Origin of the sequence: Rhodococcus sp. (in: high G+C Gram-positive bacteria) (assembly GCF_049299235.1) — a bacterium.
Lineage (GTDB): Bacteria > Actinomycetota > Actinomycetes > Mycobacteriales > Mycobacteriaceae > Rhodococcus.
On record NZ_JBAQXC010000347.1, the window covers coordinates 1 to 41387 of the forward strand.

37 protein-coding genes and 4 pseudogenes are annotated in these 41387 nt (G+C 66.5%); 19 read left to right on the forward strand and 22 right to left on the reverse strand.

Features of this window, described 5'->3' with window-relative positions:
* A partial coding sequence (locus WAX14_RS21600) for an aminoglycoside phosphotransferase family protein (protein WP_422630094.1) occupies positions 1 to 334 on the reverse strand: 334 nt, incomplete at its 3' end.
* 27 nt (positions 335 to 361) lie between these two features.
* On the reverse strand, positions 362 to 1378 hold the full coding sequence (locus WAX14_RS21605; RefSeq protein WP_422630095.1) for a LacI family DNA-binding transcriptional regulator: 1017 nt from the start codon (positions 1376 to 1378) through the stop codon (positions 362 to 364).
* A 145-nt stretch (positions 1379 to 1523) separates the two neighbouring features.
* Here WAX14_RS21605 and WAX14_RS21610 point away from each other — a divergent pair, with 145 nt between their 5' ends.
* From WAX14_RS21610 to WAX14_RS21635, 6 genes are all read left to right on the forward strand, one after another.
* Positions 1524 to 2837 carry an MFS transporter gene (locus WAX14_RS21610; protein WP_422630126.1) on the forward strand — a complete coding sequence of 438 codons (1314 nt, stop codon included), beginning with the start codon at positions 1524 to 1526 and terminating at the stop codon, positions 2835 to 2837.
* Entirely contained in the window at positions 2834 to 3304 is a 471-nt protein-coding gene (gene aroQ, locus WAX14_RS21615; RefSeq protein WP_422630096.1) for a type II 3-dehydroquinate dehydratase, read from the forward strand. Before WAX14_RS21610 ends, aroQ begins: the two co-directional genes overlap by 4 nt.
* Entirely contained in the window at positions 3294 to 4172 is an 879-nt protein-coding gene (locus WAX14_RS21620) for a shikimate dehydrogenase (RefSeq protein WP_422630097.1), read from the forward strand. Before aroQ ends, WAX14_RS21620 begins: the two co-directional genes overlap by 11 nt.
* Positions 4172 to 5977, forward strand: coding sequence for a TIM barrel protein (locus tag WAX14_RS21625; protein ID WP_422630098.1), 1806 nt, complete (start codon positions 4172 to 4174; stop codon positions 5975 to 5977). Before WAX14_RS21620 ends, WAX14_RS21625 begins: the two co-directional genes overlap by 1 nt.
* Positions 5978 to 6064: 87 nt before the next feature.
* Positions 6065 to 7378, forward strand: a complete 1314-nt coding sequence (locus WAX14_RS21630) for a PucR family transcriptional regulator (protein ID WP_422630099.1) — start codon at positions 6065 to 6067, stop codon at positions 7376 to 7378.
* A 262-nt stretch (positions 7379 to 7640) separates the two neighbouring features.
* Entirely contained in the window at positions 7641 to 7985 is a 345-nt protein-coding gene (locus WAX14_RS21635; RefSeq protein ID WP_422630127.1) for a Zn-ribbon domain-containing OB-fold protein, read from the forward strand.
* Positions 7986 to 8026: 41 nt separating this feature from the next.
* Here WAX14_RS21635 and WAX14_RS21640 read toward each other — a convergent pair whose 3' ends face one another.
* Together WAX14_RS21640 and WAX14_RS21645 are read right to left on the reverse strand one after the other, a co-directional pair.
* Positions 8027 to 9082 (reverse strand): hypothetical protein, encoded by a 1056-nt coding sequence (locus WAX14_RS21640; RefSeq protein WP_422630100.1) that lies wholly within the window; start codon positions 9080 to 9082, stop codon positions 8027 to 8029.
* A gap of 295 nt (positions 9083 to 9377) precedes the next feature.
* Positions 9378 to 9698 carry a hypothetical protein gene (locus WAX14_RS21645; protein ID WP_422630101.1) on the reverse strand — a complete coding sequence of 107 codons (321 nt, stop codon included), beginning with the start codon at positions 9696 to 9698 and terminating at the stop codon, positions 9378 to 9380.
* A gap of 218 nt (positions 9699 to 9916) precedes the next feature.
* Here WAX14_RS21645 and WAX14_RS21650 point away from each other — a divergent pair, with 218 nt between their 5' ends.
* A complete protein-coding gene (locus tag WAX14_RS21650; RefSeq protein ID WP_422630128.1) occupies positions 9917 to 10975 on the forward strand; it encodes a tyrosine-type recombinase/integrase in 1059 nt (352 codons plus the stop codon).
* Positions 10976 to 10985: 10 nt separating this feature from the next.
* Here the strand turns inward: WAX14_RS21650 and WAX14_RS21655 are convergent, their stop codons facing one another.
* Complete coding sequence (locus WAX14_RS21655) at positions 10986 to 12098, reverse strand: hypothetical protein (protein ID WP_422630102.1); 1113 nt, start codon at positions 12096 to 12098, stop codon at positions 10986 to 10988.
* 116 nt (positions 12099 to 12214) lie between these two features.
* Here WAX14_RS21655 and WAX14_RS21660 point away from each other — a divergent pair, with 116 nt between their 5' ends.
* Both WAX14_RS21660 and WAX14_RS21665 read left to right on the forward strand, forming a co-directional pair.
* Complete coding sequence (locus WAX14_RS21660; RefSeq protein ID WP_422630103.1) at positions 12215 to 12673, forward strand: 6,7-dimethyl-8-ribityllumazine synthase; 459 nt, start codon at positions 12215 to 12217, stop codon at positions 12671 to 12673.
* Between the two features lie 117 nt (positions 12674 to 12790).
* A complete protein-coding gene (locus tag WAX14_RS21665) occupies positions 12791 to 14239 on the forward strand; it encodes a hypothetical protein (RefSeq protein WP_422630104.1) in 1449 nt (482 codons plus the stop codon).
* A 90-nt stretch (positions 14240 to 14329) separates the two neighbouring features.
* Here the strand turns inward: WAX14_RS21665 and WAX14_RS21670 are convergent, their stop codons facing one another.
* The 4 genes from WAX14_RS21670 to WAX14_RS21685 all read right to left on the reverse strand — a co-directional run bounded on the left by WAX14_RS21670 (position 14330) and on the right by WAX14_RS21685 (position 17566).
* The gene (locus tag WAX14_RS21670; RefSeq protein ID WP_422630105.1) at positions 14330 to 15109 is read right to left on the reverse strand and encodes an acetoin reductase; all 780 of its coding nucleotides are present in this window, start codon (positions 15107 to 15109) and stop codon (positions 14330 to 14332) included.
* 533 nt (positions 15110 to 15642) lie between these two features.
* Complete coding sequence (locus WAX14_RS21675; protein WP_422630106.1) at positions 15643 to 16101, reverse strand: hypothetical protein; 459 nt, start codon at positions 16099 to 16101, stop codon at positions 15643 to 15645.
* 87 nt (positions 16102 to 16188) lie between these two features.
* Positions 16189 to 17346 (reverse strand): zinc-dependent alcohol dehydrogenase, encoded by a 1158-nt coding sequence (locus WAX14_RS21680; protein WP_422630107.1) that lies wholly within the window; start codon positions 17344 to 17346, stop codon positions 16189 to 16191.
* Positions 17339 to 17566, reverse strand: coding sequence for a tautomerase family protein (locus tag WAX14_RS21685; RefSeq protein ID WP_422630108.1), 228 nt, complete (start codon positions 17564 to 17566; stop codon positions 17339 to 17341). Before WAX14_RS21685 ends, WAX14_RS21680 begins: the two co-directional genes overlap by 8 nt.
* 298 nt (positions 17567 to 17864) lie before the next feature.
* On the opposite strand from WAX14_RS21685, the gene WAX14_RS21690 reads away from it, so the two are divergent.
* Positions 17865 to 18449 (forward strand): TetR/AcrR family transcriptional regulator, encoded by a 585-nt coding sequence (locus WAX14_RS21690; protein WP_422630109.1) that lies wholly within the window; start codon positions 17865 to 17867, stop codon positions 18447 to 18449.
* A 217-nt stretch (positions 18450 to 18666) separates the two neighbouring features.
* Here the strand turns inward: WAX14_RS21690 and WAX14_RS21695 are convergent, their stop codons facing one another.
* From WAX14_RS21695 to WAX14_RS21740, 10 genes and pseudogenes are all read right to left on the reverse strand, one after another.
* The gene (locus WAX14_RS21695) at positions 18667 to 19413 is read right to left on the reverse strand and encodes a recombinase family protein (protein WP_422630110.1); all 747 of its coding nucleotides are present in this window, start codon (positions 19411 to 19413) and stop codon (positions 18667 to 18669) included.
* Positions 19414 to 19457: 44 nt separating this feature from the next.
* A pseudogene (locus tag WAX14_RS21700) lies at positions 19458 to 19946 on the reverse strand (DUF4158 domain-containing protein); the annotation flags it as partial.
* A gap of 305 nt (positions 19947 to 20251) precedes the next feature.
* Positions 20252 to 20422 (reverse strand): annotated as a pseudogene (locus tag WAX14_RS21705) (RES domain-containing protein); the annotation flags it as partial.
* Positions 20410 to 20808, reverse strand: coding sequence for a hypothetical protein (locus tag WAX14_RS21710; RefSeq protein WP_422630111.1), 399 nt, complete (start codon positions 20806 to 20808; stop codon positions 20410 to 20412). The pseudogene WAX14_RS21705 and the gene WAX14_RS21710, both read right to left, overlap by 13 nt.
* An 81-nt stretch (positions 20809 to 20889) precedes the next feature.
* Complete coding sequence (locus tag WAX14_RS21715) at positions 20890 to 21996, reverse strand: serine hydrolase domain-containing protein (RefSeq protein WP_422630112.1); 1107 nt, start codon at positions 21994 to 21996, stop codon at positions 20890 to 20892.
* Between the two features lie 420 nt (positions 21997 to 22416).
* Positions 22417 to 22914 (reverse strand): hypothetical protein, encoded by a 498-nt coding sequence (locus WAX14_RS21720; RefSeq protein ID WP_422630113.1) that lies wholly within the window; start codon positions 22912 to 22914, stop codon positions 22417 to 22419.
* A 59-nt stretch (positions 22915 to 22973) separates the two neighbouring features.
* Positions 22974 to 23306, reverse strand: a complete 333-nt coding sequence (locus tag WAX14_RS21725; RefSeq protein WP_422630114.1) for a Rieske (2Fe-2S) protein — start codon at positions 23304 to 23306, stop codon at positions 22974 to 22976.
* Entirely contained in the window at positions 23303 to 25810 is a 2508-nt protein-coding gene (gene nirB / locus WAX14_RS21730; protein ID WP_422630115.1) for a nitrite reductase large subunit NirB, read from the reverse strand. Before nirB ends, WAX14_RS21725 begins: the two co-directional genes overlap by 4 nt.
* A gap of 103 nt (positions 25811 to 25913) precedes the next feature.
* A pseudogene (locus tag WAX14_RS21735) lies at positions 25914 to 27067 on the reverse strand (MFS transporter).
* Complete coding sequence (locus WAX14_RS21740) at positions 27064 to 27957, reverse strand: PAC2 family protein (protein WP_422630116.1); 894 nt, start codon at positions 27955 to 27957, stop codon at positions 27064 to 27066. The pseudogene WAX14_RS21735 and the gene WAX14_RS21740 overlap by 4 nt, the downstream one beginning before the upstream one ends.
* 51 nt (positions 27958 to 28008) lie before the next feature.
* Between WAX14_RS21740 and metH the strand changes: the two genes are divergently transcribed.
* From metH to hisG, 6 genes are all read left to right on the forward strand, one after another.
* Positions 28009 to 31578 (forward strand): methionine synthase, encoded by a 3570-nt coding sequence (metH, locus tag WAX14_RS21745; RefSeq protein ID WP_422630117.1) that lies wholly within the window; start codon positions 28009 to 28011, stop codon positions 31576 to 31578.
* A complete protein-coding gene (locus WAX14_RS21750) occupies positions 31571 to 32287 on the forward strand; it encodes an HAD family hydrolase (RefSeq protein WP_422630118.1) in 717 nt (238 codons plus the stop codon). Before metH ends, WAX14_RS21750 begins: the two co-directional genes overlap by 8 nt.
* Entirely contained in the window at positions 32284 to 33144 is an 861-nt protein-coding gene (locus tag WAX14_RS21755) for a rhodanese-related sulfurtransferase (protein ID WP_422630119.1), read from the forward strand. Before WAX14_RS21750 ends, WAX14_RS21755 begins: the two co-directional genes overlap by 4 nt.
* A 2-nt stretch (positions 33145 to 33146) precedes the next feature.
* Positions 33147 to 34037, forward strand: a complete 891-nt coding sequence (locus WAX14_RS21760) for a pseudouridine synthase (RefSeq protein WP_422630129.1) — start codon at positions 33147 to 33149, stop codon at positions 34035 to 34037.
* Positions 34038 to 34089: 52 nt separating this feature from the next.
* Positions 34090 to 34353, forward strand: coding sequence for a phosphoribosyl-ATP diphosphatase (locus tag WAX14_RS21765; protein WP_422630120.1), 264 nt, complete (start codon positions 34090 to 34092; stop codon positions 34351 to 34353).
* 77 nt (positions 34354 to 34430) lie between these two features.
* Positions 34431 to 35294 (forward strand): ATP phosphoribosyltransferase, encoded by an 864-nt coding sequence (hisG, locus tag WAX14_RS21770; RefSeq protein WP_422630121.1) that lies wholly within the window; start codon positions 34431 to 34433, stop codon positions 35292 to 35294.
* A 183-nt stretch (positions 35295 to 35477) separates the two neighbouring features.
* Here hisG and WAX14_RS21775 read toward each other — a convergent pair whose 3' ends face one another.
* Positions 35478 to 36419 (reverse strand): TY-Chap domain-containing protein, encoded by a 942-nt coding sequence (locus tag WAX14_RS21775; protein ID WP_422630122.1) that lies wholly within the window; start codon positions 36417 to 36419, stop codon positions 35478 to 35480.
* Positions 36420 to 36736: 317 nt separating this feature from the next.
* Here WAX14_RS21775 and WAX14_RS21780 point away from each other — a divergent pair.
* Both WAX14_RS21780 and WAX14_RS21785 read left to right on the forward strand, forming a co-directional pair.
* Positions 36737 to 36967: pseudogene (locus WAX14_RS21780) on the forward strand (class I SAM-dependent methyltransferase); the annotation flags it as partial.
* A complete protein-coding gene (locus WAX14_RS21785) occupies positions 36964 to 37182 on the forward strand; it encodes a thioesterase family protein (RefSeq protein ID WP_422630123.1) in 219 nt (72 codons plus the stop codon). The pseudogene WAX14_RS21780 and the gene WAX14_RS21785, both read left to right, overlap by 4 nt.
* A 128-nt stretch (positions 37183 to 37310) precedes the next feature.
* Here the strand turns inward: WAX14_RS21785 and WAX14_RS21790 are convergent, their stop codons facing one another.
* Positions 37311 to 37877 (reverse strand): recombinase family protein, encoded by a 567-nt coding sequence (locus WAX14_RS21790; protein ID WP_422630124.1) that lies wholly within the window; start codon positions 37875 to 37877, stop codon positions 37311 to 37313.
* A 148-nt stretch (positions 37878 to 38025) separates the two neighbouring features.
* Here WAX14_RS21790 and WAX14_RS21795 point away from each other — a divergent pair, with 148 nt between their 5' ends.
* Positions 38026 to 38190 carry a helix-turn-helix domain-containing protein gene (locus WAX14_RS21795; protein ID WP_422630130.1) on the forward strand — a complete coding sequence of 55 codons (165 nt, stop codon included), beginning with the start codon at positions 38026 to 38028 and terminating at the stop codon, positions 38188 to 38190.
* Positions 38191 to 39766: 1576 nt separating this feature from the next.
* On the opposite strand, the gene WAX14_RS21800 is transcribed toward WAX14_RS21795, so the two are convergent.
* Entirely contained in the window at positions 39767 to 40822 is a 1056-nt protein-coding gene (locus tag WAX14_RS21800; RefSeq protein ID WP_422630125.1) for an LGFP repeat-containing protein, read from the reverse strand.
* Positions 40823 to 41387: the final 565 nt, after the last annotated feature.

The following is a 41387-nucleotide window of genomic DNA, read 5'->3' on the forward strand; positions in this document are numbered from 1 at the left end:
CCTCGGGTCCGAGCCGCTCGAGCAGCAGCGCGCGGCGCGCGGGGTCGGCCCGGACGAGGCGCGCGGCTCCGTCACCGTGCCAGTGCTGCAGGGCCAGATGCTCGTGTGCGGATTCGTCGTCGGGGAATCCGAGTTTGAGGACGACCGGCCGGCCGGAGGTGTCCCGAACCGGTAGGACCAGCGAACAGGTGCCGTGGGTCGGCTCACCGTCCGCGGTGAGCCGCCATTCGCCGACGATCTGCGATGCCAGGCGGGGCAGATCGTCGACCCACGCGGCCCACCGCGCGCCGCGCTCGGCCATCGCCTGCACCCCGGGCGGCAGTGGTGCGTTCAACAGCAGTCTCCGTTCGATGGGACGTGGTCAGGTCGACGGTGCGCCGGTCGATCCGCGCACCACCAGGTGGGTCGGCAGCACACTCGCGGACGCCTCGGCGACCCCTTCGTAGACCTGCCGCCCGAGCATCTCGATGGCCCGGGCGCCCGCATCCTCGGTGCGTTCGGCGAGGGTGGTCAGGGTTGGTGTGCACAGGTCGGAGCCGAAGATGTTGTCGAAACCGACCACACTCACGCGGTCGGGGACGGCGATGTTCCGTTCCCGGAGTCGCTGCAGTACCCCGATCGCGAGCATGTCGTTGTGGCACACGACTGCGCTCGCTCCGGCGGCGACCGCCGCGTCGGCCGCGGCGCCGCCACCGCTCATGGTCGGGGAGTACGGACCGAAGCGGCGCACGTCCATGTCGCGCGTCTGCGCCGCGGCGTGCAGGCCCAGCCAGCGGCGGGCACCGGACCACGATTCGGGAGGGCCACCGAGAAAGATCACGGACCGGTGGCCGAAGGACGCGAGGTGGTCGATGATCTGGCGGGTGCCGGAGTCGTAATCGGCTACCGCACAAGAGAACCCGCGTACCGCTCGATTCACCAGGGTGATCGCGTTCAGTTCGGCGGCGCGCCGCAGGTCGTCGTCGGGCATGCGGGAGGCGCTGAGCACGAACCCGTCGACCGCCGGTCCGAGTCGCTGCACCAGCTGCTGTTCGGTGGCCGCGCTCTCCTGGGTGTCACCGAGGACCAGGGTGCGTCCGGCCGTCGCGGCCGCGCGTTCGGCGCCTTTGATCACGCCGGCGAAATAGGGGTTGGTGATGTCCGGCACGAGCAGCGCGAGGGTGTTGGTGCGCCCCGACTCGAGCGCGCGTGCCATCGGATTCGGCGAGTAGCCGAGTTCCGCGGCGACCGCGAGCACGTGCTCGCGGGTCCGGGAATTGACGCGGTTCGGGTTCGTGAACGACCGGGAGACGGTCGACGCCGCGACGCCGGACGCCCGCGCCACGTCGGTGATGGTGGCGCGTTTGCGGAGGTGCGGACGCGGCGGATCGGAAGCCATGCGTCGAGTATGGCAAAGAATGGCAAACGATTGCCGTGTGACTGCGGACACCTTTACCGTCGAATGCGACCCCACCGACGTGACCGACGGAAGCAGTGCCATGACAGAAACGACAACCGGGCAGCGGACGCCCCGCTAAGCGGCGATCGCCGCCTGGAGCGGCAGCGCACTCGAGTACTACGACCTCGCGATCTACGGCACGGCCGCCGCGCTCGTCTTCCCCACCATCTTCTTCCCCGAAGGCAACCAGGCCGTCGCCACCGTCGCCTCCCTCGCGACGTTCGGTGTCGCCTACGTCGCCCGGCCGTTCGGGTCGTTCCTCATGGGACACATCGGCGACCGCTTCGGACGCAAACAGATCCTGATCGGCACCCTCCTGCTGATGGGCGTCGCGACCTTCCTCATCGGCTGCCTGCCCACCTACGACCAGGTCGGGATGCTCGCGCCCGCGCTCCTCGTCACCCTCCGCCTCCTGCAGGGCCTGTCGGCCGCAGGCGAACAGGCCGGCGCCAACTCGATGTCCTTCGAGCACGCCCCGGACAACCGGCGCGGCTTCTTCACCAGCTGGACCCTCAGCGGCACCCAAGGCGGTCAAGTGCTCGCGCCGCTGGTGTTCCTGCCGATCATCGCCGTGCTGTCCGACGAACAACTCCACGCGTGGGGCTGGCGCATCCCGTTCTGGATCAGCGCGGTGCTGCTGGTCGTCGGATTCATCATCCGCCGCAGCCTCGAGGAAACCCCGGAGTTCCGCAGCGAGAAGAATCAGGACGAGGTTCCGCCCGCACCGCTGACCCTGCTGTTCCGCCACCACTGGCGCGGCGTCCTGCGCGTGTTCTTCGCATCGTTCATCGCCATGGTCAACACCGTCTTCCAGGTGTTCGCGCTGAACTTCGCGACCGCCGACGAATACGGCATCGGCATCAGCTCCACCACCATGCTGTGGCTCGCGATCATCGCAAACGTCATCGCGGTCGGCACCATCCCGCTGTGGGCGCGGCTCTCCGACCGGATCGGCCGCAAACCCGTCTTCCTGACCGGACTGGCCGGGACCGCCGTGATGGTGACCGTATTCCTGTGGTCGATCTCCATCGGCAACGTCGCGCTCGTCCTCGTCACCGGAATCCTGCTCGCCGGCGTCGTCTACTCCATGCCCAACGCGGTCTGGCCCGCCACCTACGCCGAGTACTTCCCGACCAGCGTCCGCCTGTCCGGCATGGCCGTCGGCACCCAGTTCGGGTTCGCGCTCGCCGGATTCACCCCCGCCATCGCCGGGGCACTGATGGGCGGCAACGCCGACAACTGGTACCGCGTGGCGCTGTTCGCGCTCGGCGCCGTCGTGATCTGCGCCATCGCCGTGCTCACCGGACCGAACGCCACCCACAAGGTGCCCACCCACGAGGTCGGCCTGGCCCACCGCGCCACGAGCACCACCCGCACACCGGCCGGGGTCGCACGATGACCGGCCGACCCACCATCGCCGTCGTCAACGGACCCAACCTCAACCTGCTCGGCAGCCGCGAACCCGCCCTCTACGGCACCGACACCCTCGCCGACGTCGACACCCTGTGCACCCGCACCGCCGACGACCACGGCTTCGACATCGACTTCCGCCAGTCCAACCACGAAGGCGAGCTCATCGACTTCATCCACGAAGTGCGGGAGACCGCCGCCGGATTCGTGGTCAACGCCGGCGCCTACACCCACACCTCGATCGCCCTGCACGACGCGCTCGTCACCACGACCGCACCCATCGTCGAAGTGCACCTCACCAACGTCCACGCCCGCGAACCCTTCCGGCACACCTCGTACATCACCCCCGTCGCGACCGCCGTCATCGCCGGATGTGGACCCGCCGGATACGCCTTCGCCGTCATCCACCTGGCCCGCCTCGCCGCCCGAACCGAGGAACTCCACCATGCCCACTGATCCCGCATCCACCGGCCTCGACCGCACCTCCGTCACCCTCGGCCTCATCGGAGCCGGCATCGGCGGATCCCTCACCCCCGCCATGCAGGAACACGAAGGCCTCGCCTCCGGCCTGAACCTCACCTACCGCCTCATCGACGCCGACCAGATCGGATTCGACGCCGACGACCTCCCCGAGGTGCTCCACTGGGCACAGACCCTCGGCTTCGGCGGACTCAACATCACCCACCCGTTCAAACAACGCGTGATACCGCTGCTCGACGAACTCTCCGACGACGCCCACGACCTCGGTGCCGTCAACACCGTCGTCCTGCGCGACGGGAAGGTGCTCGGACGCAACACCGACTGGTCCGGATGGGGACGCGCCTTCCGCCGCGCCCTGCCCGACGCCGTCACCGACCGTGCCGTCCTCGTCGGGGCGGGCGGCGCCGGCTCCGCCGTCGCCTACGCACTGCTCGACCAGGGCGCGGCACACGTGTCGATCGTCGACGTCGACACCGACAAGGCGCAGCACTGCGCGACCCGACTCGCCAAACGCTTCGGCGACGACCGCATCACCGCGACCGCCGACCTCGCCGGTGCACTCGCCGACGCACGAGGCCTGGTCAACGCGACCCCCACCGGCATGACCGGCCACCCCGGACTGCCCGTCCCCGCCGACCTCGTCCGCGACGACCTGTGGGTCTCCGACGTCGTGTACTTCCCGCTCGAGACCGAACTGATCGCTCTGGCCCGCTCCCGCGGATGCCGCGTCGTCCCCGGCGGCGGCATGGCCGTATTCCAGGCGGTCGGGGCATTCGAATACTTCACCGGACACACCCCCGACGCCGACCGGATGCTCCGCCACTTCGAGGAGTTGACCCGCTGATGCACCGTGGAATCGCGACCGTGTCCCTGTCCGGGATTCTCGAGGAGAAACTCACCGCGATCGCCGCGGCCGGGTTCGACGGCGTCGAAATCTTCGACAACGATCTCGTGGCGTCGCCGATTCCGCCGCGGGAGATCGCCCGACGCTGCGCGGACCTGGGCCTGACGATCGACCTGTTCCAACCAGTGCGGGACGTCGAAGGTGTCGACCCCGCACGCTTCGCCGCCGTCCTGCACCGGGTGAACCGCAAACTCGAGGTCGCGGCGGAACTCGGCGCCGGCACGATCCTCGCCTGTTCCAACACGCTCCCCGACGCCATCGACGATCCCGACCTGTCGGCCGAGCAACTGCACGCGGTCGGCGAACTCGCCGCATCCCACGGGATCACGGTGGCCTACGAAGCGTTGGCCTGGGGCAGACACGTCGACCGGGTCGGTCAGGCCTGGGCAGCGGTGGTCCGAACCGGCCACCCGGCGATCACACTCGCCGTGGACACCTTCCACATGCTCGCGCGCGGCGACGACGGTTCGGCCCTCGCCGGCATCCCCGGTGATCGGATCGGCTTCCTACAGGTAGCCGACGCACCCCTGCTCGACATGGGTGTCCTCGAATGGAGCAGACACTTCCGGTGTTTCCCCGGCCAGGGAACACTCGACGTCGCCGGGGTCGTGGCGGCCGCACTCGAGGCAGGCTATCGAGGACCGTTGTCCCTCGAGATCTTCAGCGACGTCGTGCGCGAAGCAGATCCGTTCGTCACCGCCCGTGACGGGTTCCGGTCGTTGGTGTTCCTCGAAGACCAACTCGGTGCCCGCCTGTCCGGACCCGCCCGGCAGCAGGTCACCGTCGCACCGCCGGCGCCGCAACGCACCGACGTCGCCTTCGTCGAACTCACCGACCCCACCGGATCAACCTATCGGCCACTGCTGACCGGGCTGGGTTTTCACATCGTGGGCAGGCACCGCACCAAACCCGTCGTGTGGTGGCGCAACGGCGCCGCCGATGTGGTGCTCAACCAAGCACCGGCCACCGGACCCGCCGCGACCGCGTTCGGGTTGGTCGCGCCACCGGTCGCCGACGTCGCCGAGCGTGCCGCGGCACTACTGTGGCCCGCCGTCGACAAGACCCGCGGTGCGGGGGAGGCCGATCTGCCGGGGATCACCTCGCCGTCCGGCCTGCACGTGTTCGTCAGCGCCGAACCCGGGGACACCGACGACTGGCGCCCCGACTTCCTTCCGGTGGACAGCGCAGCGGTGGAGAGCGGGCAGGATGGCGGGTGGCTCGGCCTCGACCACATCGACGTCGCGGTCTCCGCCGACCAGTTCAACGAAGAACTCTCGTTCTTCCGCACCCTTTTCGGTCTGCACCCGGTGAGCACCGAGGAGTACATCCAACCCGAGGGTCGGTTGCGCATCCGCGCACTCCGCGCGGACCGAGGCGACGTGCGGATCGCCCTGACAGTGTCCGACGGCACACACCAGCACGGCATCACGCAGTTGGCGTTCGCGACATGCGATGTCGTCGACGCGGTGCGGCGTATCCGCGCGAACGGCCTCGAACTGCTCTCACCACCGGACAACTACTACGCGGATCTCGATGCGCGTTTCGCCCTCGACCCCGACCTGCTCGCGCTCCTGCGCACACACGACCTGCTCTACGACCGCAACGACACCGGAGAGTTGCTGCACGCCTACACCCTTCCGGTGGCAGGCGGCTTCCAGGTGGAAATTCTGGAACGTCGCGGCGGGTACGACGGATACGGATCGGCGAACACCCACGTGCGGCTCGCCGCGGCTCGCGGTCGTTGACGTGCCCGGCGCTGGTTGCCGTCCGATCATCGGGTGCCCCGCCGCGGTAGGCTCGATGATCCGACGTTCTCCTCCGAAACGACGCTGATGACCGGACGCGAGGCTCACACAGGTGTCGGCGGTGGTATCGAACCCGGTGCTGCCGCTCGCACATTGGTGGCCGCAGTCGCCGACCGCTCGGTCACCCATCATGCCGAGATCACACAATCCATGATCGCCCGGCTCAGCTCCGAGATCCCCACGATGGCCGCCGACGGTTCGGCCCGGAACATGCTCGAGGAGGCCGCCGCGACCGGCGTCGCCATGATCACCCGGTTCCTGCGCGACGACCTCGACGAAGTCGAGATCCCCGCAGCGTCGCTCGGTATCGTCCGAATGCTCGCCCGGCAAGGGCTCCCGGTCTCGGCGGTGGATCGGAGCAATCGCCTCGCACAGGACACCGTCCTCCGGTGGTGCCTCGAGGCACTCGCGACGCTCAGCGACGACGCACCAGCGGTCATGGAGGCGGGCGTCATGATTCTGACGAAGCTGTCCACCGGGATCGACGGGGCATCCCAGCGACTGCTCGCGGTATACGAGTCCGAACGCGACACGTGGCTCTACCACCGCACCGCGTCACGGTCGGCGCGGATCCAAGACATCCTCGCGGGCCGCCCGATCGGGGTTGCGGATGTCGAAACCACACTCGGCTACCGGCTCGGTCAGTATCACCTCGGTGTGATCATCTGGACCGAGGACACGACGTCGGGCAACAACGCACTGACCGAACTCGAACACGCGGTGACCACCCTGGCGGAGTACTTCGGGGCGGGCAGTCGCGTGTTGTTCGAACCGCCCGACGAGCACACGAGCTGGGCATGGATTCCACTCGGAGCGGTCCATGAGGTCGATCTCGCGGGGCTGCCATCGATCGTCGCGGGCTGGGAGCGCCCGTTCATCGTTGCGCTCGGCGCCCCGCAGGACGGGGTCGGCGGGTTCGTCCGCACCCACCGGCAGGCCGCTCAGGCTAAATCGGTAGCGCAGGCCTCACAGATGCCGGGACCGCGGTGCGTTCCGATCACCTCGGTCGGTGCCGTGGCGTTGATGTGCGACGACCTCGGCTCGGCCAAATCGTGGGTCGAAGACATCCTGGGACCGCTTGCGGCAGACGAGCCGACGGCCGCGCAGCTCCGCCACACCCTGTACGAGTTCCTTTCGAGCGGGGGCAGTTTCACCGCCACCGCAACCCAACTGCACATGCACCGAAACTCCGTCGGCTACCGGATCCACAAGGCCGAGGAGCTACTCGGCCGCAGCGTGCGCGAACGACGGCTCGACCTCGAGAATGCCCTGGCACTGTGCCACTGGCTCGGTTCCGCCGTGCTGGCCTCGCCGGCCGAGAATCCCGCACCGCCCCGGTGATCGGCAGGCCGCGGCGTGCACGCCGAGGCGTGCACTGTGCGGACGGCCCAGAGATCCACCGGATTCTGTGTGCTGAGCGCCCGATGGTTTCGGGCAGGCGGACACCTACCGTCGAAACAGGTGAAGGACCGGACAATGCCGCCATCACCCGATGACGAAGACGCAGTCGACGCCGTGCCGATCCGGCTGCGACTCGCACACTCTCCGTATCGCGGAAAGGATCTCGATGGCCGCCTACCTCGACACCGGTGGACCAGGTTCCATGACTCGCACCGCCCTGACAATCCTGCGTTGCGTGGACTGTGACACTCTTCTCGGACCCCAGACGTCGACATGCTCGTCGTGCGGAAGCACGGAACTCGAGTCGGTGTGTTGTTCGGGTGCGGGCTCCATCGTGGCCTGGAAAGTGCTGTACCACGACGTGCACGGGCGACGCTGCGAGCAGGAGCCGTTCACGATCGCGATCGTCGAACTCGACGACGGGCCGTGGGTCTATTCGAAGATCGAGGGTGTGTTTCCCGACCGTGCCGACGCGCCGGTTCGTGTCGAGTTCCGGTCTGCGCTCTCCACCGACCGGTTCCCCGTTTTCGGAGTCTGCGCCGCCTGACGTGGAGCCGGGCCCGGGTGCCGCTCGGCCGGTCGCGCCGACTATTGCGCCGGAGGTTGCTTCTCCGGATCGGTGCGCTGAGTGCTTTCGGCGATGTCCTGGGCCCGGGCTGCCCGGACGCCCGCGAGCTCGGAACGTAGCCCGGTGACTTCGGAACGCAGTTCGGTGACTTCGGCACGTAGTTCGGCGGATTCGGCACGCAGCTCGTCTCCGCGGTTGCGGGCGGCGGATTCGGCGGCCTGCGCGGCAGCAGCGGTGATGCGAGCATGTTCGAGGGCGTCTCGCAGCTCGGCGATCCGGGTGCGTTCGGTGTCGAGGTCCGTGCGAATCCGGGTCGCGGTGGCGGTGCGCTGGTCGACGTCGGCCTGCGTTCGCGCCAGATCGGCCTGTGTTCGCGCCAGATCGGTGTGGGCGCGTGTGAGTTCGGCGCGCAGTGCGTCTCGATCCGCGGTGACGTCGGTGACGTGCTGCTTCTGCGCGGCGATCGTCTCCTGCAGGTCGGTGGTCACGCGGGTGTGCTCGGCCGCTGCGTCGTCGAGTTGTGTGCGCCACCGATCCAGGGTTGCGACGTGGCGGTCCTTCAGCCCGGCCAGTTCGTTCTCGTGCGCGACCTGCAGTTGGTGCATTCGTTCGCTGTGCGCTGCACGGGCCTCGGCGAGTTCCGCATCGACCGCGTCGACCGCGGCGTCGGCGTTCTCTCGGTCCTCGGTGGCCTGAGCCAGTTGTTCGCGCAGACGCATGATCTTCGCGTCCGCGTCGGCCTTGACTTTCGCGAGTTCGGTCGACGCCTTGGTCAGCTGCGCCTCGAGTGCCGCGGGGTCGGTGAGTTTGTCGATGGCGGCGGTGATCTGCGCCGCAACCGCCGTGTACTGCTCGAGGCTCGCCGCGGTCAGTGTGCGTAGCGACGACACCGCCGCGCTGAGGTTGGCGGCGCCTTCGCTCGGGTCTGCTGGGTGAGTCAGCTCGGCGAGCTGCGCCGATTCTTTGCGCTGCCGTTCGCGTTCGCGGTGAGCACGCACCCGATCGGCGGGGGAGGCGTATTTACGCGGCCTGCCGACGCGCGGCGTGGACGCGTCGGCGCTGTCGTTCTCGTTCATTTTCGGCCTCTCGGACTCGATCGCGGTATCAATAAGATTACATGAATAGAAACGTAACACGTAATGAAACGAAACAAAATAATAGTGAGTCATAAAACCGCAGGTAGAAGCAGTGTCGAGATCGCCTTCTCGGGATCGCAGACGGATCGACTCGAGAACGTCCATCAAAGCATCATGACATGCGCATAGCACCATGAAATGGTGCTGATCGTCATAATTTCCTCTTATGACGATCAGACGCGGAGGTGACCCCGAAAACTGGGTAGGGGACCGTCGCGCAGTGCGCGACCGGGTGTCAACGGAACAGGTGCAGGTCGGGCCACGGTGGCCGCCGCAGAATCGCGAGAGTTCCGATCGTGGCGGCCACCAGCCCGATCAGCTCACCCAGCAACGCGATGCGCGTCGCGTCGACCGCCGCCTCCCAGCGGACCTCGCCGTCACGGACGACGAACACCCCGAGCGGTTTCGGAACCGGTGTCGCATCGGCTCGGGGGAACCATCCACGCCGGAAGGTGGTCACCGTGATGATCGTGGTGCCGTCCGGTGTTTCGTACGGCTCGCTGTAGACCCGGGCGGCGCCGGTCGGTGCCGAATCGGTGATCGCGCGGATGGTCATGAGCCGTCTCCTGGACGATGGGATCGATCCTCGTTGACACGCCGGTTCATCCTCGCATGTCAGAGTGCCGTGCGGTTGCCGATACGGTGCGAGGAACCGGCCGCGCCGGCCGCCGTCCACACCGACCAAGGAGCGTCACAGTGACGAAAGAAATCGACATTGTGGCCGGTGGCCTGGAGCCTTCCGCTCCGACACTTCCGGACGGTGCAGCCGATGCGATGCGCAGACTGCGGGACAAGGCATCCTCCGACAACACCCGCGCGGCGCACACCGCGGACTGGGGCAAGTTCGTCCGCTGGTGCGACGCGTCCGGGAACACTCCGCTGCCGTCCTCACCGGAACTGCTCGGCTGGTACCTCACCGAGAAGTCGGAGGAGCTTCGACCCGACGGACGCTGGGCGTACGCGCCGGCGACCCTGGCGCGGTGGGTCGCGACGATCAACAAGGTCCACGCGCTCGCCGGCTTGCCCGCCCCGGGCCGGAACGACACCGTTCGCGACATTCTGCGAGGAATCCGGCGGACCCGCTCGACCCGCACCGCCCGGCGCACCCCGCTGTTGACCGACGACGTCCGGGCGGTCGTGGGAACCATGCGCGGTGCGGCAGCGGGGTTCGCCGACCGTGCCGCCGAACGCCGGGATTCGGCGCTGCTGCTCATGGGACTGGCCGGTGCGCTACGGCGGTCCGAACTGTGCGGACTCGTGGTATCCGACGTGGTCGCGCATCGCGCGGACGGCCTGTACGTGACGATCCGGCAGTCCAAGACGGACCGCGATGCCCACGGCCGTGTCGTGACGCTGCCGTACGGGCGTGACCCGCAGACCTGCCCGGTGTGCGCCTACCGTCGTTGGCGCGAGGTCCTCGACGCGTGGGACGACGGCGGCCGGGTGGCCGCCGTGTCGTTCCTCGCCGACACGGCCGATGACCTCGGGGATCATCACTGCCGGGGACTGTCGCTGAACGCACACGACCCGGCGCGGGTTCTGTTCCGGCCGGTGCACCGCAGCGGCTCGATCGGCTCCGGTGCGCTGACGGGGCAGTCGGTGCATTCGATGATCCAGCGCCGGGCCCGGCAGGCCGGGTTCAGCCCGGAACTCGTCGCGACCCTCGGCGGACACAGCCTGCGCGCCGGGTTCGTCACCCAGGCGGTCCGCAACGGAGCCACCACCCAGACGATCATGACGCAGACCGGGCACGCCGACGAGCGGATGGTCGCCGTCTACAGCCGCAATCACGCCGGCCTGGTCGGCAACGCCGTCACCGAACTCGGGCTCTGACCGGGAACCGTCACACAGTGCGTCCCAGCGGTCGCCGCCACCAGGACTCGTCCGCCTCCATCCGGGACCGCAGATGGTCGGCAGCGTCCGCGTTGCGGAACGGCCCGGCGAGCAGATCCGCATACACGTGCGTGGGTGCGACGAAGCGCAGTCCGCCGCGCCGGTCCATGCGGTCGAACACCACCGGTGTCCACGGAATGGCGACGACGACATCCGCGGCGCGGTCGACCGGGCGCAATCCCAGTTCGGCGGCGAACTCGTCGGGATCGTCCGCGTACAGTTCGAGGACATCGGTCGCGGCGTAGTCGGTGGCGCCGAGTCCGGTCAGCGCGTACCCGAGGTCGACGCGCTCGGCGAGGCGGGCCCGCACCGCGTCGAGTCCGTCGGGGGCAGCGAAACTACGTGTGGCACAGGGTTTCCGGTCGATAGCCCAGCCGCGGAGCATCGGTTCCCATTGCACGGAGGTGATGGGGCCGCGGGGGATCCTGCGGATCAGTTCTCGTTCGGTGAGGACTTCGACGACCCGGTAGGTGGCGCCGGTGGATGCGCCGGACAGCGTGATGAGTTCGGGGACGGACACGTCGCCCACGTGGTCGGCGAGCGCCCGCACCACCCGTTCGGACGGCTCACCGGTCAGCACTCCGGACGGTCTGCCCGGCCCGCGCCACGGGTCCGCGTCGGCCCCGCGATTGCGTACCCAGATCGCCGGCCGGGCCGCGACGAGCGTGAGGTTGCCGGTGGCGTCGGCGTAGGAGATGCCGTGCTGGTCGAGTTGGCGGCGCACCGGATCCGACAGGTAGTGCGCGCACACGAAACCGCGGTCGGATTCGGTGAGTTCGGTCGAGATCCGTGCGATGTCGCCGCTGAGTACACCGCGGGAGGTGATGACCGCGTAGGAGACCGAGTCGCCGTCGGGCGCGGTGACGAGGATGCGTTTGGGTGCTTCGGGGGAGCGCGCGCGGTCGGCGGTCACGGACCAGCCGAGGGGCAGGCACGCTTCGAGGCTCGCCACGGCGCGTCGATAGATGTCGATGTGGCGTTCGGGTCGAGGTCCCGCGGTCTCGACAGGCGCACCGGAATCATCCGCAGCAGTCACAACCACCACAGTACTATCTCTGTCCATAACGGAACACCTTGAATTGCAGAATCGAGGGGCGACGTCCGTGTGCCGCAGGCGACACCGACAGGGGAGCGCAGTGGGCGGCGCGAAGCGAATACCCGATGCGATAGCGTCATGACATGAGTGACAGTCTCGGTCGATACGCGTTCATCCAGGCCACGTGGCATCGCACCATCGTCGATCAGGCCAGGGAGGGCTTCGCCGACGAAATGGTCGTGCTGGGCCATTCCCGGGAATCCCTGGAATTCTTCGAGGTTCCCGTTGCTTTCGAGATCCCGCTGCACGCCCGCCGGCTCGCGCAGACCGGTCGGTACGACGGAATCGTGGCGGCCGGCCTGGTGGTGGACGGCGGCATCTACCGTCACGATTTCGTGGCGACCGCCGTCATCGACGGCCTGATGCGGGTTCAGCTCGACACGGGCGTCCCGGTCTTCTCCGTCGTGCTCACCCCGCACCACTTCCACGAGCACGACGAGCACATCGAATACTTCACACGGCATTTCGTCAAGAAGGGCGCGGAGGCAGCGCGTGCGGTCGATGCGACCGTGACGTCGTTGCGTTCGCTGCCGACGGAATAGGCCCGGAACTCGCCCGTTTCCGTGCCGTCCGAGGCCATACTCCGGACGGTACGGAAACTATATATTGTCAGAAGTTTCCACCACGGACCCGGCCCCTTTCATCCTGGAGACCATTCCATGACCCTGCTGTCGACCCGATCCGTTCCGCTGGTGCTCGCGGCGGCAGTCGTCCTGGTGATCGGTGCGGGACCGGTGACCGCCGAGCCCTTCGGCCCCGTGCCTCCGGAAAACCGATTCCTCGGCCCGACGGGCACCGCGACGATGCACGGTGACGCCGAATCCACGGACACCACACCACTATCCGGTCCAGGAACCGGCGCGGTCGACATTCGGCACACCGTCCTGGCCGCGGCATGCCCGACGATCCTGCAGGGTTCCGACGGCATCCCCCAGGCGCTGTGCACGACGATCGCCGGTCGCGTCCCCACCGTGCATCTGCTCGACCCCGCGACCGGAAGCTCGATCGCATCGCTGCCCTTGGCCACCGGAAGCCTCCTCGGCGGTGTGTACGCCTATCTCGACGGCAATGACCGGATAGTCACCGTGGACGGAAGCGGCGAGCTTCTCCGTATCGGCCACGACCGTGGCGGCCCGAACGGTGCATGGCAGTTGTTCGTCGACTCCCGCACGGACATCGCCGGCGCGGTGTCGGGGCACTGTGGGGGAGGGGGCTGCGATCATGTCGCGGCGCTGATGCCGGACCGGCAGGGCCGCGTCTGGTTCGCCACGGACCGCGCTGCCGTCGGCTACGTCGATCCCGGCACCGGCGAGGCCCGATCGATGGTTCCGGCCCCCGGCGAAGCCGTCACCAACAGCATCTCGACGTCCCCGATGGGCGTGGCGGTCACGACCGATCACGCACAGTATCTGTTCGACGTCGACGAAACCGGCGCGCCACAGGTCGTGTGGCGCCGGCCTTACGATCGTGGCCCCGCCCGCAAACCCGGTCAGCTCAGTTGGGGAAGCGGAGCCAGCCCGACGTTCTTCGGTCCGCGGTCGGGCTCCGAGTACCTGGCGATCACCGACAACGCGGTCCCGATCGAGAACGTGATCGTCTATGACACCGCCACCGGCGACGACGTGTGCACGATTCCCGCGATCGACGGAACCGAAAATTCTCCGATCGCATCCGGGAACAGCATCTTCGTCGCCGGCACCTACGGCTACCCGTATCCGGCACTGCCGGCGCATGCCGGGCCGAGCGAACCGCCGACCGCGCCGATGACCGGCGGGATGACCCGCATCGACGTCGATCCCGGTGGCGCCGGCTGCACAAGAACGTGGACCAGTTCGGTCCGCTCGGCGGCGGTGCCGCGGCTGTCGGTTGCCGACGACCGGATCTATACGATCACCCGCGAACCGGCCGTCGCAGGCGGCCCCTCCGGAATCGCCGACAGCTTTCGGTACACGGTCGTCGACGCAACCACGGGCGAGGTCGAGGCGCAGCACGACATCGGTTCGGGCCCGCTCTGGGACACCCTGCAGATGGTCGGCACCATCGCGCCGGGGCAGGTGCACTATCAAGGCACGATGACGGGAATCCTGCGTGTCGAGCCCCGGCGTTGACCGACAGCGCCCGCCAACCGGTTCTGGCGAACAGCTGGCGGAGCCCAACCGGACATGCCCACCATTGATCGGGCATGTCCGGTCACGAACTCAGCGGTAGACGAGCCCGCCGTCGATCAACCCGGCCTGCCCGGTCATGTAGTCGGAGTCGGGGCCCGCGAGATACGACACGAACGCCGCCACATCGGTGGGGGTCTGCGCGCGACCCAATGCGATACCGTCGACGAACTTTTCGTACGTCGCGCCCTTCGGTGCACCTGTGAGTTCGGCGAACCGCTCGTCGATCGTGACCCACATGTCGGTGCCGACCACCCCGGGGCAGTAGGCGTTGACGGTGATCCCCGAACTCGCGTACTCCTTCGCTGCCGCCTGTGTCAGTGCCCGGACGGCAAATTTCGTTGCTGAATACACCCCGAGCATCGCGAATCCCTCGTGACCGGCGATGGACGAGGCGTTGATGATCTTCCCGCCGTGGCCGAGTTCCTGGAACTTCGCGGCAGCGGCTTGAATTCCCCACAGAACGCCGTTGACGTTGATCGAGAAAATTCGGTTCACGTCCTCGGGAGTCGCTGCCGCGATCGGATCGACCTGCGCGATCCCGGCGTTGTTGACGATGACGTCGAATCCGCCGAGCGAGGTGGCCGCGCTGTCCACCATCGCGAACACCTGATCCCGATCGGAGACGTCCGCCACGATCGTTGTTGCCTTCCGACCCAACGCCTCGATCTCCGCGACGACCGCATCAGCCTTGTCTGTGTTGATGTCCACGACCGCGACGTCTGCGCCGTCCGCGGCGAGACGCAACGCGATACCGCGCCCGATGCCTTGGCCGCCGCCGGTGACGAGGACGACCTTGCCTTCGATGCTCATCCGATCCTCCGCTTCTTCGACATCTTGTGTCGGCAACCGGCGGATACCGGGTACCGACACCAGCGTGCCGCATCGGTGGCTCGCCGCGGAAGCGCTGCATCGCGTTGCATGCGATTTCGGCCGAAAGTCGTGCCGTGCCCGGTTCCGACAGCGTGGCGCAGTTCGTGCAAGTCCCAGCCGGTTCCGGACCCATCGACGGCGGTGGCGGCGTCGATGGGTCGCGGGCCTGGTCGTAGGACAGCCGGGCCAAGCCGGTGTCGGGGCAGACGTCGCGGTCGGCGAGGTACTTGCCGGGGCCCGGGCGGCGGTGGGTCACGAACACGGGGCCGCGGGTGCGGTGGCGGATCAGTCGCGGTAGCAGGCGGGCGGTGCCGGCGTCCCAGTACACGTTTTCGAGGACGTGTTCGTGGTGGGTGGCGCCGCGGCGGCGGGTGCGGGGTTTGGCGCCTTTGGACTTCACCGCCGCGGTGCGGCCCGCGAGGTCGAGGTCTTCGATGTTGAGCCCGAGCAGTTCTTCGGTGCGGGCACAGGTTTCATACAGCATCCGCCACAGCGTCTTCTCCCGCACGTGAACATCGCGGCGGGCGATGAGACGGTCGATCGCGGTGCGCGACCGGACTGGGGTGTCGGAGTCCGGCGGTCGAGCGCGCGGCCGAGACTGGGAGCGTCGGTGCGGTCCAGCCCTGCTCGGCGCACCAGCTCAGCCATTCGCCGACTGTGGCGCGGCGCGCGTTCCAGGTGTTCACCGCCGCCTCGCCCCACAGGGTCTCCAGCGCGGCGCCGACTTCGGCGTCGGTGACCGAGTCCAGGGCGCGGCTGTGCCCGATGAGCCCATCGGGGCCGCGGCCGTCGAGTTGGTCGACGGTCTTGACGATCGCGATGCCGTAGGAGCGGCGGGTGTTCGCCGAGGCGATGGTGTCGAGGAATGCTTCGGCGGCGGTGCGCAGGGTGCGTGTCGGGGCGGTGCGTGGCCGGGTCACTTTCGCGGCCATTGTTCCCCCGTTTCCGGCTTACCCCGGATAACAGCCCGTTATCCGGGGCAACAGGAGCCGGTGGCGGCCTCGGTGGCGGGAAAGGGGTCATCGGGTGGCCGGCGTGTTGTCGGCGGCGGTGTGCAGTGGCGCGCGGTGCAGGACCAGTTTGGTGGTGTGGGTCGCGTATGCCTCGGGTGCGTTGTCCCAGTCGGCGGTGACGGTCGTGACGTGTTCGGCGGGGAAGTCGTGTCGGACGACGAAGTCGAGAACCTCGGGCAGGATCGGGCGGACGTGGGAGACGCCGATCTCGAGGGTGGCGTCGTTGGCGTACATATGCATGAGCGGGACCTTGGTGCCGGTCGGGAGGTAGTAGCCGACGGGCCGACACATGCCGCCCGGCGCCAGGGAACGCAGCGCGGCGTCGACGCCGGCGGATGTGGAGGTGGCTTCCACCGCGAGGTCGTAGTCGCGGCGCGGAAGGTCGCCGGGCCGCAACTTTCGTTTCGATGGTGTGGGATGCGCTCGGGCGCCGAGTTTCTCGGCGATGTCGAGGCGTTCGCGCCGGTGGTCGATGTAGTCGACGACCTCGGCGCCGTGCGCAACCGCCAAGCCGGCCGCGTAGAGGCCGATGCTCTGCGCCGCGCCACCGAGGATGAGGACTTTGCCGCCGGGTCGGGCTTGCAGGCCGGGAACCACGCATCGCCAGGCGTCGCTGAGGTTGTCGCTGGCGGCGGCGACTCGGAGTGGATCCAGGCCGGTGGGGACCGGGACGAGCATGTGGTCGGCGAAGGGGATCCGCAGCAGATCCGCGACCATCCCGCCCCAGGGGCCGCTGGCAGTGCCGAATCCGAAGGCTGCCAGGGTGGATGTGCGGGTGGTGGAGCATTTCGCCGTGAGGCCCAGGCGGCATTGGTGACAATCGCCGCATGACACTGCCCAGGGGATCACGACAACGTCGCCGCGGCGCAGGTTGGTGACGTCTTCGCCGACTTCGATCACCTCGGCGACACATTCGTGTCCGATGCCGAAGGGGCCCTGGAACGGGACCGGACCGCAGATGCTGGCCACGACCGGATCGATCAATCCGGTTCGGAGACCGACCTGCATAGCACGGGACACGTGCCGGTGGATCGGCATGGTGTCGCCGTCGCAGCGTCCCGCGACGAAGGGCCGCACGATCGCGTCACGGCTCTCGCGTAGAACCGGTGCGGGCCGCTCGCGCCACTGCAGGTGGCCGGTGCGGACGAACTGCAGTTCACGCATCGCCGCGTTGTCCTTGTGCGAGCGCGGCCAGTTCCTGGAACTTCACGATGTTGCCGGCCGCGCCCCAGGTGCCTTCGGGCTGCTCGTGCACCAGCACCCATACCCGCAGGCCCTCGGCCTCGGTGAGCCCGGCAGCGGTGAGTACCAGCTCGGTGACGTCGGCGACCAGCCCGGCCTTGCGCCGTGGCGAGAGCCCGCCCTCGGGGACGGTGACGTCCACGCGGAACCGCGGCAGATCGTCTTCCAATGCCGCGAAGCCGCCGTCGGTGACCTCCTCGACACGACACCACGCCTGCGCCCGGAAGAACGCGGTATCAGGTGCCCCTTCCCACTTCAGCAGAGCTTTCGGCAGGGATTTCGCCAGGTCGCCTCGGGCCTGGACACTCAGAACCCGGCGGGCAGGGTCAGCTGGATCATCGGCATGGCCGTCCTCCTCGATCGCAATAGACTGTCTATAGCAGTCGTTATAATCGCTGCATGCTACTATATGACGACTGTTATAGACAAGGAGGTGCGTGGTGGCCGAACCCCGGGACTCTCGCCAGAAGCTCGTGGCGGGGGCGGCCGATATGATTCGGCGCCGCGGTCTCAACGCCACGAGCGTGCGCGAACTGGCCAAACACGCTCACACCCCGCTGGGCTCGACCTACCACTACTTCCCGGGCGGCAAGACCCAGCTCGCCACCGAGGCTGTCACCTTCGCCGGTGATCTGACCGCGGCATTGCTGGCCCGTGAACTCGACAGCGGGCCGGTCCCAGCACTTCGGGCCTTCCTGGCGATGTGGCGGAAAATCGTGGTGGACACCGATTTCCGAGCGGGTTGCCCTGTGCTGGCGGTGTCGGTGGAGGACGTTCCCGACACCGAAGAAACCCTGCTCGAAGCGGCTGCCGGCGCGTTCGCTCGATGGACCGAACTGCTGGCAGCGTCACTGCGTGACCACGGCGCCGATCATGGCGAGGCCGACCGCATCGCGACCCTGATCGTCGCTGCGGTTGAGGGCAGCGTGGCCATGTGCCGTGCCGAGCGCGGCACCCGCGCGCTCGACCGCATCGGCCAACAACTCGAACAGGTCATCGACGCCGCGATCGAACATCGCGTATGACAACGGAAGGCAACTGAAGTGTCCCGGGTTTGATAGAGGGTGAGCCAAGCATTCCCGGAAGGATTCCCTGGCTGATCATGGCTACCTCGAAATACCCCCCCGGAACTTCGTGACCGCGCGACACGGCTGGCCGTCGATGCCCGCCGTGATCCGGGGTCCCGGTAGTAATGGCGCACAAAACAACGAAGTTCGCGTAGCGACCGGTCAGCGGGTCAGGTCAAGCATGGTCCGGACAGAGAAGCCCCGGCTGGGTACGCCATCCGGCGTCGGTGAGCCACTGCAGTACCGATGCGGGCAGGTGGCCGGTGTTGGCTTCGTCGGCGAGGACGTCGGCGAGGATGGACCCCTCCCGGCACACTGTGCAGGCGACGTCGAACGCCGGTGTGGGTTGGCAACTGCAGCAGTGGTTTCGGCTGACGATCTTCCGAGGATCGTCTGGATCTCGATGAAGCCAGGGGACCTCGAGGTCGGCGCGTTGGTGAGCGGCCTCGGATCGGGTGGTCGGCTCGTGTCCGCAGTTCGGGAAGGCGCGCGACGTCTTCCGCGCTGGGGTTGGGTGTTCCATCCCGGCCGTGCCGGGATCGGTGGCGACTGTGGTCTCGGGCCCGGCGGATACGGTGTCGGTCTTCTTCAGGTGCCCGTAGAGGGGGGTCCGGTTCACCCCGAGCAGCCCGGCGATCTGGGCGACGGTGTGCGCGCCGGCATCGTAGAGGCGTTGGGCGTGCTCGGCCTGCTCTGCGGTGAGCTTCGCTGGCCGACCACCCTTCCGTCCGCGGGCGCGGGCGGCTGCGAGTCCATCGCGGGTGTTGGCCACGATCAATTCGCGTTGCAGTTCGGCGAGCACCGAGAGCATCCCGAACATTGCCCTGCCCTCGGCGGTGGCGGTGTCGATGCCCTGTTCGAGCACCCTCAATCCCACACCCTTCTCGCGGAGTTCGGCGCCGAGGCCGATCAGGTGCAGCACTGAGCGGCCCAGCCGGTCGAGGCGGGTGACCGCGAGTTGGTCGCCGTCGCGCAGCCCGGGCGGATCACCCGCGCCGAGATCAGATACTCACACCCCAACCGGAACAACAGGGTCGGCGAATCGTGCTCCATCGCCCGTGCGAGCAGGAACTCGTCGAGTTCCTTGAGTTCGAGCGCCCCGGCCGCCCGCCACCCCAGGTACTGCGCGACCAGGCGCAGATGGCCGGTGCGGGTTTGGGCACGGCGGCCGTAGGAACGGATCTCGGTACCATCGACACGCAGCTGCTCGGCCAACCTGGCCACCGCCACCGGCGGGGCGGTCACCACCCGATCAGGCACGAACCCCAGCCACGGCAACGTGCACAACGCGATCGCGATACCGAGCCGATCAGCCGGACCACGACCGCGACCGGGATCGACGAACGCCAGATCCGCCGGTGAGAGCGTGAAGAACCGGAACAGCTCCTCGCGGCCGATCTCCGGGAATTCCCGCAGCCGCGCCAACTCCTCATCTGCGAACACCCGAGTCGCCACGAAACCGACCTCCCACACCAACCGACAGCGTTGAGAGACAAGCCAACCAGCAACCGGCCACCACCGCAGACCGGCCAGGGCCTCACCGGCGATCGACTTCGACTACGCCATATCCGTTGATTTTTTCGGCGGTTACTACCGGAACCCCGGGACCTCTGTGGAGAGTCCTCTGATCGTCGAGGCGATCGGATCGAGGCGTCGATCGACGACGGGGTACCGCATTGCCCGGCCGCGGCCAGTGCCTCGCCGACGGTCTCCCGGATCGCGGTGCGCTCGTCGAACGCGAGGTAGCAGGTGCCCCGCGGCGGAGTCAGATCGAACCGGCCGCCGCCGCCGGAGGAGAACCACCAGGGACCGTTCGCGGTGCGGTGCCCGCGCAGCAGCGGCTGCGCCGCGGTGAGCTCACAGCCGGGAAAGCCCGCCAGCGGCCGGGCTGGTGGACCAAGAGCGACGGAGTCTCTGCTCACGCGGCCCACCGCTGCGCGTCGGCGCGGGCCAGCGCCAGGGCCGGGTCGAGGGGATGACCGTCGGCGATCCAATCGGATGCGCTGCGATCACCGAGTTCGGGCTGCGGGCTGCGCAGCCACACCGCGCAGGTCCACGGGTCGGCGGCACCGCGCAGGGTCCTCCACAGGGTGATCAGGTGCGGATGCACGGTCCTCGCGTCCGTGAACTGCCAGGTGGGGTAGACCCACTGGCCGTCGTCGGTGAGACGGCAGGCGATCACGGAGTCGGCGGCCACAGCCTTGTTCACCGCTTGGCGGCTGATGCCCCACCACCGGGTCAGGCCGCCGGTGTCGTAGAAGGGACCGACCAACAGGTCGTAGACATTGGTGGTGGTGGTGGGCAGGGCCGCGGCCATCGAGGCGGCGATGGCCTCGATGTCGTCGAACGTGCTTCGTGTCCGCCGGGGTGAAGCACAGTGACGTCTCGATGTCGAGACTCAGGAACGCCGGGCAATAGCGGCTGCGGTCACGTCGGCGAGTCGTTGGGCCGTGCCGAAATGTGGGGTGATGAGGGTCTTGGTCATGGCGAAGGCCGTGCCGTTGGAGGTGTCGGCATAGACGTAGCTGCCGCCGCCACCGACCCAGCCGAAGGTGCCGAGTGTCTCGTCCGGTCGCGCACCGAGGCGTCCGAGCACACAGCCCAGGGCCAGTCGCGCATGGTTGCCGAAGACCTGGTCGGTGCCTTCGAAAGCCGGCGCCGTCATCGCGTCGAGTTGGCGTGAACCGACAAGCCGGCCGTCGAGAACCGCGGCGTACACTGCGGCGATTCCGCGTGCGGTGAAGGTCCCCACCGACGGGATGTCCGCTTCCAGGATCTCGGGGCCGTTGCCCATGGCCGCGGTCGGTTGCATTTCCCAGGGTGCGAGAACTGCGTCGTCGAGTTGGGGGAGTGGACGCGGTGTGGAATCCTCCAGCCGTGCCAGCCGGTCCAGGTCGGTCCGGGGCACACCGAAGTACAACTCGCGTTCGAGACTCAGCGGTGCGGCGATCCACTCGTGGAGGAGTTGCCGCATCGTGTGGCCCGTGGCGCGGCGCGCGATCTCGCCGACAAGGAAGCCGAAGGTGTACGAGTGATATCCCGTCGCGGTCCCTGGGCGCCATCGTGGTTCGGCAGCGGCGACGGCGGCGCAGACCCGCGACCAATCGGGTAAGTCGGTGGGGCCGATGTCGCGAGGCATCGCCGGCACCCCGGCGGAATGGGTGAGCACATGGCGAAGGGTTGTGGCCTCCTTGCCGCGGGCACCGAACTCCGGCCAGAGGTCGACGATCGGTGTGTCGTAGTCGACGGCGCCGGTCCGCACGAGCAGATGAGCGATAAGTGCCGTCATGGATTTGCCGGCGGAGAAGCTGAAGAACGGCGTCTCGGAGGTCACCGCGCGTCCGGTCTTGCTGTCGGCGACACCTGCGACGGCGTCGACGACGAGAGCACCGCGGTGGTAGACGGCGACCTGCACGCCGGTTTCGGCGCCGGTCTCGACGAACTTGTAGAGCAGACTGCGAATCCGATGCTGCAACCCGGGCATTGCGCTCACCGGCTCGGCCACGTGTAGTGAGTCCGGCCCAGCGCAACCTCCGGTTCACAGTCCGACATGCGACGTCCCTGAGCTCGGAGGGGAGTGACTGTCGAGCGCTCGACACAGCGGCAGCAACGGTACTCCTCGTGTGCTCGGGGAGTGTCTGTTCGCGAACCCATCGCAGCTCCGCACCGAGGGAGCGATCGTCGCGGACGGGGGTGTTTACCCGGGCGCGGGGGAGGAGAGCGAAAGCCCGAGGTTCGCTGCGCAGGGGAAGTCTGGGAGTTGGCGAGGGAAACACATGGCGGTGCCCCGGATCGGCGGCACGACGCACCACACACCCCTAGTGATATTCCGGACGTGACGGAATGCCTAGAAAAACAGAACAATGACCACTCAGGCACCCATCACCAAACAGCAAAACCTAGTCCCACAACCCCTCACCAGCACTTAGGGCGAAAGTTTGCCGCTCGAGAAGTGCAGTGCGAGGCGTCGGTGACGATGGTCGAAGAGTCTGGTGACGATCTGCCGCGCCAACCCGTCGCTGTGGGGGAGCCGGGCGAGCGGAGCGCGGAGTTCCATCGTCAACCGATCGTGCACACGGGTGCGCGCCGTACCTTCGGGTGTGAGTGTGCGTTCGTGTTCCCACCGACGCATCGTCGCCATGGTGGATTTCTCATGGAAGCGTCGGCCCGGTTCGACCTCGGCGATGGTGAGCGCGTCGTACTCGACGGGCAGGACGCCGAACAACAACAGGGCGGCACGGCCGAGCGGTTCGCCGATCGGAACCCGATCGATCGTCAGGCCGCGGGCCTTCCGCGGGGTACACATCGTGAGGATCGGGTTCAACTCGTGGTTGATTCCGGCCGGGTCCGTCACCCGCGCCCACACCTCGGCGACCGCAGCAGGAATGATCGATTCCCGTTCGACAATGACGGGGTGGCTCATGGGCATTCCCTTCGTCCGATGTGTGGGCTCACCCTAGCCACCGCGTCCGCCGTACGGCATTACCCGAGAGTCAGGTGAATCCGGCCGTCGCACACCTGCGCCGGATAGGTTCGGACGGAAGCGATCCCGGCCGTCGTGCACGTGCCGGTCTCGAACGAGAACGCGTACTGGTGCAGCGGGCACACCACGACTCCGTTGTCGATCTGGCCGTCCGCGAGCGGACCTGCCTTGTGCGGACATTGGGCGTCGGTGGCGCGGATGGTGCCGTCGGACAGCAGGTACACGGCGATCTGCCGGCCGTCGATCACGTATGTGCGACCTTCACCGACAGTGAGATCGGTGATCGGGCCGACATTCAGGGTCACGGTCTGCGGTTCGTGCACGGCGGTCATCGGACCGGGACCTGCGGCAGCGGCAGCAACGGCAGTGCCGGAACGAACTGCGCCGGTGATTTCGGTGCGGTCCGTTCGAGCCAGGGGTCGCGGTAGCCCGCGACCGCGCCGGCCATTCGTTCGTCCAGTCCGGTCACGATGTCCTCCTCGTCGTGAAGCAGCAGCGCCCGCAGGCGATCGATACCGAGGCGCGGTACGAAGTCGTAGGTACGTTCGAGCCATTTGGCGTTCTCGCGGTAGTACTGGATGAACCGTCCGGCGACGGCGAGAACATCCTCGCCGGTGTCCACAGTGGCCAGCAGATCGCCCTTGCGGATGTGCGCGCCGGCGGCACCACCGACGTAGATTTCCCAGCGGCCGTCCCCGACGGCGACGACCCCAAAGTCCTTGCACAGTGCTTCGGAACAGTTGCGCGGGCATCCGGCGACCGCGAACTTCAGCTTCGCCGGGGTCTCGAGACCCTGGAAGCGTTCCTCGATCGCGATCCCGAGCGACGTGGAGTCGCCGAGCCCGAAGCGGCAGTAGTCGCTACCGACGCAGGTCTTCACAGTACGCACGGATTTGCCGTAGGCGTAGCCGGACGGCATGCCGAGGTCCGCCCACACGTTCGGGAGGTCTTCCTTGCGGATACCGAGCAGGTCGATGCGTTGGCCGCCGGTGACCTTGACCAGCGGCACCGAGTAGCGGTCGGCGACGTCGGCGATGCGGCGCAGCTGATCGGGGGTGGTCACACCACCCTTCATCTGCGGGACCACCGAGAAGGTGCCGTCACGCTGAATGTTCGCGTGGACACGGTCGTTGATGAACAGTGCGCCGCGTTCGTCGATCCAGTCGGGCCCCCACACCACCCGCAGCAGCGACGCGAGTGCCATCTTCGCGGTCGCGTCGTCCCCGGCGGGGGCGAGCGCCGCGAACACCTGCGACACCGAACGCAGGTCCCGCGCGCGGATCGCGGTGATCAGGTCGGGTTTGCTCAGCGGAATGCACGACACGTACCAGTTCGCGGCGGGGTCGTCGGCGAGGTCGCCGCCGGCGGCGCAGGCGACGATGTCGGCGACCAGGCCTTTGCAGGATCCGCAGCCTTTGCCGGCGCGGGTCTTCGCGCACACTTCGCTGAGGGTCGCCGCGCCGCTGTGGACGCAGGCGACGAGGTCTCCCTTGGTGACGCCGTTGCAGTTGCACACCTGGGTGTCGTCGGGGAGGTCCGCGGCGACGTCCGGCCCTTGGGGTTCTCCGATGTCGAACAGCAGGGCCGCGCGATCGTCGGGGAGGTCGATCGTGCCGTCGAAGGCTTGCGCGAGCATGGATGCCTTGCCGATGTCGCCGAGCAGCATCGCGCCGATCAGGATGCCGTCGCGCACGACGACGGCCTTGTACACGCCGCTGCGTGGATCGTAGAACTGAACGAACTCGTCGTCTTCGAGTTCGGGGCCTTTGACGCCCATGGCGGCGACGTCGATCCCGGCGACCTTCAATTTGGTGGTGGTGCGGGAACCGCGGTAGGCGGCATCGGGGTTCGTGCCGGTGAGATGGTCGGCGAGGACGACGGCCTGTTCCCATACCGGTGCGACCAGGCCGTACACCTCACCGCGGTGTTGCGCGCATTCGCCGACGGCGTAGATGCTGGATTCGCCTTCGCAGCGCATCTGGTCGTCGACGACGATGCCTCGTTCGGCGATGAGGCCGCCGCTGCGGGCGAATTCGGTGTTGGGTCGGATGCCGGCGGCAACGACGACCATGTCGGTGTCGCTGGTCGTCCCGTCGGCGAAGCGCACGCCGGTCACGCTGCCGTGGTCGTCGCGCAGGACCGCGGTGGTGCGGGTGCCGGTGCGGACCGTGATGCCGCGCTTCTCGATTTCGGTGCGCAATACGCGGCCGCCGCGTTCGTCGAGTTGCTGGTTCATCAGGTGTTCGGGGGAGTGCACGACGGTGACGTCGAGTCCTTGGGTGCGCAGACCGTAGGCGGCTTCGAGGCCGAGGAGGCCACCGCCGATGACGATGGCGGACACGTCGTCGTGGGCGTCGGCCATCTGCAGCATGCCGTTGGTGTCGGCGATGGTGCGGAATCCGAAGATGCCGCGGCCGAGGCGGCCGTCGGTTTCGCGCAGGCCGTCCATGTTCGGGAAGAAGGTGTTGGATCCGGTCGCGACGATCAGCAGGTCGTAGGCGACGTCGCGGCCGGACTCGCAGGTGACGGTCTTGGCGAAGCGGTCCAGGTGCACCGCGCGGTCGCCGGCGTAGAGGGTGACGCCGTTCTCGCGGTACCAGCTCATCGGGTTGAGAACGAGTTCGTCGTCGTCGACGCCTGTTTCGCCGGCGAGGACATGCGAGAGCATGATGCGGTTGTAGTTGCCGTACGGTTCGTCGCCGATCATGGTGATGTCGAACTGCTCGCGACCGCCGCGCGTGAGGATCTCCTCGACGGTGCGTGCGCCGGCCATGCCGTTTCCGACGACGAGCAGCCGCCTGCGCGGGGTGTCCGGGGTGGGCGGTGTCGGTGTCATGTGTCGAGAGTCGGGCGCACCGGTGACGGATCGGCGGCACCGGAGTTACGCGGGGATCAGGAATACCTCACATCGGCCAGGTCGGTGCTGTCAGGGCACGCGGTCAGGGCGTCGCCTGATCTTTCGGCGGCGCGGTGTCCTTGGGCATTGCGATAGGCGCGACGACTGCCAGTAGCAGCGCGGGCAGCACGAAACTCGCGGCCGGTGCGACCGCGTACAACGGAGTCAGCGTCATCGGGGCGGCTGCACCACCGCCGAACCGGAATGCCTGCACCACCGACACCGCGCCACCACGGTTTCTGCCGTCGCCACCGAGCGCCGCCGCGTTGACACCGACAAGTACACATTGCGCGCGACACCCGCGAAGAACCAGGCGATGGCGACGATCCACAGCAGCGGCGCGACACCGGCGGCGATCACGAGCGCTGCGCCGGTGAGTGCTCCGGTCAGGACCGTCGCGGTCGCGCCGATCCGGTCCACGAGCCGTCCGACGCGCCGCGCGCTGAGGATCCCGGCGATGCCGAATCCGGTGAGCAGGGCGCCGCGTTGGGCGGGGGACAGCCCGAAGAAGTCTTCGGCGCGGAACGCGAGCAGGAAGCTCAGTCCGCCGAGGGCACCCCACCCGAGCAGTGCGACGAGGCCGATGCGCAGGATGCGGGGGCGGAGGGCGTCGCGCAGTCGGGCCGGAGTGGTGTCGGGTGGTCCGCCGATGCCGGAGGGGAGGCCGATGACGGCGAGGACGGTGGCGGCCGCGGCGAGGACCACGAACGCCCAGCGCCAGCCGACTTCGGCGGCGAGACCACCGACGAGCGGGGCGATGGTCTGGCCGGCGGCCTGCATCGCCCCGAACAGGCCGAGTGCGCGACCGAGGTGGTCTTTCGGGGTGATCACGGCGAGCGCCGCGAGCAGCAGTGGGGTGGTGAAGGCATTGGCGACGCCTTGCAGGACTCGGGTGCCGAGCAGCAGTGTCATGGTGGGGGCGAGCGCGGCGGCCAGTGCCGCGAGTGCGTATACGGCGTAGGCGGTGCGGACGGTGCGCATGCGTCCCCAGCGGGCGCCGAGGGTGCCGGAGACGAGCATGGCCAGGGCGAAGGGGCCGAGGTACGCGGTGATGGTGAGCGCGGCATCGCCGGTGTCGGCGCCGGTGTCGGCGCCGATCTCGGGGAGCATCGCGGTGACGACGCCGCCGCCGAAGGGGCCGAGGAATCCGCCGATGTACAGTGCCGCGCGCTGCAGTGCCGGGCGGGTGTCGCTCACTGGGACAGGCCGCCGGGGCCTCTCCGCCGCAGGTATTTCTCGAATTCGGCGGCGATGGCGTCGCCGTCGATGGTGGAGATGGTGTCGTCGAGGTCGGATTCGGCGTTGTCGCGTTCTTCGAGGGTGCGCACGTATTCGGTGATGTCGTCGTCGTCTTCGGTCATTTCGGTGACGGTCCGTTCCCATTCCTCGGCGAGGGTGGGGAGTTCACCGAGGGGAACTTCGATGTCGAGGACGTCTTCGACGCGGCGCAGCAGTGCGACGGTTGCTTTGGGGTTCGGTGGTTGGGACACGTAGTGGGGGACGGCGGCCCAGAACGACACGGCGGGGATGCCTGCCCGCACGCAGGCGTCTTGGAGGACTCCGGTGATGCCGGTGGGGCCTTCGTAGCGGGAGTTTTCGAGATTGAATTTTTTGGCGGCGTCGGTGCTGTAGGCGGTGCCGGTGACGGGGACGGGGCGGGTGTGGGGGGTGTCGGCGAGGAGGGCGCCGAGGATGACGACGGTGTGGGCGCCGATTTCGTCGATGAGTTCGAGGATGGCGTCGCAGAAGCTGCGCCAGCGCATGTTCGGTTCGATGCCGCGGAGGAGTACGACGTCGCGGTCGCTGCCGGGCGGTGAGCACACGGACAGGCGGGTGGCCGGCCAGTCGATTTCGCGGGTGACTCCGTCGACGAGGCGCACCTGGGGCCGGTTGACCTGGTAGTCGTAGAACTCTTCGGAGTCGAGTTCGGCGAACGGTTCGGCATCCCAGATCAGTTCGAGGTGTTCGACGGCGCCGCTGGCTGCGTCGGCGGCGTCGTTCCAGCCTTCGAACGCGGCGACGAGCACGGGGTCGCGCAGGACGGGGACGTCCGGTCCGGTGTCGTCGGTGGGTTGGCTTTCGTTCACCTGTCCAGCCTACGGCCAGGACGTGATCGGGCGCCCATTAGGCTGGTGCCCATGTCCACCCCATTTCACTCTGCCTTGCTCGATGCGCTGTCGCGGCGCGTTGTCGTCGGAGACGGGGCGATGGGCACCATGTTGCAGGCTGCGGATCTGTCGCTCGACGACTTCCGTGGCCTGGAGGGGTGCAATGAGATTCTCAACGATTCTCGGCCCGATGTGATTCGTGCCATCCATCGCGCGTACTTCGAGGCCGGTGCGGATGCCGTCTCGACGAATACCTTCGGCTGCAATCTGCCCAATCTCGCCGACTACGACATCGCCGACCGGATCCGGGACCTGTCCGAGCGGGGTGTGCGTCTCGCTCGTGAGGTGGCCGATGAGATGGGGCCGGGCGCCGATGGCATGCCGCGGTTCGTGTTGGGGTCGATGGGTCCGGGAACGAAGCTGCCGACGTTGGGGCATGCACCGTTCGGGGTGCTGCGTGATGCCTATGTCGAGTCTGCGCTCGGCATGATCGACGGTGGTGCCGATGCGATTTTGGTCGAAACCTGTCAGGACCTGTTGCAGGCGAAGGCGGCGATCGTCGGTAGCCGCCGGGCGATGGAGCGGGCCGGTCGGCGGGTGCCGATCATCACGCACGTGACGGTCGAGACGACGGGCACGATGTTGTTGGGTTCCGAGATCGGGGCTGCACTCAATGCGTTGGCTCCGCTCGGCATCGATCTGATCGGGTTGAATTGTGCGACCGGCCCGGCGGAGATGACCGAGCATCTGCGGTATTTGTCGCAGCATTCGGAGGTTCCGGTGTCGGTGATGCCCAATGCGGGTCTGCCGGTGTTGGGGGCGAACGGTGCCGAGTATCCGTTGTCGCCGGAGGAACTGGCCGAGGCGTTGTCCGGGTTCGTCTCCGAGTACGGGTTGTCGCTGGTCGGTGGTTGTTGCGGTACGACGCCTGAGCATATCCGCCGTGTTGCCGAGGCGGTGCGCGAGTTGGAGCCGGCGGTGCGTCGGCCGGTGTCGGAGCCGGGGGTGTCGTCGTTGTATGCGGCGGTGCCGTTCGAGCAGGAATCGTCGATTCTGACGGTCGGGGAGCGCACCAATTCGAATGGGTCGAAGGCGTTCCGTGAGGCGATGCTGTCGGCGGACTACGACAAGTGCCTCGATATCGCGAAGGATCAGATTCGTGACGGCGCGAACATGCTGGATTTGAACGTCGACTATGTCGGCCGGGACGGTGCGGCGGACATGGCGGAGTTGGCGTCGCGGTTCGCGACGGCGTCGACGCTGCCGATCATGATCGACTCGACGGAACCTGCCGTGATCAAGGCCGGTCTCGAGCATCTGGGTGGCCGCAGTGCCGTGAACTCGGTGAACTACGAGGATGGGGACGGCCCGGGTTCGCGGTTCCAGCAGATCATGGAGCATGTCGTCGAGCACGGCGCCGCGGTGGTGGCGTTGACGATCGACGAGGAAGGGCAGGCTCGTACGGCCGAACACAAGGTGCGGATCGCCGAGCGGCTGATCACGGACCTGACCGAGAATTGGGGGCTCGCGCAGGACGACATCATTGTCGATGCTCTGACGTTCCCGATCTCCACCGGGCAGGAGGAGGTGCGCCGCGACGGTGTCGAGACGATCGAGGCGATCCGGGAGATTCACCGACGCTATCCGCGGGTGCATTTCACCCTCGGTGTGTCGAATGTGTCGTTCGGGTTGAATCCGGCGGCCCGGCAGGTGCTGAACTCGGTGTTTCTGCACGAGTGTGTCGAGGCGGGGATGGATACCGCGATCGTGCATGCGTCGAAGATTCTGCCGATGGCGCGGATCCCGGACGAGCATCGGGAGGTCGCGCTGGATCTTGTGTACGACCGGCGGCGCGACGGGTACGACCCGTTGCAGAAGTTGATGGAGTTGTTCGAGGGGGTGTCGGCGGCGTCGGCCCGGGAGTCCCGCGCGCAGGAGTTGGCGGCGTTGCCGTTGTTCGAGCGGCTCGAGCGGCGCATCGTCGATGGGGAACGCAACGGGTTGGAAGATGATCTGGTTGCGGCGATGACCGAGGTGCCGCCGTTGTCGATCATCAACGACACGTTGCTGTCGGGGATGAAGACGGTCGGTGAGCTGTTCGGGTCGGGGCAGATGCAGTTGCCGTTCGTGTTGCAGTCGGCGGAGGTGATGAAGGCGGCGGTGGCGTGTCTCGAGCCGCATATGGAGTCGACCGGCGCCGACGGTAAGGGTCGCATCGTGTTGGCGACCGTGAAGGGCGATGTGCACGACATCGGCAAGAACCTGGTCGACATCATCTTGTCGAACAACGGCTACGAGGTGGTCAACCTCGGTATCAAGCAGCCGATCGCAACGATCCTCGATGCCGCGGTCGACAAGCGTGCCGATGTGATCGGCATGTCGGGGCTGTTGGTGAAGTCGACGGTGGTGATGAAGGACAACCTCGAGGAGCTCAATGCGCGGGGGGTCGCCGAGCAGTTCCCGGTGTTGTTGGGTGGTGCGGCGTTGACCCGCGGGTATGTCGAGGATGATCTGGCCGACATCTACGAGGGTGAGGTGTCGTACGCGCGGGATGCGTTCGAGGGTTTGTCGTTGATGGACCGGATCATGGCGGTCAAGCGGGGGGAGGGGCCGGCACCGGACAGCCCGGAGGCGATTGCGGCGCGGGAGAAGGCCGCCGAACGTAAGGCCCGGCACGAACGGAGCAAGCGCATCGCGGAGAAGCGTCGGGCGGCGGAGACACCGGTGGAGGTTCCCGCGCGCAGTGATGTCGCGGCGGATCTGCCGGTGCCGGCGCCGCCGTTCTGGGGTAGCCGCGTCGTCAAGGGTATTTCCCTCGCCGACTACGCCGGGTTGGTCGACGAGCGGGCCCTGTTCCTGGGGCAGTGGGGGTTGCGTGGGCAGCGCGGCGGCGACGGACCGTCCTACGAGGAGTTGGTGGAGTCGGACGGCCGGCCGCGGTTGCGGTATTGGCTGGACCGGTTGTCGACCGAGGGAATTTTGGCGCACGCCGCGGTCGTGTACGGGTATTTCCCGGCGGTGTCCGAGGGCGATGATGTGGTGGTGCTCACCGAGCCGCGTCCGGATGCGCCGGAGCGGTACCGGTTCACGTTCCCGCGGCAGCAGCGGACCCGGTTTTTGTGTATCGCCGATTTCGTGCGGTCGCGGGAGGAGGCGCAGCGCACCGGGCAGGTCGATGTGTGGCCGTTCCAGTTGGTGACGATGGGGCAGCCGATCGCGGATTTCGCGAACGAGTTGTTCGCCGAGAACTCCTACCGTGACTATCTGGAGGTGCACGGTCTGGGGGTGCAGTTGACGGAGGCGTTGGCCGAGTATTGGCATCGGCGGGTGCGGCAGGAGTTGGCGTTCGCCGGGGGTGGGACTGCCGCGGACGACGATCCGGAGGATGTGGCGGAGTTCTTCAAGCTCGGGTATCGGGGGGCGCGGTTCGCGTTCGGGTACGGGGCGTGCCCGGATCTCGAGGATCGCATCAAGCTCGTCGAGTTGCTCGAGCCTGCCCGGATCGGGGTGGAATTGTCGGAGGAGTTGCAGTTGCATCCCGAGCAGTCCACCGATGCGTTCGTGCTGCATCACCCGGAGGCCAAGTATTTCAATGTCTGAGGTGATCGACGCCCGACTCGGCGCCGCGCGCGCCGGTGTGCTGCGGGCGGTGTTGTGGGACATGGACGGCACGTTGCTCGAGTCGGAGCAGTTGTGGGATGTCGGGATGGGCGCGTTGTCGGTGCGTCTGGGTGGGCCGATGTCCGAGGAGACCCGGATCGCGATGATCGGTGGCCCGTTGGATCTGTCGGTGTGGCGGACCTTCGACGGTTTGGGGTTGGTGCCGACGCCGGACGAGCAGACCGCCGCCGAGGACTGGGTGAACGCCTACATGGAGGAGTTGTTCGCGCAGGGGTTGCCGTGGCAGCCCGGTGCCCGCGCAGCGTTGGGTGCGGTGCGGGCGGCGGGGTTGGGGCAGGCGTTGGTGACGAACACCGGCCGCCGGTTGTGTGAGGTGGCGCTCGACACCCTGGGCCGGGCGCATTTCGATCACACGGTGTGCGGGGACGAGGTGCCGGCCGGGAAGCCGGATCCGGCGCCCTATCTGCGGGCTGCGGAACTGCTCGGGCTGGACCCGGCGCACTGTCTGGCGGTGGAGGATTCCCCGACAGGTGCGGCCGCGGCGGACGCGGCGGGGTGCGCGGTGCTGGTGGTGCCGTCGTTGACGACGGTGCCGGGGTCGCCGCGGCGGGTGTTCCGGTCGACCCTCGACGGGGTGACGGTCGATGAGTTGCGGGAACTGCACGCCGGTGTCGGGGGAGTGTCGTGACCGTCCCGAAGATCGTACTGTTCTACAAGTTCACGCCGCTGCCCGATCCGGAGGCGATCCGGTTGTGGCAGCACACGCTCGCGTCGGCGCACAATCTGACGGGGCGCATCTTGATTTCCGGGCACGGCATAAACGGCACGGTCGGTGGTGACATCGCCGATGTGAAGAAGTATGTGCGGGGTCTGCGCGGCTATGCGGCGTTCAAGGATGCCGATGTGAAGTGGGCGGACGGGACCGGCACGGATTTTCCGCGGTTGTCGGTGAAAGTGCGCCGCGAGATCGTCACCTTCGGGGTGCCGGACGAGGTGAAGGTCGACGAGCACGGTGTGGTCGGTGGCGGGGAACATCTGTCGCCGCTGGCGTTGCACGCGTTGATGTCCGATCGTGGCGACGACGTGGTGTTCTTCGACGGACGGAACAGTTTCGAGGCGCAGATCGGCCGGTTCCGGGATGCGATCGTGCCGGAGGTGGCGACGACCCGCGATTTCGTCGCCGAACTCGACAGTGGCCGCTACGACCATCTGAAGTCGAAACCGGTGGTGACCTACTGCACCGGCGGGGTGCGTTGCGAGGTGTTGTCGGCGTTGATGCGCAACCGCGGGTTCGACGAGGTGTACCAGCTCGATGGTGGCATCGTCCGATACGGGGAGACGTTCGGGGACGGCGGCCTGTGGGAGGGTTCGCTGTATGTGTTCGACGGTCGCATGAACGTCGAGTTCTCTTCGGACGCGGTGACGCTCGGTCGGTGTTCGTTGTGTGCGGCACCGACGTCGCGGTACCGCAACCATCCGGATGTGAACGGGCGGGCGCAGACCTTGGTGTGCGAGGACTGTGTGCCCGATCCGGTCGGTTCCTGATGGTGTGTGCCGCGCCGCTGCCGATCCGCGCCGACGGACTCGGCCCGGATCGGGTGCGGATGCCCGCCGGCGGAGCCGCGCGCACCGTCGTCGAGTTCCTGCAGGCCGACCATCCGGGTGAGGACTGGTCCACGCGTATCGCGGCGGGGGAGTTGGTCGACGAGCATGGCCGTGCCGTCGACACCGACACCCGATATCAGCCGATGCGGTTCGTGTACTTCTACCGGGAACCACCGCCGGAGGTGCCGGTTCCGTTCCCGGTGGCGGTGCTGCATCACGAGGCGGGTCTGGTCGTGGTCGACAAGCCGCATTTTCTGGCGACGATCCCGCGGGGCGCGCACATTCGGGAATCGGTGGTGGTGCGGTTGCGTCGTGATTTGGGTCTGCCGGATCTGGTGCCGGTGCATCGCCTGGATCGGATGACTGCCGGGGTGTTGTTGTGCACCACCGATCCGGTGTTGCGGCGGCCGTATCAGGAGTTGTTCGAGCGGCAGCGGGTGCGGAAGGTGTACGAGGCGATCGCCGCGGATCGACCCGAGGTGGCGTTCCCGCGGGTGGTGCGCAGCCGCATCCGTAAGCGGCACGGTGAGCTCACTGCGGTGGAGGTGCCGGGGGAACCGAATTCGGAAACCCACATCGATGTGGTGGAGCGGCGGGGGGACGTGGCCCGGTACCGGTTGTGTCCGCGTACCGGGCGCACCCACCAGTTGCGGCTGCACTTGAGTTCGTTGGGGGCGCCGATCGTCGGGGACAATTTTTATCCGCGGTTCCGGCGCCGCGAACCCGACGATTTCACCGATCCGTTGCGGTTGTTGGCACGTTCCGTCGAGTTCGACGATCCGATCACCGGGCGGCCGCGGCGTTTCGACAGTCGGCGGGTGCTCGAATTCTGACGGGGGACGCCGCGCGCAGCGGATCGGGTGCGGCGTGAAACAATGGGTTCTCGTGAAGACCTTCGAATCCCTGTTCGCCGAGCTGTCCGAGCGTGCTGTGACCCGCCCCGAGGGTTCCGGCACCGTTGCCGCCTTGGAAGCCGGTGTCCATGCGCAGGGCAAGAAGGTGCTCGAGGAGGCCGGTGAGGTGTGGATCGCCGCCGAGTATCAGAGCGACGAGGAGTTGTCCGAGGAGATCTCGCAGCTTCTGTACTGGGTGCAGGTGCTGATGGTCGGTCGCGGTCTGACGCTCGAGGACGTCTACAAGCATCTGTGATCGTCGATCGATCCCGGTCTGTGTGCTCGAGTCCCGCCCGTCGTTGTCGTTAGTTCCTCAGAGAGGTCGCAGTTCGTATGCTTCGCGTTGCCGTCCCCAACAAGGGTTCCCTGTCCGAATCCGCCGCCGAGATCCTCAGTGAGGCCGGATATCGGCGTCGTACCGATTCGCGGGATCTGACGGTTCTCGATCCGGTCAACGAGGTCGAGTTCTTCTTCTTGCGTCCCAAGGACATCGCCATCTATGTCGGGTCCGGTGAGTTGGATCTGGGGATCACCGGCCGGGATCTGGCCGGTGATTCCGGTGCGCCGGTGACCGAGCGGTTGTCGCTGGGGTTCGGTCGGTCTTCGTTCCGGTATGCCGCGCCGAAGGGCCGGGAGTGGACGGTCGAGGATGTGGCGGGGCTGCGGATCGCGACGTCGTACCCGAATCTGGTGCGGAAGGATCTGGCGGCGCGGGGCCTCGAGGCGACGGTGATCCGGCTCGACGGTGCGGTGGAGATTTCGATTCAGCTCGGTGTCGCCGATGCGATCGCCGATGTGGTCGGGTCGGGTCGCACGTTGCGTCAGCACGATCTCGTCGCATTCGGGGATTCGTTGTGTGATTCGGAGGGGGTGCTGATCGAGCGGGAGGGCGCGGACCGCAACGATGCGGCCCGTAATCAGATGGTCGCGCGGATCGAGGGTGTGGTGTTCGCGCAGCAGTATGTGATGCTCGACTACGACTGCCCGAAGACGCTGCTGGATGCGGCGGTGCAGGTGACTCCGGGCCTGGAGTCTCCGACGTTGTCGCCGTTGGCGGACGAGTCGTCGGTGGCGGTGCGGGCGATGGTGCCGCGCAAGGGCCACAATGCGGTGATGGATCGGCTCGCCGAGATCGGGGCCCGCGCGATCCTGGCGTCCGATATTCGGTCGTGCCGGGCGATGCGCGGCGTCGACTGACCTTCCTGTACACGAGGATTCGCCACGCTTCAGTGTGGCGTGCGATGAAGGTATCGGCGACGGTGGACAGACCGGTGGCAGGGCGAGATGAGCGTGCGACCTGGGTTGATGCCGGTCGATGACCTGGTCGCCGCCGACTCCGGCTACGTCTGTGCCTACACCGTGGCGGCTGCGTCAGGACTCTCACCGGGAAGTTGGAGTATAGGAAAGACAGGGTATGCCGAGTTCTCTACTGATATAGGCCTGGTCGCCGTGGACAACGGTCTCCTCATAGCCGCTGACGGCAAGGTCTTGTGGGCCGTTGACGCCGTGCACTGTACGGAAGGTGTCGACTGTGAGCTGTGGAATTCGGTCGAGGCGTCGGTCGGCGAAACCGGCTGCTGAAAAGAACGGGCCGTACAGCCATTGCACGTAGGGGGCTCCCGGTCCTTCTGTTACCCGCCAGCCGAGTGCCCGCAGCCGAAGGTCCAGGTCACCGGAACCGGTATCCGACATGATCATGCTCGCCATCAATCTGTCGTTGTCCTGATGGAATTGGATCGAGCCGAGGTCCTTCACCGCAGTGGCCTTGAGGGTCACGATGTCGTAGCCGGGCATCGTCCTCAGCACCCATTCCAGTCGCTCGGCGAAATCCGTCCAGTCGGCGCATCGGTCGGGCGCGCCACGCTTGGTGGGTTGTTCGGCGGTCAACAGGTCACGAAGCGCCCATGGTCCGGTGTCGTAGCCGGTTTCGTCGCCGGCGGTGTAGCGCGTACGTCGCAGATCCATTCTCAGCCCGTCGCGCATGACCGCGACGACCGAGGCGGACACTTCCTGGATGTAACTGTCTTCGGCGCGCATCGGGTTCCAGCCGGTGACGAAGCGTTGCTTGTCGTGGTCCGGCACCCATACGGTCTGGCTCTGCAGCACGGTCAGCAATTGCTGCGCGGCGACCGTATCCGTCGGGGCGCTGACCTTGATCTCGATCATCTTGTCGTTCTCATAGATCACGACCTCGGAGCCGGAACCGCTGTCGCGCAGCCTGAGGAACTTCCATTTCTGGATATGTCCAGCGTCACCGTCGAATTCGAAGAGCACCAGCATAGGGATTGCAGCCTGCAGCTTCTCCCAGACTTCTGCCGTCATAGTCGTCCTTCCGTGTAGCTACGTCGCGGGAGAACGTATCCGACCCCTACGACACATCGACTCGCGGCGGCCGAACCACGGGCGCGCAGCAACAGCTCTCGACGGGCCTCTGAATCGCTGGGACAGAATCGTCCGAGAAGCGATATCGACGACATCCGCACGATCGTCGAGACGGGCGACGACACCAGTCGAGAAATGCGGAACCTGTCGCCGCTGTCGGTGCTGCCCGATGATGACGAACGCGCCGTGTCCTGGCCGAGTTCGATCTCCAGCTCGAGGCCGCCTCGAACCGATGAACCGGGGCAACTCGCTGCGCAACTGGCCCCCACTTCGCCTTCACGATCGGCCTCGATCCCGGGCGCAGCGCAGAGCAGATCGCGAATGCCCAGATGCGCGAGCGTATCCAGTACATGCAGGCCACCGCCGAGCCCCTGCCCGTCCCCGATAACAGCGCCTCCCTGATCGCCGCGACGCAGGCGGCGCACCGGTTCGACCGACCCGCCTTCTACGCCGAGGGCAGGCCACGGTCGGCACCCACGTCGACATGAGCCACCTCGCGGCGACACCTGTTGGAGTCACCGTGACCGCAGAGATCACCGTGACCGAGGTGCAGGGCCGAACCCTGCATTTCGACGTGACCTGTTACGACGAGCAGGGCCTGATCGGTTCCGGCACACACCGTCGGGCGATCGTCGGCATCTCCACTTTCCTGCAGCGAGTGACGGACAGATCGTTCCGGCCGCCCGGTTCCAGCACCCGATGACACATCGGCTCATCTGTCGGCAACGCAGTGCCGTTTGCGCAGTGCCGTTTGCGCAGTGCCGAATCGACGGTGTGCATGTTTGCCGATATCTGATTCTTCGATACGGACCAGCCCGATTGTGTCACTGCTCATTTCAAATGTCGGTACAGCGTGGTGCGGCCGACCCCGAGGATCTCCGCGATCTCGGCCTGCGCCATCCCGCTGTCGCGCATCTTCTTCGCCTGCCGGATCTTGTTGGGAGTCATCTTCGGCGGCCGCCCCCCGGTGCGGCCACGAGCCCGAGCCGCCGCCAGGCCGACCCGGGTGCGTTCCCGGATGAGGTTGCGCTCGAACTCGGCGATCGCCCCGAAGATCGAAAAGATCAGCCTCCCAACGGAAGTGGTGGTATCGATCGCTTCGGTCAACGACTTGAAGCCGACCCCGCGCCGCTCGAGGTCTTCGACGGTCTGCAGCAGATGCGGCAGGGACCGGCCGAGCCGGTCGAGTCGCCACACCACCAGGGTGTCGCCGTCGCGCAGATGTGAGAACAGGTCGGTCAATTCCGGTCGGGCGGTCGTCGCCCCGCTCGCAGTCTCCGTCCAGATCCTCGAGCACCCGGCGACGCGCAGAGCGTCGCTCTGCGCGTCGAGATGCTGATCGGTAGTCGAGACCCTCGCATAGCCCAAAAGTTCGCTCACGAGGCAACAGTGTTCCATAACTCACCGACACCGCAATTTATGAATCATTGGTTTGTGACATGAGTTTTGCATCATCATCGCCGCAGGTCGGCCGGTTCCGGCCGTCCACCTCGCTCTATGTTTCAAATACGAACGCAACCTCACCCGCGAACGCACCCAGGTCGGCCTGGCCGCAGCCCGTGCCCGCGGTCGCACAGGCGGCCGGCCCCCGAAGATGACGCCGAACAAGGTCCGGCAGGCCAGGAAGATGCGGGACAGTGGCATGAGTCAGCTCGAGATCGCGGAAATACTCGGGGTTGGGCGGACAACGTTATACCGGCACCTGAAGTAGTGGCGTTGCGATCACCTCGCGGTATCTCGCTGCGTTCGTTGAGTTCTGCGCCGGAATCACGACGAGGGCCCTGTATCGTTTGCGCCTCGACTGCCAAGACCAGTGGCCGAGTTGGACGAGCCAGCCGAGCCTCTCCCCCCACGAAACACGACCCGAGCGTTGCGCAGGACAGGTAAGCGTGGTGACCGGACGCCTACGAACAGGAAGACCCGTGAGTACGTGTCACTATAGCTGCAGCAGCAGCGCCGTACCGACCGATGATGCCGACTTTTGGAAATTTCCTGGCATCTCATGACTTGAAGCCTATGATTTGGGAAGTTCAGGCAAGGATTTGCAATACACCCCGAAGGCGGGATGCAGCAATGCCAGAAGAGGTCGGCAAACATTCGAACACAGACGAAAGTAAAGTTAGAGTATTTCGACGAGGGTGGCAAATTGCCGATTCCGGAAACCTTCCAAAAATTGGCGAATCAACATCTTTGATTCTGTCATATTCCGAAGAAATGACTAGACTTTTTCGTGCGGAGAGTAAGTCCGTATTCTCTGGGACAGTCGCGCGACCGTGGACCAACTGGAGGCAGATTCGGGATTCCGCAGGCGCTTCGACCGCCCCGAAGGGGCGTGCTGATTCGAGCGCCCCCGCAGTGCTGGAGGACGGTCCTCTAAAGATATTTTTCGTTTCGGACCTTCCCGTACCCGAAAGAATCACCCTAACTGGGGTAATAGCGGAGGGTACCCCTGGCCTGGATACCCCGATAGACGCCCCGATAACAACCGGAATCATCACGAAGCTATTGATCGTCAGGATGAGTTTGAGGAAATACGAAATTAGCAGTGAGACGCATTCGCGGGAGATTCCCGTTCCTGAGACGGAAGAAATTACCGAAGTCCAACAGATTTCGCCAGAGTTTATTACCGGAATAAACTCGTCGAACTACAGTGAAGATCAACTGCGGAAATATGAAATCGGAGCTCTAATCGAAATGAATGTTAATGCTGGGCCCTACGAATCCAGGGCCCAGCATTAACATTATGCCGCCGGAATTGCACGACTGACCCATGGCGGGCATTGGACCAGTGGCGTTCCGCTTGTGTCGGATTTGTTGCAGTACATCGTGATGACACCGAATACGAGATCCGTGCTCGGAGTGTTCGGAGGAAGATCCAGTTGACGTTGATCTAGCTCAAGACGGATCGGCATCGAGTCGATGGTCCGACAGGTGGCGCTCACGCGATCGCAACTGAAGTTATCAACATAGCCGTCGTATCGATATTTCGTCCCCGCCCCAGCCATAGGCTGGCCACATCCTGGCGCCCTGAGTAGCCATTTCCACATTTGACGGTTTGTAATGAAGTGCTTGTACTCGATCTTATCCCGCCCGAATCCACTACCTTCCGGCTCCGTCTCGATGAAGTACCCCCTCCTCATCACCGACGCCATGCCGCAAGAATCTTCCCCACGATCGACGATCACATATGAACCCTCTGGTGCCGCCTCTGAAGTGCCGGGGACTAGGACCATCATTCCAAGAACTGATATCGCTACCATGATTATATTCTTCAATTGGTTTCATCCTTAGTAGTGAAAAACGCTCGCTGTGCCATCTTGGTAAGTTGCTAACGCTCCATTTTGGAACTTCTGGGAATCCACCATCTCCGAGGTGCTGGTTGGAGGACCTGTTGGATATCCCAAAACTCCGGACTCGTAGTTTGTTGCGGCCCACACCGGCAAGGTGAGCTGCGACAAATCCCAGGCGCCGGTCAATGGTGTCCAGTAAATCGGAACGCCATTTTCAAATCGGGCGTAACGTCCCACTCCGTCGGGAGTGATTTGTTCATCAGCCAGAGGAAAACCGAGACTTCCATCTTCTCTTCCTAGCGCTGCCCACCGATCACGGATCGCGGTATACAACACTCGGGCACCCGTCTGTCCGGACCACGTAATGGTGCCGTTAAGAAAATTGTTATAGCGGCCGTTGTACTTGGTCACCCAGGTCTCGTCGCTGCTCGGGTAACCCAAGGGTCCTGTTTCGGCGTTGAGAGCGTTGTATCTGTCACGAATCGCGCCCCCGACGATGCCAAGGGATACTGGACTCCAGTAGATCGCGGCGCCCGATTGGAACTCTTGGCGCCGACCGTTCTGGAGGACAATCTCGTCGCTGGTCGGGTAGCCCAGCCATCCGGCCTCCCAGCCGTGTTGACCCCACTTCATCATGAAATGATTGACGACTGGATGCGCTCCGGCGTTGGGATGCCAATAGATCGGTCCGTTGACAAACGTGACTCGTTGCCCGAGTCCGTCGGGGTTGGTGATGTTGCCGCTGGTGGGCAACAGCAGAAAGCTGTTCGGCCCGCCGAGAGAGTCGTACTTGACACGGATCTGGCCGCAGACTTGGTACTGCCACGCAGGGAAATAGATCATGCAATCCGTGGGAGCTGCTGCGGCGAGCACGTTGGTGGCACCAGCACTGCGGGCTGTGCGCGAGCGTGATGCCGCTAGAAGTTTCGCCTCGGCGATCTCGGCCCTGTCGGCGTCCTCCTTCGTGAAGCCCTCAGGCAATTCTTGACGGTCCGAGCGCATCTTGCCTGGCACGATCGTGGAGTTGGGATTCTCGGTAGGTGCCCACTCCACCCAAGGTTCCTTCTTGCCCGGCGCAACAGGTGCCGCTTCTGGGCTTGCGGTCGCAGGTGGACTCGACTCGATGCTCGTCGAGGACGGGCCCGTGGTAGTTGACGGTGTCGAAACCGTCTCGGGTATCACGATGGCAGGCGGTGCCGTCGTGACGGGCGCCGCCGAAGTGGTTTGCTCACACGTTGGTAGCACTGTTGACGTGGTCGTGGTGGTAGAGCCGGTGGTGCTGGGTACCGCGCACGGATCCATCGTGTTGGCGTCTGCTGGTTTCTCGAGTTGTGTGGCGTCCGGAGTGGGCGAATGTGTCGTCGTGGTAGAGACGGCCGGCGTTGTCTCGGTCGGCTGGGCTAGTGCTGCTGGCCCTCCAACGGCAACCGCCGCTACGGTGGTGCCGGCAACCAGGCACCGGTGCCACCATCTGGTACGGGGCATGACAGAGTGAATCGCCCCGGGTCTGTCGGAGGCTCTCGAACCTGTGAAGGATGGAGAGCATGGCAGCACCACGGAAGTACAGCGTTGAGCTGAAGGAACGAGCAACGAGAATGGCGGTCGAAGCCCGCCAGGA

Excerpts from the sequence above, each read along its gene's own strand:
- WAX14_RS21625 (WP_422630098.1), top strand. The coding sequence starts at position 4,172 with ATGCACCGTGGAATCGCGACCGTGTCCCTGTCCGGGATTCTCGAGGAG.
- WAX14_RS21785 (WP_422630123.1), top strand. The coding sequence starts at position 36,964 with ATGAGCCACCTCGCGGCGACACCTGTTGGAGTCACCGTGACCGCAGAG.
- WAX14_RS21750 (WP_422630118.1), top strand. The coding sequence starts at position 31,571 with ATGTCTGAGGTGATCGACGCCCGACTCGGCGCCGCGCGCGCCGGTGTG.
- WAX14_RS21645 (WP_422630101.1), bottom strand. The coding sequence starts at position 9,698 with ATGACCATCCGCGCGATCACCGATTCGGCACCGACCGGCGCCGCCCGG.
- WAX14_RS21670 (WP_422630105.1), bottom strand. The coding sequence starts at position 15,109 with ATGAGCATCGAAGGCAAGGTCGTCCTCGTCACCGGCGGCGGCCAAGGC.
- WAX14_RS21640 (WP_422630100.1), bottom strand. The coding sequence starts at position 9,082 with ATGAACGAGAACGACAGCGCCGACGCGTCCACGCCGCGCGTCGGCAGG.
- WAX14_RS21630 (WP_422630099.1), top strand. The coding sequence starts at position 6,065 with ATGACCGGACGCGAGGCTCACACAGGTGTCGGCGGTGGTATCGAACCC.
- WAX14_RS21775 (WP_422630122.1), bottom strand. The coding sequence starts at position 36,419 with ATGACGGCAGAAGTCTGGGAGAAGCTGCAGGCTGCAATCCCTATGCTG.
- WAX14_RS21790 (WP_422630124.1), bottom strand. The coding sequence starts at position 37,877 with ATGGAACACTGTTGCCTCGTGAGCGAACTTTTGGGCTATGCGAGGGTC.
- WAX14_RS21665 (WP_422630104.1), top strand. The coding sequence starts at position 12,791 with ATGACCCTGCTGTCGACCCGATCCGTTCCGCTGGTGCTCGCGGCGGCA.
- hisG (WP_422630121.1), top strand. The coding sequence starts at position 34,431 with ATGCTTCGCGTTGCCGTCCCCAACAAGGGTTCCCTGTCCGAATCCGCC.
- nirB (WP_422630115.1), bottom strand. The coding sequence starts at position 25,810 with ATGACACCGACACCGCCCACCCCGGACACCCCGCGCAGGCGGCTGCTC.
- WAX14_RS21635 (WP_422630127.1), top strand. The coding sequence starts at position 7,641 with ATGACTCGCACCGCCCTGACAATCCTGCGTTGCGTGGACTGTGACACT.
- WAX14_RS21720 (WP_422630113.1), bottom strand. The coding sequence starts at position 22,914 with ATGAGCCACCCCGTCATTGTCGAACGGGAATCGATCATTCCTGCTGCG.
- WAX14_RS21605 (WP_422630095.1), bottom strand. The coding sequence starts at position 1,378 with ATGGCTTCCGATCCGCCGCGTCCGCACCTCCGCAAACGCGCCACCATC.
- WAX14_RS21680 (WP_422630107.1), bottom strand. The coding sequence starts at position 17,346 with ATGCGTGAACTGCAGTTCGTCCGCACCGGCCACCTGCAGTGGCGCGAG.
- WAX14_RS21655 (WP_422630102.1), bottom strand. The coding sequence starts at position 12,098 with ATGGACAGAGATAGTACTGTGGTGGTTGTGACTGCTGCGGATGATTCC.
- WAX14_RS21620 (WP_422630097.1), top strand. The coding sequence starts at position 3,294 with ATGCCCACTGATCCCGCATCCACCGGCCTCGACCGCACCTCCGTCACC.
- WAX14_RS21675 (WP_422630106.1), bottom strand. The coding sequence starts at position 16,101 with ATGGCCGCGAAAGTGACCCGGCCACGCACCGCCCCGACACGCACCCTG.
- WAX14_RS21725 (WP_422630114.1), bottom strand. The coding sequence starts at position 23,306 with ATGACCGCCGTGCACGAACCGCAGACCGTGACCCTGAATGTCGGCCCG.
- metH (WP_422630117.1), top strand. The coding sequence starts at position 28,009 with ATGTCCACCCCATTTCACTCTGCCTTGCTCGATGCGCTGTCGCGGCGC.
- WAX14_RS21660 (WP_422630103.1), top strand. The coding sequence starts at position 12,215 with ATGAGTGACAGTCTCGGTCGATACGCGTTCATCCAGGCCACGTGGCAT.
- aroQ (WP_422630096.1), top strand. The coding sequence starts at position 2,834 with ATGACCGGCCGACCCACCATCGCCGTCGTCAACGGACCCAACCTCAAC.
- WAX14_RS21710 (WP_422630111.1), bottom strand. The coding sequence starts at position 20,808 with ATGGCCGCGGCCCTGCCCACCACCACCACCAATGTCTACGACCTGTTG.
- WAX14_RS21650 (WP_422630128.1), top strand. The coding sequence starts at position 9,917 with ATGCGCAGACTGCGGGACAAGGCATCCTCCGACAACACCCGCGCGGCG.